This is a genomic window from uncultured Microbacterium sp., from assembly GCF_945952435.1.
Taxonomy (GTDB): domain Bacteria; phylum Actinomycetota; class Actinomycetes; order Actinomycetales; family Microbacteriaceae; genus Microbacterium.
The window spans coordinates 1-55759 of record NZ_CAMFHZ010000016.1; the positions used below are offsets into that span (position 1 = coordinate 1).

The window sequence follows — 55759 nt, forward strand, 5'->3', positions numbered from 1 at the left end:
GCCTGCTTTGCAAGCAGGATGTCAGGAGTTCGAATCTCCTAGGCTCCACAGTTTTCGCCGTCGGCGCTCCCGTCATCGGGGTCGGCCCTGGCCTCTTCGCGGATCGCCGTCCTCGCCAGAAGGGCGAGGACCAGAGCGGCCGCGGTCGACGCGGCGGCGACCCAGATCGGAGCGGTCGCGAGGGAGACGGCGGACAGCGCCGCGGCGCCGATCACCGGTCCCGCCGCGGCACCGAGGTTCAGCGCCGCGGTGGCGTAGGCCCCTGCCATCGTGGGCGCACCGGAGGCCGCGTAGAGGACGCGCGTGATCAGCGTGCTACCGACCCCGAACGCCAACACGCCCTGCGTGGAGGCGAGGGCGAGGAGCGCCGCGGGGTGCTGCCAGCGGCCCGGAGTTCGCGAGTCGCCCGTGCGGACGCGGGCGAAGAGGAGCTATGCGCTCAACGGCTTCCGGGGCTGACGGTGTGACCGAAAGCCCCCGACGCGTCTGACTCGGGACTCGACATGCGTCGATCCTACTCGGCGCCCCTTCGCCGCGACGGCCGCGCGAGCCCCGCCTCGGGATCTTGGCATACTGGCCGGATGAGGACTTTCGCGCGGTGGCTGCTCGCAGCCGGGATGACGTTCGCCGGAGTGTCGCACCTGTTCTGGGCGCGCAAGGAGTTCCAGGCCCAGGTGCCCGACGCCCTCACCGAGGCGCTGCCGATCGACAAGGACGCCGTCGTGGTGGCCTCGGGGGCGGTCGAGATCATGTTCGGTGCGGCGCTCGTCGCCCTGCCACGGGATCGCGCGCGGATCGGCGCCCTGCTCGCCGCGTTCTTCGTCGCCGTGTTCCCGGGGAACATCGCGCAGGCGGTGGACCGCCGACCCGCTTTCGGCCTCGACAGCGATCGACGTCGATGGGTGCGGCTCGCCTTCCAACCGCTGCTCGTGGCCTGGGCGATCTGGTGCACGAGAGACGGGCGCCGGAGCTCGTCGAAGGGCTGATCCCGGCGGTGTTCTGCGCCGCCGCCGGAACCCTCAGACGAGCGCCTCGGCCAGGGCGTGCCCTGCGCCGTCCCGCTCCTCCGCTGCCGTCGTCACCCGGTCTCCCGCGGTGACCCGCTCCCAGGATCCGGCGAGCACGTCGACCGCCCGGACGAGCTCTCGCGGCTCGGCCGTGAACGGGATCCGCAGGTGCCGCTCCTGCCCGCCCTCGACCGCGAACCGCGGACCGGGGCTCAGGTGCAGTCCGTGCTGAGCCGCGTCGATGACGAGCGCCGAGCTGAGCGGAGCGCCCAACCCCACCCACAGAGCCACCCCTCCGCGCACGGTCGGCACCGACCACGACGGGAGCCGCGCCGCGAGGGCGTCCCCGAGCGCATCGCGCCCCGCACCCAGCAGCGCGGCACGCTGCGGCAGGATCTCGTCGAGCCGGGTCACGACCCGGGTCGCGACCGCCTGATCCAGGTCCGGGGTGCCGAGGTCGAAGGAGGCACGCGCGGCACGCAGGCGGCGGATCGTCTCCTCCGATGCACGGATCCACCCGATCCGCAGCCCGCCCCACACCGACTTGCCGAGGGATCCGACGCGCAGCGCCGCCGTGTCGAGCCCGGCCGGGATCGGCGGGAGCGGATCGTCGATCGCGAGCTCGGCGGTGGTGTCGTCGACGATGAGCGCGCTCCCCGCATCGTGGGCCGCCCGGGCGAACACGGCGCGTTCGGCCGCGGTCATCGTGCGCCCCGTGGGGTTCTGGAACTCGGGCATGAGATAGGCGAGGACCGGTCGGGTGCGGGCGAAGGCCTGCGTCGCGCGGTCGAGATCCCACCCGTCCTCGACGGTCACGGGCACGCCCACCAGCCGGGCGTCGGCGCGGCGGAACGTCTCGGCGGCGTGCGGATAGGTCGGGGTCTCGATCAGCACGCGATCGCCCCGGCGGAGCAGCGTTCCGGCGATGAGGTTGAGGGCGTGCTGCGCCCCGTTCGAGACCATGATCTGCGCGGGCGACGTCGGCAGGCCGCGCCGCGTGTACCGCTCGGCGATCGCGGTGCGGAGCTCGAGGTGGCCGAGGATGTCGTACCCCGAGCGCGAGACGAGCGCCGTCGCGGATCCGGCGACCTCCGCGATGACGCCGGGAAGACCGGGCCAGGCCGGCGGACTCGCCTGCTGCAGGTCGATGCCCTCCCGATCGAACCAGCGTGCGGCGGCGGTGCGGCCGAGCGGGCGGGTGACGCTGCCGGAGCCCTGTCGGCTCGCGATGTGCCCCGTGGCGCGCAGGCTGCGGTAGGCGGCCGCGACCGTCGTGCGGCTCACCGCGAGAGCGGTCGCGAGCTCGCGCTCGGCGGGCAGGGCGGTCTCCGGCGCGATCCGGTTGTCGAGACAGAGCAGCCGGATCGCGTCGGCGAGGGCGTCGTACGCCGGTTCCGTCGTGCGCCACAGTCCCAGGAGATCGACCAGCGCGCGGGCGGAGAGGCGGGAGTCCATGAGGCCACGCTACCCCGATTGGACTGCTTCAACCAGTCCACATCGGGAGCATCATGGATCCATGACACGACGGGTGCTGCAACTGCTGATCGGACTGCCGCTGTACGGATTCGGCTGCGCGCTCACCATCGAGGCCGGTTTCGGCGTCGATCCGTGGACCGTCTTCGCGCAGGGGCTCTCGCTGCGGACCGGCATCGGCGTCGGCTGGGTGACGAACATCGTCGGTCTCCTCGTGCTGCTGCTCTGGATCCCGCTCCGGCAGAGGCCGGGGATCGGCACGGTTGCGAACGTGCTGCTCGTCGGCACGGCGATCCAGGGCACCCTCGCCGTGATCCCTCCCGTGTCCGATCTTCTTCCGCGGATCCTCGTTTTCGTGGCGGGAGTCGTCTCGGTGGCGGTCGCGAGCGGACTCTACATCGGCGCGAGGTTCGGCTCCGGCCCGCGTGACGGCCTGATGACCGGTCTGAACACCCGCTTCGGATGGCCGATCTGGGCATCGCGGCTCACGGTCGAGGTCACCGTGCTCGTGATCGGATGGCTGCTCGGCGGCACGGTGGGCATCGGCACGGTCGTCTTCGCGGCGTCGATCGGCCCGCTCGTGCACATCGCGCTCCCCCTTCTCGACACCGCCCGTCCCACCCGGCGCGCGCCGCAGGCCGCTGCTCAGGTCGAACCGGCATGATGGAGGCATGGCGGCGATTCGGGGATCACGGCCGTTCGCGATAGCCGCCGCCGTGCTGGCCGCCGCGTTCGTGGCCAGCTACTTCCTCTTCGTGCGCACGTACGCGGGGCAGATCGTCGACGAGCGGGCGTTCGCCGGCGCCGCGGACCAGCACGACCTCGTCTATCGGCTCACCGGAGCCGTTCTCGGCAGCGTTCCCGCGATCGGGATCGGGGGCGGAGTGATCCTCACGCTCCTCATCGGGGGCATCACCCGCCGGTTCCGGCATGTGATCGTGGCGTTCGGGGTCGGTGCCGTCGCGCTCGGTCTCGCAGAGCTCGCGAAGCACGTCTTCCTCACACGGGCGGAGACCGGCGCGACAGACCTGCTCATCAACTCATTCCCTTCAGGGCATGCGACGGTGGCGGCGGCAGCGGCGTTCGCGGTGTTCCTCGTCTGCCCTCCCCGGTGGCGACCTCTCGCCGCGGTTCTCGGGGCCCTGTTCGCCGTCACCACGGGAGTTCTGCTCGTCATCGATCAATGGCATCGGCCGAGCGACGTCGTCGCCGCCTTCATGCTCGTCGCGGCATGCGGCTGTCTCGGGGGGATCGCCCTGATCGCGTGGGGTGTCGGTGCCCCGCGTCGAGCACCGCGACGATTGACGATCTGCTGGTGGATCGCGGGGATCGCGGGCGTCGTCTCGCTCGTCGCCTTCGTCGTGATCTACGTCACGGTCGAGGAGCACGGAAGTCACCTGCAGATCGCGTATGCGGGGGGCGGTGCGGCGATCCTCGCCGCCGGAAGCGGGCTTGCGGCGGCCGGGAACGGACTGTTCCGCAGAATCGACTGAATGGTCTCCGCGTCTCCGATCACGGGACCGGGAATGGCGCAGAACCGGAATATCGGTAAGCGTTCGATGTCGTTCGCCACCTCACGGGTGAATGACAGGAAAACGATTCCTGAACTAGGAAATCCCGCTTTCCCTCTGCGGGCGGCCGAGCCTTTCTCGCCGGATCGCGCACGCCACAGATTCATCCACATGTGGATGAATCTGTTAATAGATTTCGACCCGGAGGGAAATGTCATCCGGTCGCGTCGGTCGTGCGCATGCCGATCACGGCATCCCGATGCGACCGCGACGAGGGATTGCGCAGAACGCTCACGCCGGGTCCATACTCGTCGTCATGCCTTCCTCCCTCTCCCTCGACGGGCTGCGTTTCGCCATGGTGTCCTCGACCGCGAGCGAGGTGGACCCGCAGGCGCCCACGACCTTCCACTACCACCAGGACGGTCGGCTGATCTGGGGCGAGTACACCGGCGACACGGTGACCGAGGGGCGCTTCGTCGGCGAGGTCGTGGAGGCGGAGGTGCGGGTCTCGTTCGCGCACGCGCTCGTGAGCGACGGATCCGTCGTGCGCGGTGATGCCGTGAGCCGCGCGGAGCACGAGGACGATGGAACGCTGCGCCTCGTCGAGGACTTCGCCGTCGACGGCGTCGATCACGTGAGCGTCTGCCGGCAGGTCTGAGCAGGCCGGGGCGGGATCCGGCCGCGGCGGTCAGACGCGGGTGCCTCGGCCGAGGTCCGTCCGCGTGAAGCGCATCAGGCCGCTGTCGACGCCGATCGGATCGCGTCGGGGGATGTCGCCGGGCAGCACGAAAGGCCGCCGGAACACTTCGCCCATGACGATGGCCGTCTCGACCTTGGTTACCTCCGCGCGTGCGGCGATCGTGCCGATCACGAGCGACTGCATCGCCTCCATGTCGACGCTGCGCACGATGAGCATGACGTCGTGCTCGCCCGTCATCACGATGGCCGACTCGATGTCGGGCATCTCCCCGATCGCCTGCAGGAACGACGTCCACTGCTGCGGTTGGATCGTGCAGAACACGAGCGCGCTCACGCCCAGTCCGAGCCGTGCGGTGTCCACCGTCGCCGTGTAGCCGGTGATGATCCCCGCCCGGGTCAGCGATTCGACTCGGGAGTAGGCGCTCGCGCGGGAGATGCCCACCTCCTGCGCGAGCGCGGCGATCGAGATCCGTCCGTTGTGACGCAGGGCGCGGAGGATGTCGTACGCGATTTCGTCGATCACGGGCGCGGTTCGTCCAGGGGAGGAAGGGGGAACGTCACTCATGCTGGACATATTGCCGTAGTGACGGAAGCGTGACAATGGATTGCTCGAATCGAGGGTGATCTCTCGGATATAGTGCCGGAAAACCCGATCCGGTCGTCTGACCTGTCCATCTCAACGAGGAGGAACGCCCGTGGCCCGTTCTCATCGCCACGCCGCCGCTGCGCTCATCGCCGTGGCCGCCATCGCGCTCGCCGGCTGCTCCGGCGGCAACTCGGCGAACAGCTCCAACGGCTCGTCGTCCGCCGGGGGCACCCTCGTCGTCGACACCGCGTTCTCGCTTGAGACCGGCGACCCGGGGCGCAACTACGTGCCCACGGGCAACATGGTGCTGCACGCGGTCTACGACACGTTGCTCACCTTCCAGGGGTCCGACTCGAGCACCCCGAAGCCCGATCTCGCCACGATGAAGCAGAACTCCGATGCGACCGAGTTCACCTTCACGCTGCAGGACGGTCGCACGTTCTCTGACGGCACCCCGGTCACCGCGGACGACGTCGTCTTCTCCCTCGATCGCGTCGCCGGCATCGCCGACTCCAAGGCCAACTTCCTGATGGCCGGGATCACGGTCGCCAAGGTCGACGACAAGACGGTGAAGCTCACGACCAAGACCCCGTCCCTGCAGCTGCCGGCGATCGTGACCAACCCGTCGCTCGCGATCCTCAACTCCAAGGAGGTCGCCAAGCACGGCGGCAAGACCGACACCTCGGACGCCGCGAAGAGCTGGCTCGACGCGAACTCCGCGGGCTCGGGGCCCTACAAGCTGCAGACGCTCGACCTCACCCAGCAGGTGGTGCTCGTCAAGAACGACAAGTACGACGGCGAGGACAAGGCCGGCTACGACAAGATCGTCGTGCGCAACATCTCGCAGTCCTCCACGCAGCTCACCAACCTCAAGGGCGGCGACTCGAACGTGGCGGTCGACCTCTCGGGCGATCAGGTGAAGAACCTCGGATCCGGCTTCACGGTCGACTCGGCGCCGTCCGCCGAGACGCTCTTCCTGCTCGTCAACCAGGACAAGAACGTGGGCGGCGTCACGGCGAACCCGAAGTTCGCCGAGGCCGTGCGGTACGCGCTGGACTACGACAAGCTGCTCGAGCTCGCCGGATCCGGATCCGAGCAGGCCACCGGCGTCATCCCGCCGATGTTCCCCGGTGCCAACAAGGCCGGCGTGACGCAGGATCTGGATAAGGCCAAGGCCGCCCTCGCCGCCTCCGGCTACACCGGCCAGGAGATCAAGCTGCAGTTCCCGAACGACAACCCGGTGGGCGGCGTGGAGTTCACGCCGGTCGCCGAGCGCGTGCAGGAGCAGCTGAAGGCCGTCGGGATCACGGTCACGCTCGCGCCCGCGCCCTTCGCCACGGAGGTGCAGCCCTACGTCAAGGGGCAGGAGGCGTTCTCGCTCTGGTACTGGGGCCCGGACTACGCCGACTCCTCCTCGTTCCTCCCGTTCGGACCGGGCGAGAAGGTCGGCCTGCGCGCCGGCTGGACCGCCGAGGCGGATCCGACCATTGCCGGGCTCGTCGGCACCGCGAAGAACGCGACCAGCGTCGACGCGCGCAACACGGCCTTCAGCGACTACGCGAAGGCGATGCAGGAGTCCGGCCCGTTCGTGCCGCTCATCGTGCCGGGCATCAACCTCGCCAGCTCCGACAAGGTGGCCGGCCTCGAGTACAACGTGACCTGGACCCTCGACCTGCGCACGTTGCACGCGAAGTAAGACCCGGGGCCGGATCCCGTACCCCCCACGGGATCCGGTCCCGATCCATCCGTCCGTCCGCCACCCGATCCGAGAGCGTCGACGTGTCCGAGACCCGAGCCATCGCCACCCGCAGGGCGCGGCAATCGCAGCACACGCTGTTGCGGTTCCTCGCCCGACGGGCGCTGACGAGCGTGATCCTGCTGTTCGGGATCGTGCTGGTCACCTTCTCCCTGACCGTGATCGTGCCCGGCGATCCGGTGCGTGCGGCGCTCGGCGAGGGCGCGTCGTCGAACCCCGCGACCGTGGCCGCGTTCCGCGAGAAGTTCGGACTCGACCAGCCGGTCTGGATCCGGTTCTTCCGCTACGTCGGCAACCTGCTGCACGGCGACCTCGGCACGTCGATGACGACGGGACGCCCGGTGGCGGACGACCTCGCCAAGGCGATCCCCGCGACCGGCGAGATCGCCTTCTACGCCATCATCGTCAGCCTCGCCGTCGCGATCGTCCTGGGCACGCTCGCCGCCTATCGCCGCGGCAAGGCCACCGACCAGGTGGTCCGTGTGGTGACGCTCGTCGGCCTCAGCATCCCCACGTTCTGGATGGCGATCCTCACCTACCAGCTCTTCTTCATGCAGCTGCACTGGGTGAGCGGATCCGGCAGGATCTCCCCCACGATCACCCCGCCGCCGCGCATCACCGGCTTCTACACGATCGACTATCTCCTCAACGGGGACTCGGTCGGGTTCTTCGACGCGACGAGCCACCTCGCGCTCCCGGTGCTCGTGCTGAGCCTGTTCACGATCGCGACACTGACCCGGTTCGTGCGTACCTCGGTGCTCGAAGTCCTCGACATGGACTACGCGCGTGCCGCCAGGGCGAAGGGCCTGAGCGGACGCCGGGTCGTCGTCGGATACGTGCTGCGGGGCGCCGCGCTGCCGATCCTGACCCTCGTCGGCATCGCCTTCGGCAGCCTGCTCTCGGGCACGGTGCTCGTCGAGGCGGTGTTCGCCTGGCCGGGCCTGGGCACCTACGCCTACAACGCGTCGAAGAACCTCGACCTTCTCGCCGTCACCGGCGTGGGTCTCGTCGTCGGCGTGATCTACCTCGTCATCAACCTCGTCGTCGACGTGCTCTACGGCGTCCTGGACCCGCGAGTGAGGCTGTCGTGAACCTCGTCGTCCCCGAGAAGTACGCGCCGAGGCGCCGCAAGCCCTGGCTGCCGCGCGCCTGGCGCACGCCGTTGGCGCTGATCGGCACGATCATCGCCCTCCTCTGGATCCTGGTCGCGATCCTGGCGCCGTGGATCGCACCGCACGACCCCCTCGCCCAGAATCTCCCGCGTCTCGCCGCCCCCAGCGGCGACGCGATCATGGGCACCGACGTCAACGGTCGGGACGTGTTCTCCCGCCTGCTGGTCGGCGCGCAGACGACGATCCCGCTCGCCCTCATGCTCGTCGTCTGCGCGATGGTCGTCGGCACGATCGTCGGGTCCGTCGCGGGCTACCTCGGCGGATGGGTGGACGAGGTGCTCATGCGCATCACCGACATGGTGATGGCGTTCCCCACGGTCATCCTCGCGATGGTCATCGCCGCCTCGCTCGGCCCCTCGATCATGAACGCGGTCATCGCGGGCATCATCGTCGCGTGGCCGCCCTACGCGCGCATCACCCGCTCCCTCGTGCTCGGTCTGCGCACCCAGAACTACGTGGTCGCCGGGCGGCTTCTCGGATCCTCCCCGCTGCGCTCCCTCGTGCGCGACGTGCTGCCGAACATCGCGGGACCCGTGCTCGTGCTCGCCTCGCTCGACATCGGCACCGCCATCCTGCTGCTGTCCGGGCTCTCCTTCCTCGGGCTCGGCGCGCAGCCCCCGACACCCGAGTGGGGCACGATGATCGCCGCGGCCATGCATGACACGTCGGCGTGGTGGCTGGGCCTGTTCCCCGGCCTCGCGATCCTCAGCATCGTGATGGCCTTCAACTTCATCGGAGACTCGCTGCGCGACGCGCTCGACCCGCTCGCCGCCCGGGAGCGCGAGGCCGAGTCGCCCACCGCGGTCTCTGCGGCGGCCGCGGAGGTGGCACCGTGAGCGCGCTCGTCATCCGCGACCTGCACGTCGAGCTCGGACAGGGCAAAAGGAACCGCACCGAGGTCGTGAAGGGCATCGACCTCGACCTCGTGCCCGGTCGAATCCAGGGGCTCGCCGGCGAGTCCGGATCGGGCAAGAGCATGACGGCGATGGCCGTCCTCGGCCTGCTGCCCGCCGGCGGGACGACCTCCGGATCGATCGTGCTCGGCGGCGACACCGAGCTCGTCGGCCTGACCGGAGCGGCGTACCGCGCGGTCCGGGGGAGGCGGATCGGCATGGTGTTCCAGGATCCCTCCGCCAGCCTGCATCCGCAGATCACGATCGGCTCCCAGCTCGCGGACGGCATGCGCGCGCACCTCCGACTCAGCCGAACCGAGGCGCGCCGCCGCGCGGCCGAACTGCTCGCGCTCGTCCGCGTGCCGAACCCCGAGGAAGCGCTGCAGAAGTACCCGCACCAGTTCTCGGGAGGTCAGCGACAGCGGATCGCGATCGCGATCGCCCTGGCCTGCGACCCCGAGGTCCTGCTCGCGGACGAGCCCACCACCGCCCTCGACGTGACCGTGCAAGCCGGGATCCTGCATCTGCTCCGTGACCTCGCCGTCCAACGCGATCTGGCGGTCCTGCTCGTCACGCACGACCTCGGCGTGATGAGCGCCGTCGCCGACGACGTCGCGGTGATGCGCGGCGGACGCATCGTCGAATCCGGTCCCCGCCGGCAGATCTTCCAGGATCCGCAGCACCCGTACACCCGGGAGCTGCTCGACGCGATGCCCGATGCGCAGGACTCCCTCGTCGACGGTGCGCCGGAGCGCGGATCCGAGGCTGTCGCGCCCGCCGACGAATCCGAGGAGACGCGATGACCGATCAGAAGCCGGTGCTGCACGTCGACGGCCTCGTCGTCGAATACGGAGGCCGAGCGTCCTTCCGGGCGGTGGACGGCGTCTCCTTCGACATCGGCGCCGGCGAGGTGCTGGCCCTCGTCGGCGAGAGCGGTTGCGGCAAGTCCTCCACCGCGCGGGCGGTGATCGGCATGGAGAAGCCGGCCTCCGGCACGGTGCTGTATCGCGATCGGCCCGTGCAGCCGCTCGGGCTGCGCACCAGGCCGAAGGAGCTCACCGCGATCCAGATGGTGTTCCAGGATCCGAACTCCTCGCTGAACCCCCGGCTCCGTGTGGCCGCGCAGATCGCGGAGGGATCCCGGGCCGCCCGTGCCCGCGGCCTCGGCACCGAGGCGCCCTCGCACTGGCTCGAGGCGGTCGGGCTCTCCGCGGCGCTGCAGAACCGCTACCCGTACCAGCTGTCGGGCGGTCAGCGTCAACGCGTGGCGATCGCTCGCGCGCTCGCCGCCAAGCCCGATCTGATCGTGGCCGATGAGCCGATCTCCGCCCTCGACGCGTCGGCGCAGGCGTCGGTCGCGGCCATGATGCGCGAGCTCTGCGTCGCGTCGGGGGCGGCCATGCTCTTCATCTCGCACGACCTCTCGGTCGTGCGGCTCATGGCCGATCGCGTGGCGGTGATGTACCGGGGACGGATCGTGGAGTCCGGACCCACACCGGCGGTGTGGTCGGATCCCGTGCACCCGTACACCGAGGCGTTGCTCGCCGCCATCCCCCATCCGGACGGCGAGGGCGTGCTGCCCGCGGCCCCCGCGTCGGAGGCGCCGTCCTCCTGGAGCGCAGACATCCCGGAGGCTCTCGACCGGGCACGGTGAGCCCGGTCGAGAGCCTCCCGTCCGGCGCGCGGATCAGTCCCCGGCGCGGGCGAGCACGTGCGGGGCGAGGTTGAGCCGGTCGGATCCGTCGGCGGTCACGACGACGATGTCCTCGATGCGCGCGCCCCATTCGCCGGGGAAGTAGATGCCGGGCTCGATGCTGAAAGCCATGCCCTCCCGCAGCAACAGGGCATTGCCCGGCGCGATGTAGGGCTCCTCGTGGGTGGACACCCCGATGCCGTGTCCGGTGCGGTGCAGGAACGCTGCGCCGAGCCCCGCGGCGTCGAGGACCTCGCGCGCGGCGGCGTCGACCTCCTCGGCGGTGATGCCGGGGCGGACGGCGTCGACGGCCGCCTGCTGGGCCGCCACGAGCACGGCGATGCGGCGCGCGGTCTCGGGATCCGGCTCGCCCACCGCGTAGGTCCTTGTGCTGTCGGAGTTGTACCCGCTCGGCACGGCACCGCCGATGTCGACGACGACGATGTCGCCGTCCGCGATCACCCGATCCGAGACCTCATGGTGCGGATCGGCTCCGTTCGGGCCGGATGCGACGATCACGAACTCGACCGTGCGATGACCTTCCTCGACGATGGCCGCGGAGATGTCGGCGGCGACCTCGCGCTCCGTGCGTCCCGCGCGAAGGAGGCCCGGCACGCGGCGGTGGACGGCGTCGATCGCCTCACCCGCGCGGCGCAGCTCGGCGATCTCGGCGGCGTCCTTGACCATCCGCCCCTCCCGGAGCACTTCCGTCGCGAGGACGGGCACGCCCAGTCGATCGGAGAGTGGGATGACGTGCAGGGCGGGCAGGGCGTCCGACACACCGAAGCGGGCGGGGGCGAACCCGAGTGCGCTCTCGACCAGCGCGTACGGATCCTCGCCGTCGATCCAGTCCGCGAGCGGAAGCCCGAGGGATCCGACCGCAGTGTCGCGCACCTTCGCGAGCTCCATGCGTGGCACGACCACGGTCGGCTCGCCCGCGGCGGGGATCACGAGGGCGGTCAGACGTTCGATCGTGTCGCCCTCGACCCCGGCGAGGTAGACGAGGTCCGGGCCGGGCCCGACCACGATCCCGTCGAGACCCGCCTCGGCGACCAGCGCACGGGCGCGGGCGAGGCGGGCGGCGTACACGGAGGCGTCGAAGAAGGGAGTGCTCACCCCTCCACGCTACGTTTCACGCATCCGCAGGGCCAGGTTTCGCCGGGCGGCCGTCGCGAACTCAGGATGGATGGGGCGCAACGGCGGATTTCCCCGCGGATCTGTCTGCCGCACGCGATCCATCCTGAGAACGGACCAGACGCTTCGCGCGCTCGCGCGCCTTCACGACACGCCGGGTCACCCCAGCGCGATGCCCGACTCCTCGAGGCGCGCGCGGACGCGCTCCACGTCGTGCTCGCCGGGCAGTTCGCCGAGCACCCTCATCATCAGCACCTGCGCGTCGACGAGGGAGACGTCGGGATCCGCTCCGGTCTGGGCGGCCAGGGCATCGCAGACCTCCTGCACCTCGTCGTCGGTGAGACGACGGCGCAGCAGAGCCAGGATCGGCACGCGATCCTGAGCGGGGATGCCGTCGGGGTATCCGGCCCCCAACCAGCGCAGCGCCTGCGCGATCGGGTTGTGGCCGGTCGCGTCCACGAAGCCGGCCGACGCAGCGGCCTCCCCCGCGGAAGGGTCACCGGTGACAGGCGTCTCGGCCGCGTCCGCGACGGCCTCGCGAGCGGCGACGATCCGCTGTGCTTTGGTGCTCAGCGGCACGCCGCGGTCCGCGAGGTGCGCGGCGACGCGACGGACCTCGTCCTCCCCCGGGTTCGCGGCGGTGATCTGGGTGATGGCGGCGCGGATCTGCGACACCCGCACAGGATCCGTCTCCTGCCGGGCGAGAGCGGCGACGACGTCGGCGAGCTCCTCGGCGGTGAGGGTGCGTCGCAGCAGGGCCAGCAGAGGCGTGTAGTCCTTGGGCGGAACGCCCTCCGGATAGCCGGCGCGCAACCACTCGAGCACGCGGCTGAGCACCCCGCCGTTCACCGGCCGGCTCCGAAGAGGGAGATGCCGAAGTAGTGGGAGATGCTCAGCCGGGTGATGAACAGGACGCCGGCGAGCACCGCGGCGATGACCACCGCGAACAGGATCCAGCCCGCGACCGCGAGCAGGGGGCGGCGTGTTCCCGGAGCCTCCCCGCCTACCTCGCCCGTGCCGGCGGACTGCAGCCGCAGACCGATCGCGAACAGCGCCGGAAGGCCCGCGCCGAACAGCAGGCCCACCAGGAGCACCCGGCCGGCGGCTGCGGCCATCTGTGCGAAATCGAAGCTCATGTCTCGTCCTCCCGATCAGGCGGCGGCGTTCTGGGGGACGACGGATCCGTCCCACTCGGCGTTGACGTTGCGATGGTCGACCCGCTGTCGGCGGCTGCGGAGGTAGAGCAGGGTCGCGGCGGCGAGGAGGAGGACGAACACCGTGATCGCCCCGGCGAGACCGCCGATCCCGTGGGCGAGGAAGAAGCAGAGCGCACCCACGACCCCCGCGGCCGGCATCGTGATGAGCCACGCGATGACCATCCGGCCCGCGATCCCCCACCGCACCTGCGCGCCGGGGCGGCCCACGCCCGATCCGAGGATCGAGCCCGTCGCGACGTGCGTCGTCGACAGCGCCATGCCCATCGACGACGACGTGAGGATGATGGCCGCGGAGGACGCCTCCGCGGCCAGGCCCTGCGGCGACTCGATCTCGACGAGCCCCTTGCCGAGCGTGCGGATGATCCGCCAGCCGCCGAGATAGGTGCCGAGGGCGATCGCGGCGCCGCACACGACGATGATCCAGATCGGCAGCCCGTCCTTCAGGATCTCGTCGCCGGTGAGGGAGCCGTGCGCGATGAGGGCGAGGGCGATCACGCCCATGGTCTTCTGCGCGTCGCCCGTGCCGTGCGCGAGGGACACGAGCGACGCGGTGCCGATCTGCCCCCACCGGAAGCCGGCCTCGCGGTGCCGGGGATGCACGCCTCTCGTGAGCCGGTACACGAACCAGGTGCCGACGGCCGCGACGAGTCCCGCGATGACCGGGGAGAGGACCGCGGGGACGATGATCTTGCCGAGCACGCCCGCCCAGTTCACGGTCGCGGCGCCGGCGATGCCCGCACCGATGAGTCCGCCGAACAGGGCGTGGGAGGAGCTGGAGGGAAGGCCGAGCAGCCACGTGGTCAGGTTCCACAGGATGCCGCCGACGAGGCCGGAGAAGATGATGATCATCGCCGCCTCCGGCGACAGACCGGGCACGAGATCGCCGTGGGGTCCTTGGATCGTGAGCACGTCCTTGGTGATGGTGGCCGCGACCTCGACGGAGAGGAACGCCCCGACGAGGTTCAGGACGGCGGACAGGGCCACGGCGACCTTCGGCTTCAGCGCGCCCGTCGCGATCGAGGTCGCCATCGCGTTGCCGGTGTCATGGAACCCGTTCGTGAAGTCGAACCCGATCGCGGTCACCACCACGAGGACGAGGATCAGCACTTCGGCGCTCATGATCGCCAGCATCCCGCTCGCGGGGCCGCGCGGCATCCGTCTTCCCGCACTCGACCGCGAGAGTTCACCCGGCGTTAAGACGGCGATCGGGCCGGATCCCACCGTGCGCATAGGCGTCGGGCGTAGCGTCGTCGCGGCCCGCCGCGGGCGGTGCCGTATCCGTGCCGGACGACGAGGGGAGATCGCGTGCCTCCCATCCCCGTCTTCCTCGGCACCTGGAGCGTGGATCCGGCCGCGCTCGTCGTGCTCGTCGTCGCCGCAGGGCTCTACCTCGGCGGTGTCGCCGTGCTGCGTCGGCGCGGGCATCGCTGGCCGCTGCGGCTGACGCTGATGTACCTGCTCCTGGGTCTCGGCTCCTATGCCGTGGTGTCCTTCGGCTTCCTCGGCACGTGGAGTGCCGCGCTGCGCTGGGCGTTCTCGACGCGGATCGCGCTGCTGCTGTTCGTCGTGCCGGTGCTGGTCACCCTCGGACGGCCGGTGTCGCTGGCCCGCGCCGTGCTCTCGGCGGCCCCGCGCGCCCGGGTGAACGGCTTCCTGCGCTCCTGGATCGCGAAGTTCTTCGGCAACGCGATCATGGCGCCGGTGTTCACCTGCCTCGTCTTCTCGGTCTTCTTCACGCCGCTGTCTGCGGTGCTGCGGTCCTCGCCCGTCGCCGAGGGGGCGATCTCGGCGCTCGTCCCGGTGCTCGGCCTGCTCATGGTGCTGCCGATGGCCGCGCACACGGTGGCGCGGACGAGCCTGTTCATCGTGGCCGAGTTCCTGTTCGCCTTCGTGGAGCTCGTGCTCGATGCGATCCCGGGCGTGCTGCTGCGGCTGGGGACGGTGGTGTTCGACCACGCCGGCGCCTGGCCGGGGGTGCTGCCGCTGTGGTTCCCGAATCCGCTGCGTGATCAGCAGCTCTCCGGCGACTTCCTCTGGTTCATCGCCGAGATCGTCGACGTGCCGATCCTCGTGATCCTGATGATGCGATGGATCCGCTCCGACCGACGCGAATCCCGCAGCATGGACGAGCTCAGCGACGAGGAGATGGCCGAGCTCACCGCCGCGCATCTGCGCGGGGAGTGACGGGCCGGGCCGCGCGCGGCTCAGGCGGCGGGCGCGGCGGTGCGGATCCTGTCCGCCAGGAAGGCGAGGTCGTCGTCCTCGAGTGCGGTCACCGCGTACGAGACCGGCCAGACGCGCCCATCGTCGAGCCGTGCCGGCCCTTCGAACTCGAACGTGGCGTAGCGGACCTTGAACTTGGCCTTCGGCTTGAAGAAGCAGACGACCTTGCCCGCCGCGTTCGCCCACGCCGGCATGCCGTAGTAGGTGCGCGGGACGAGCTGGGGCGCGTTCTCGGCGACGAGGCGCATCAGCGCCTCCGCCAGCGGGCCGTCCTCCGCGTCCATCTCCGCGATCTTCGCCCGCACGTCCGCCTCCCCGGCCGCTCGCGCCTCCTCCGGGGAGATCTTCTTCCGGGCCGCACGGGTCCGGCTCTCGGTCGCAGCCTCCTTGACGGCGGCGCGTTCGGCCGCGGTCAGCACGGGTGCGGTGCTCTCGGACATCGTTTCCTCCTGTCGTCGTCCGGTGATCCCGGTTCGGATCCAGCGTAGGAACGACGCCGCAGGAGCGCTTCTTCAGAACTGATCGATCGCGGGCGGGCCCGTGCCGCCTGCGCGGGAGGGGGGTGCGACATCGCCGCCGGCGCTGATTAGTGTGGTGCGCATGGATCTGCGTGTCGCCGCCTACGCCGTCATCCACGATGACGAGGGGCGCATCCTCCTCGCGCGATGGACCGAGGGCCGACGCGTCTCCTGGACCCTCCCCGGCGGCGGCCTCGAAGACGGAGAGGATCCCGAGGCCGCAGCGCGCCGGGAAGTGCACGAGGAGACCGGCTACAAGGTCGCGGTCGGGCAGCTGCTCGGGATCCACTCCCGCGTCATCCCCGCCCGCCGCCGCGTGACGCCGGACGCCGCGGAGCCTCTGCACACCCTCCGCATCGTCTACCGCGCAAGGGTGACGGGTGGGCGGCTCCGGTTCGAGAAGCACGGATCGACCGACATGGCGGGCTGGTTCCGCCTGGACGAGATCGGGGCCCTGCAACGGGTCCGACTCGTGGACATCGCGCTCGAGATGGCCGGGATCGCCGGCTGAGACGGCGCGACGGGATCCGCCTCGGCTCCCCCGGTCCGGCTACTCGGGTTCGGAGATGTCGGCGACGGTCGCGTCGTAGGCGTCGATGAGCGCATCGGCGTCCACGAACAGGCTGTAACCGTGGGCGCCGGCACCCATCGCGATGCGCTCGCCGCGGATCGTCTCGTCGGCGAAGACGGGCCAGGCCGTCGTGCTGCCCACCGGGACGATCGTGCCGCGCTCGTAGCCGGTGGCCTCGAGGGCGACGGCGGGATCGGGAAGCTTCAACCGGTTCACGCCGACGACCGCGCGCAGCTTCGGCCAGGAGATCTTTCGCCCGCCCGGCACGAGGGCGAAGAGGAAGGTGTCATCGGAGCGCTTGACGACGAGCGTCTTGACGATCCCGCTCGGTGGCAGGCCGAGGAGTTCCGCGGCCTCGTGCAGGCTCCCCGCCGCGGGTCGTCGCACGATCTCGATGTCGAGACCGCGCTCCTGCGCCGCCGAACGGACGCGCGCATGAGGATCCGCTGCCGCCTCGTCTGCGGAGGCCGGCAGCGGATCCGAGGACGCGCGGTGGTCGTTCACGCCTCGGGGGCGCTGAGCGGGTCGTCCGCGACCCAGAGCTCGTCGTCGGCGCGCAGCGTCTGCCACGCGGCGACGAGGACGCCGATCGCGGCGCCGACGCCGAGGATCACGGCGATGACGGTCCCGATTCCGGGGCCCTTCTTCTTCTCCGGCACGAGGGACGCGACCGCGCGGGGCACGCCTCCGCGCTTGGCGTTCGCGATGTCCCACGCGCTGAGGGCGGAACCGATCACGCCCCCGACAGCCGGCACGACCCGGTGGTCGACGACGTCGCGGGAGATCTTCACGCCGCGATCCACGGCGGGGCGCACCCGATGCTCGTAGACGTCCTGCACCGCGGGGAGGACCTGCTCCCGGCGGAAGTTGTCGAGCTGACGACCGGCCTCGCGGGCGACATGGGCGGCATCGCCGACCAGGACCTGCTGGGCGCTCCACAGCTTGTTGGCTTCGTCCTGCAGACGACGGAGTTCCTTCTTGCGCTTACGGCTCAGGCCCACAATGCCCTCCCAATCGAAACGGGGTTCGGATCCCCCATCTTGCCAGAGACCCGCCTGAATGGCCTGTGTACAGGGAGGATCTTGCGCAACCTCTGCGACAATGGGTATATGCCTCACGCCACTCACGTCGCCACGCTGCACACCAACCACGGAGACATCGTCGTCAACCTGTTCGGCGACCACGCCCCGCGGACCGTGAAGAACTTCGTCGGACTCTCCGACGGCACCGGCTCTTGGACCGACCCTGCCACCGGCCAGCCGGGCGAGGGTCCGCTCTACAAGGACGTCATCTTCCACCGGATCATCCCCAACTTCATGATCCAGGGCGGCGACCCGCTCGGTCAGGGCGTCGGCGGCCCCGGCTACACGTTCAACGACGAGATCCACGGCGAGCTGAACTTCAACGAGCCCTACGTGCTCGCGATGGCCAACGCCGGTCTGCGTCGCAACGCGATCACCGGTCAGGCCGAGGGCACCAACGGCTCGCAGTTCTTCATCACGACCGACCCGACCCCGTGGCTGCAGGGCAAGCACACGATCTTCGGCGTGGTCGCGGACGACGCGTCCAAGGCCGTCGTGGACGAGATCGCCGCCGTGCGCACGGGTGCCGGCGACCGTCCGGTCGACGACGTCGTTCTCCAGTCCGTCGACATCGTCGCGAACTGATCGCGCCTTCCGCGGTGGGCTCCGGAGCGGGACGATGACGACTTCGGAGTTCCACGCGAATCCCGACAACTTCTGCTACCGCCATCCCGGGCGGCAGAGCTTCGTGCTGTGCCAGCGATGCATGCGCACGATCTGTCCCGAGTGCCAGACGCAGGCCCCCGTGGGCGTGATCTGCCCGGAGTGCATGCAGGAGCAGCGTCGCAATCAGACGCCCGCCCAGCGCAGGGCGAACCGTCGGTGGGGAGCACGATCGATGACGGCCGTCGGGGGCCGTCCGATCGTGACCTTCTGGCTCATCGGGATCACCTCGGTCGTGAGCCTGCTGGCCATGCTGCCGGGAATCGGGCCGGTGATCGAGAGCAGTCTGCTGTTCGCCGGCGGATATCTCTACCCTGCTCTCTCCAACGTGCCGTTCGAGCCGTGGCGGATGCTCACCGCGCTGCTCGTGCACGGAGGATTCATCCACCTCGGCCTCAACATGCTCGCGCTGTGGATGGCGGGTCAGAGCCTGGAACCGCTGATCGGGCGCGCGAAGTTCCTCACGCTCTACCTCGTGAGCGGCCTCGGTGGTTCCGTCGCGATGGCTCTCATCGCCCCGGGCTCTTCGACGGTCGGCGCCTCGGGAGCGATCTTCGGACTGTTCGTCGCCCTGCTGGTGATCGGGCGCCATCTCGGCGCGAACATCGTGGGCATCCTCGTCGTGCTGGTGATCAACTTCGTCTACGGGCTCCTCGTGCCGGGAGTCGCCTGGCAGGCCCACCTCGGCGGAGCGGTGGCGGGAGCGCTCGTCTCGCTCGCCTTCGTTACCGCGAGCCGTCGCGCCAACGCCCGCTTCTGGTGGATCGGGCTGGTCGCGGCGATCGTCCTGGTGCTGCTCGTCGTCGTGGCGGTCGTCCCGCCGCTGCTCGTCACCGCCGGCCGGTGACCGGCCGGGGCGCCGCGCGCGTCCCCCGGAATGCGATGAATGACACCCGTGTAATTCTCCCCAGCTGGGGACAGATCTGTGGATAACTCGGCATCCCGGTGTGCATATCCGAGTGTGACTGGGGATAACTGGGGATAACTGCACCGCTTCGTTCCCCTCCCCACAGCGCTGTTCCCTCCCCTGAATCACGCCAATGCGGGGAGGGAAAGACGACACGGGGAGGGAAAGTCGTGACCTCGTCGGGGATCAGCGACCGTCGATCAGGGCGAGCAGGCTCTGGGCTGCGGCGGCGATGGAGGCGTGGTCGTGCTGCGCGGCTCGCTCCTCCACGGCGACGACGCCCGCGCGGTCGACGCGTGCGAAGTCGCCGTAGGGGAACGAGTACGCCCTCTTGGTCCGGGGATCCGCCGCCGGGTCGACCCCGAGATGCCATTCCGCATAGGCCGGCCAGCCGTGCGCCTCGATGAACGCGTTCTCCTGGGCCGTATCCGGCTGCTCGGCCGACCATTCGCCGTGATCGTTGCGGGTGACGTGGCCGTCTCGGATGAGGGCGGTCGCGTGGTCGAGGGCCTTCTGATTGAGTACGGTCGCCATGACGTCACGCTAAGCCCTTCCCGGGCCGGCGGCAACGCCCCGAGAACGAGGATTCGCGCCGGCAGGACGAGGAACGCCCCCGTCGGGAGCGACGAGGGCGTTCGACCCGCGGAGTGCGGGACGTCAGCGCCAGCGAGTGGTCATCAGGAAGCCGATCAGGGCGATGCCCAGTCCGATCAGCAGGTTCCACGACTGCAGACCAGGGATCGGGTACTGCATGCCGGTGATGTAGAACACGAGGATCCAGACGAGGCCCAGCAGCATGAAGCCGATCATGACCGGCTTGAACCAGACGGCGTTCGGGGCGGCGCCGGCGTCGGGCTTCTCGACGACGTCTTCTTCGGGCTTGCGGGATCGTGCCATGCGCATAGTCTACCGATCAGGTTCCTGCGCATCGAGATCGATAAGATCGCGGGATGACCGACGCCGTGGCCGCCCCCGCGCGTCGTCGTGGGCGGCGCCGCGCCCCGCGACGACGGGCGACGTTCGGCAGCGTCCTGGGAGAACTGCTGCTCACCGCCGGCGTCGTCGTGCTGCTGTACGTGGCCTGGCAGATGTGGATCGGCGACGTCATCCTGAGCGCCGCCGCGAACGACCGTGGCCAGGCGATCAGCCGGGAGTGGGCGAAGGAGCCGGCGCCGTCGTTGCCCGCGATCGCGCCGGGAACGGGAACCGCGACGGTGCCCGCGTGGTACGAACCCCCGGTGATGACGCCCCCGCAGAACGGCGTCCCGTGGGGCGCGCAGATGCACGTGCCGCGGTGGGGATCCGACTACAACGTCCAGATCGCCGGAGGCGTGACCCGCCCCGATACGCTCGACCACGGCTGGATCGGCGTGTACCCCAACTCCGGGATGCCCGGCCAGGTGGGCAACTTCACCATGGCCGCGCACCGCACCACCTGGGGCAAGCCGTTCAACCAGCTCGACAAGCTCCACGTCGGCGACGCGATCGTGATCGAGACGCCGCAAGGGTGGTACACCTATCGCTTCCGCACCCTGGAGTACGTCACCCCGCAGAGCGTGGACGTGCTCTTCTCGGTGCCGCAGGAGCCCGGCGTCGCCGACGGCGGGCGGTACATCACGCTCACGGCCTGCTCGCCGCTGTACTCCCTCGCCGAGCGCATCGTCGCGTACGGGGTGTTCGACTCGTTCCAGCCGCGCGCGCTCGGCGCCCCGGCTTCGTTGAAGGCGGTGGGCTGATGTACGCGGCGCTATGGCGGATCCTTCCCGGCCCGTGGTGGGTGCGGCTGCTCATCGTGCTCGTCGTGATCTCGGCGATCCTGTACGGGCTGTTCTTCTACGTGTTCCCGTGGGTGAGCCCGCTCATCTCGCCCGGCGACGTGAGCATCGAGCCCTCGCCGACCGCGAGCTGATCCCGGTCGCGCCGCTCTACTTGCCCGTGCAGTAGATGAGGTCGACGGTGGACTGCACCGGGACGTCACCGGGTGCGACGGACATCGCCGCCACGGTCTTGGGGTCCGTCGCCTTGCAGTCGGGCTTCGCCACGGGGTTGGCGGTCAGGCCGAGCTGCTGCAACGCCTGGGTCGCCGAATCCAGCGTCCACCCCGTGAGGTCGTTCACTGTCACGACACCGCTCGCGACGACCAGGTCGACGCTGGTGCCGGACTGCACCTCGGTTCCGGCGGCGATGCTCGTCGACAGGACCACGTCGTGCGCGGTCTGCGGATCGTTCGTCTGGCTCACCGATCCCAGTTGCAGGCCGGCCTTGCTGAGCGCGTCCTTCGCCGCCGCCTGACTGAGCCCGACGAGCGTCGGCACGGTGCTCTTCGCCGCACCGGACGAGACGTAGACCGTCACGGACTGGCCCTTGTCGAGCTGCGATCCCGCGCTCGGATCCGTGCTGATCACGGTCCCTGCGGCGATCTTCGCGTCGGACTGGTCGATGCGGATCGGTCTCAGATCCAGTCCGTTCAGCTTGGCGGCCGCGGCGTCGTAGGTCTCCCCGGTCAGGTGCGGGATCGTGCGCCCGGCGCTCGGCAGGTCGCTGGGGCGCATCGCGAGGACCCAGATGAGCACGGATGCGATCAGCACGGCGAGCAGGGCCACGCCCGCCCAGATCCACGCGACAGGGGGTCCCGACTGCGTGCGGGTCATCGTCGTGTCGCTGGAGAGCTGTCGCAGCGTGCGCGCGGTCTCCTGCGCGTGACGCGGATTGGGTCCGTAGAGCTCGCTCGTGATCGCGCCCAGCTGCTTCTTCGTGGGCACGTCGCCGGTGACCGCGTCGTCCAGATCGGTGCGGAACGAGAGCGCGTCCGGGTAGCGCTGGTAGGGATCTTTCGCCATCGCCCGCAGGACGACGGGGTCGAGGGCGCGGATCCGGCCGAGCTCCTTGGGATCGTGCTCCTCGTCGACCTCGCTCGGCGCCAACGGCGTCTCGCTGACGTGCTGGTAGGCGACCGCGACCGGCGAATCGCCGCGGAACGGCTGACGGCCGGTCAGCATCTCGTACAGCACGACGCCGGTCGAGTACACGTCGGTCCGCGCGTCGACCTGCTCCCCCTTCGCCTGCTCGGGCGAGAAGTAGGCGGCCGTGCCCAGGATCTGCGTGGTCTCGGCCACCGTGGACGAGGAGTCGGAGACCGCGCGGGCGATCCCGAAGTCCATGACCTTGACCGCGCCGGTCGGGGTGATCATGACGTTGCCCGGCTTGATGTCCCGGTGGACGACGCCCGCGCGGTGCGAGTACTCGAGCGCTTCGAGGATGCCGTCCGCGTAGCGCACCGCATCGATGGTGGGCACCGGGCCGCGGGCGATGACGTCCTTCAGCAGCTCGCCGTGGACGAGCTCCATCACGATGAACGGCACCGGCTCCGTCGCGGTGCCTCCGGCCTCGGCGGAGGAGTCCTCACCCGCGTCGAAAACCCGCACGATCGACGGGTGCGACATCCGGGAGGCGGCCTGCGCCTCCATCCGGAAGCGCGTACGGAACCCGGTGTCGCGCGCGAGCTCCCGGTCGAGGATCTTGATCGCGACCTCGCGCCCCAGCGTCAGGTCGTATCCGCGATGCACGTGGGCCATCCCGCCGCGACCGATGAGGTCGTCGACGCGATAGCGTCCGGCCATGATGCGTGTGGTCGTCGTCACGGAAGGCCCCCCTTCTGTCTCGGCGCGGTTGTCGCGGTGTCTCTCGGGCGGTCGGTCAGGGTGTCGGTGTCGGCGTGGGGATGACGCTCCCCTGCTGGATCGTCTGCGACATCTGCGGCGAGGCACCGGTCTGCCGCTTGCTGTCGCCGCAGAGGGCGGTGTAGACCGCGGTGACCTGGGATCCGGGCTGGTTCGCGATCGAGATCTCGGAGCTGAGCGTTCCGGCGTCGAAGGTCTTCGAGGACCCGGCGCCGACGAACGTGGCGTTCGTCAGGGTCACGGTGTATCCCGCGACGTTGCCGGTGCCGCTCGGGCACACGTATCCGGCCCAGCTCAGCTGTGCGTTCTTGCCGGCCACGGCGTTGCCCTGGAGGGTCGGCGGGGAGTCGGGGGCGCCGACGGGGACGAGGTCGCCGTACGTGGTGAGGCTCACCGAGGCGCCCTTCTGCACGTTGCCGCCGCTCGGGTTCGTGCTGTAGACGAGCCCGACCTGGTTCTCATCGGGCGCATGATCGCCCGTCGAGCAGGAGCCGTCGAGCCCGTTCTGCCGGAGGATCGCCACCGCGTCGTCGCAGTTCTTCCCGATGAGCCCGAGCGTCCCGATGGCGACGCCCGACTGCGTCGGGGTGGGCGTCGGCTTCGGCGTGTTCGACGGCGTGGCGCTGGGGCTCGACGTGGTCGGAGCCGGAGCGGGCTTCTGGTTCGACAGCAGCCCCCACACGGTGGCGCCGAGCACGAGCGCGAGCAGCGCGATGAGGGCGATGAGCGGCCAGGTCCAGGCGCTGCGCTTCTTCTTCGTCGCCGGCGTCGGCTCGTCCTCGGTGGGGATCTGCGCGGTCGTCGGCATGATCGTCGTCGCGCCCTGGGTCGCACCGAGCAGCTGGGTGGCGGCGTCGTCGGCGGCCGCGGCTCCCGCGACCCCCGACACGATCGCGGGCACGGCGATCGCAGCCGAGTTGAGGTCCCCGCGACGCAGCGCCTGCGCGGCACGAGCCACCGTGGCGGCCGAGGACGGCCGGTCGGCGGGCTTCTTGGCGATCATCGCCATGACGAGGTTCTGCACCGGGATCGGGACGGTCGCGGGCAGCGGGGGCGGAGTGTCGTTGATCTGCGCCATCGCGATCGCGACCTGCGACTCGCCCGTGAACGGACGGCGGCCGGCCAGGCACTCGTAGGCGACGATGCCGAGCGAGTAGATGTCGGTGGCCGGCGAGGCGGCGTGACCCGAGGCCTGCTCCGGCGACAGGTACTGCACGGTGCCCATGACCTGACCGGTCGCGGTGAGCGGCACCTGGTCGGCGATGCGGGCGATGCCGAAGTCGGTGATCTTGACCCTGCCGTCGGGCGTGATCAGGAGGTTCCCCGGCTTGATGTCACGGTGCACGAGACCCGCCGCATGGGCGGCCTGCAGCGCGGACGCGGTCTGCGCCACGATGTCGAGGGTCTTGTCCGCGCTCAGCGAGCCTTCGCGTTCCAGGATCGTGGACAGCGCCTCGCCGGGGACGAGTTCCATGACGAGGTAGGCGGATCCGTTCTCCTCGCCGTAGTCGAAGACGCTCGCGATGCCCTCGTGGTTGACGAGGGCGGCGTGCCGGGCCTCGGCGCGGAAGCGCTCGAGGAAGCCCGGATCCCCCATGTACTCGTCCTTGAGGATCTTGATCGCGACGGTCCGTCCGATGACGTGGTCCGTCGCCTCCCACACCTCGCCCATGCCACCGATCGCGATCCGAGACTGCAGCTCGTAGCGACCGCCGAAATGCACACCTTGCGTCGGCCTCATCTGTTCAGCACCGCCTCCATGACCTTCTTGGCAATCGGCGACGCGATCGCGTCGCCCGAACCTGATTGACCCTGTCCCCCGCCGTTCTCGACGACCACCGCCACGGCGATCTCCGGGTTGCTGGCAGGGGCGAAACCGGTGAACCAGAGCGTGTACGGGTTGGTGTCCCCGTTCTCCGCTGTGCCCGTCTTACCGGCCACGTCGACACCGTCTATTCTTGCACCCTGCGCAGCGCCGCTCGAGACGGACGCCTGCATGGCGGCGGTCAGAGCCTTGGCCTGATCCTGGGTCATCGCCTGCCCGAACGAGGTGTCGTCGAACTTCTTCTGCACCGACAGGTCGTCGCCGAGGATCTGGTCCACCATGCGCGGGTTCATCACGTCCCCGCCGTTCGCGATGCCGGCCGAGACCATCGCCATCTGCAGGGGCGTCGCGATGACCTGGCCCTGTCCGAAGCCGGTGAGCGCGGTCTGCGCGGCGTCGAGCCCGGTCGGGTACCGGGACGCGGTGGAGTCCAGCGGTGTCGAGAAGCTCTTGTTGAAGCCGAACTTCTCCGCCGCGGCATGGATCGCGTCGTCGCCGAGCTGCGCGGCGAGCTCGGCCATCGGGATGTTGCAGCTGAGTCGGATCGCGTCGGCGAGGGTCACGGTGGGGCCGTCCCCGCAGGTGCCGCCCCAGGCGTTGTGCACCGCGGTCGAGGTGCCGGGCAGCGTGTAGGCGGCGGGGTTGGGGAACGTCGATTGCATGGTGAACGTGCCGGAGTCGAGGGCCGCGGCCGCGACCACGAGCTTGAACGTCGATCCGGGCGGGTTCAGGTTGCCGCCGATGCCGCGGTTGTAGAGCGGGTTGGACGCATCGCTCCGCAGGGCGTCGTACGCGGCGTTGGCCTTGTCGGCGTCGTGCACCGCGAGACTGTTCGTGTCGTACCCGGGTGTCGAGACGAGCGCGAGGATGCGTCCCGTCTTCGGCTCGATGGCCACGACGGCGCCCTGGTACCCCTTCAGGGCGTCGTAGGCGGCCTTCTGCGCGGCGGGGTCGAGGCTCAGCACCACGTTCGCGCCGCGTTGCGGCTGCCCAGAGATGATCCGCTCGATCGAGGAGAGGAACTGGGAGCCGCCCGTGCCGCTGAGCTCGCTGTTCATGGCCTTCTCGATCCCGGTGGCGCTGCCCAGGGCCGGGTTGTAGAAGCCGGTGACCGCGGACCAGAGCTGCGGGTCCGCGTAGGCGCGCTGGAAGGAGTACATGTCCTTCGACGGCACGGAGGAGGCGATCGGCACGCCGCCCGCGATGATCGAGCCGCGCTGGATCTCGTAGCTGTCCAGGCGCGTGCGGGTGTTCGCGTCGTTCTGCGCAAGCGCGTCGGCCTGGACGACCTGGATCCAGCTCACCGAGCCGAACAGGGCGAGGAACATCGCGAGCACGAGGATGCTGATCCGCCGGAGCTCTTTCGTCATCCGATCACCACCCTGGGCTGACGGCGCACGCCGTCCGAGATCCGCAGGAGCAGTCCGACGATGAGCCAGTTGGCGACCAACGAGGAACCTCCGGCCGCGAGGAACGGCGTGGTCAGGCCGGTGAGCGGGATGACCCTGGTCACGCCGCCGACCATGATGAAGACCTGAAGTCCGAGCGTGAACGACACGCCCACCGCGAGCAGCTTGCCGAAGTCGTCCTGCCCGGCGACGCCGATCCGCAGTCCGCGGCTGACGAACACCATGTAGAGGCAGAGGATCGCGAACAGGCCGATGAGGCCGATCTCCTCGCCGAGGCTCGAGATGATGAAGTCGCTCTCGGCGACGGGGGTCACCTGCGGGCGGCCCTGTCCGAGCCCCGTGCCGAGCAGGCCGCCGTGGGCGAGGCCGAAGATGCCCTGCACGAGCTGGTAGCTGCCGCCCTTGGACGCGATCAGATCCGGATCGAAGGCGTTCAGCCACGCGTCGAAGCGTCCCTGCACGTACGTGAGGAACTGCGACACGATCGCGACGCCGGCGGCGACGCCGAGGACGCCGATGAGCACCCAGCTCGTCTTGCCCGTCGCGACGTAGAGCATCACGATGAACATCCCGAAGATGAGCATTCCGGTGCCGAGGTCGTGCTGCGCGACGATGATGCCGAGCGAGATGAGCCAGACGACGATGACCGGTCCGAGCTCGCGCATCCGGGGCCAGGTGATCCCGAGGAACCTCTTGCCTACGGACGACAGGCTCTCCCTCGTGCGCACGAGGTAGCCGGCGAAGAAGATCGCCAGGAAGATCTTCGCGAGCTCGCCCGGCTGGAAGCCCAGTCCGCCGATCGAGATCCACACATCGGCGTTCGCGTCGGCCTTGAGTCCCGGCACGAAGGGCAGCACGAGAAGGATCAGTCCGGTCAGCCCGGACAGGTACGTGTAGCGGTAGAGCACGCGGTAGTTGCGCAGGAAGACGACGAGCGCGATCGCGCCGATGACCGAGATCGCCATCCACATGAGCTGCTTGCTCGAGAAGGCGTCCCAGCCCACGTTGTGCTCGGCGATGTCGATCCGGTAGATCTCGGCGATCCCGACGCCGGTGAGCAGCGTCGCGATCGGCAGGACGAACGGATCCGCATCGCTCGCGACGAAGCGCAGCACGATGTGCAGGGCGAAGACGAGCACGGCCAGGCCGCCCCCGATGAGCAGGATCATCGGGTCGATCGTGCGCAGCGCGCCGAGCTGGACGAGGGTCAGCGCGGCGCCGGAGACGAGCACGGCGAACAGCAGGAGCCAGAACTCGCGGTTGCGCTGCGTCTGCGGGCCGCGGATCTTCCGCAGGGCCCGCAGCACGCTGGTGTCGGCGCTCACGTCGGCGGTGGCGGTCATGGCGTCTTCTCCGTCGGCAGGGAGGCGCGAAGGCGCTCGACGATGCCCTGCGCGTCCTTCAGGGAATCGGCGGTCGTGCGGTTCTGGACGACCGACTGGTAGAAGGCGGGCAGCTCGGTGACGGGGATGTCGGTGTCCTGATAGACGTGCGACATCGAGATCGGACCGACGTCCTGCGGGATGCCCTGGAAGATCGCGACCGTGTCGTTGGCGCGGTCGATGCCCACGAAATATCGGGTCTGCGTCCACGCGTACGCGCCGAACAGGGCGGCGGCCATGAGCGCGATCACGACGATGAAGCCCGTGATCCAGCCGATGCGGCGGCGCACCGCACGGCGGTGGTCTTCCTCGATGAGCTCTTCGAGGTAGTCGGCCGCCGGCTCGAAGTGCGTGGGCTCGTTCGCGGCCTGACGCACCGGGTGCAGCCAGCTGGGTCGCGCGGGGCGGGCGGCGGGGACGACCACGCCCTGCGGGTTGGCGGCGGCGCCGACGATCGTCGCCGTGCCGCTCATCAGCGGGTGCTGTCCCCCGACGTCGACGATGACGATCGTGACGTTGTCGGGGGCGCCGCCGTCGAGGGCGAACTTGAGCAGCCCGTCGGCCGTGCGTCCTGGGGCCATGCCCAGGCGCAGCGCCTTGAGCATGTGCGTCTCGTCGACCACGCCGCTCAGGCCGTCCGAGCAGAGCAGCCAGCGATCGCCCGGCTGGGTGGGCATCACGAACATGTCGAGTTCGGGATCCGCGTCCATGTCGCTGAGCACGCGCATGAGCACCGAGCGACGCGGATGGTACCGGGCCTCCTCGGGGGTGATCCTGCCCGAGTCGACGAGGCGCTGCACGAACGTGTGGTCGTTCGTGATCTGGGTGAGCGTCTCGTCCCGGTAGAGGTAGATCCGCGAATCGCCGATGTGGCCGATCACCGCGTAGTCGTCGACCATGATGATCGCGTCGAGCGTGGTGCCCAGTCCCGCGAGCTCCGGACGGTCCTTGACTGCGCGGATCATGTCGCCCGCCGCCGTGGTCGCCGCCGCCTGCAGGGAGGCCTGCGCGTCCATCGTGGAGGCGTAGCCGTGGTCGAGGTTCTCCAGGCGGTGGACCGCGATGCTGGAGGCGACGTCGCCGCCCGCGTGACCGCCCATGCCGTCCGCGACCACGAACAGGTTCGCCCCGGCGTAGCCGGAGTCCTGGTTGTTGGAGCGGACCTTCCCGGTGTGGGAGATCGCGGCGCTCGAGCCCTCGAAGACCATGTCGCCGGTTACGCCCGCAGCTCGAACGTCGTGGCGCCGACCTTGATCGGCACTCCGATCGAGACCGCGACGGGCGCGCCCACGCGCTCGCCGCCCAGGAACGTGCCGTTCGTCGAGTCGAGGTCCTGGATCATCCACGCATCGCCCCACAGCAGCAGGCGGGCGTGGTGGCTGGACGTGTAGTCGTCGCGGATCACGAGACCGGACTCGCTGGAGCGGCCGATCGACAGCGGCTCGGTTCCCAGCGGCACTTCGAGCCCCGCCTTGGGGCCGGAGGTGATGACGAGCGTGGAGACGGTCGAGGTGGTCGCGGGTCCTCCCGGCTTGGCCTTGGGGGCGGGCTTCGCCTTCGCGGCGGCCGGCGTCGCTGCCGCGGGAGCGGGGACCGCGGCGCCCTGGGCCTCGGGAAGCTTGCGCACCCGCACGCCGAAGAGGTCGGCGCGCAGCGAGTAGACCACGGCGAACACGAAGAACCACATCAGCACGAGGAAGCCGATGCGGAGCAGGAGAAGAGTGAGGGAGCTGGGATCGGTCACGGGGAGACTCCGAACGCCCGCGTGACGTCGTCGCCCCGCCCGCCCGGACGTCCCGGCGCGGAGACCGGGACGATCTGGAAGCTGAGGTCGGTGCGCCCGATCGTGATGACCATGCCGCTGTCGAGCTGCGCCTCGCGGACGCGGGTGCCGTTCAGCTTGGTGCCGTTGGTCGATCCCAGATCCCGCAGCATCGCGTGGTCGCCGTCCCAGAGGATCTCGGCGTGCTTGCGGCTGGATCCGGCGTCGCCGATCGTGATGTCGGCGTCGCTGCCGCGGCCGATCACGGTGCGTGCCTTCGTCAACGGGTGGCGGGTGCCGCCGGTCGTGACGACGGCCTGCCAGGTCATCCGCGATCCGGAGCCGGAGGAGGCGGAGTCGACCCGCAGGGTGCCGGTCGCGAGACGGTCGTCGGCCTCGAGGGCGATGGTGACGGGGCCCGCGAAGCTGTAGCCCTGGGCGCGGGCGTGGTCCTTGACCAGGCCGTGCAGCTCGTCGACGAGCGTGGAGCCGAGGCCGTGCATGGCGGTCGCGTCCTCGCCGCTCAGGTGCACCACGAACGTGCTGGGCACGATGATGCGATCGCGGCTCACCACGGCCGCCTTCGTGTCGATCTCCCGACGCAGGGCGGACGCGATCTCCACGGGCTGGATCCCGCTGCGGAAGGTCTTCGCGAACGCGCTGTTCACAGCGCGCTCGAGACCCTTCTCAAAGCTGTCTAGTAGTCCCACTGGGCTCCCATGGCTCACCGATCGGTAGGCCCATCGTAGCCACCCGCCCTGAATGAACCCCCGGATGACGCGGTATTCCCCGCTGTGACGGGCGGGGACTGGTTCGAACGCCCCGTCGCTCCGTGTTATTCTCGGGAGGTTGGTTCGCGAGAACCGACATGCGCGAGTGGCGGAATAGGTAGACGCGCTGGCTTCAGGTGCCAGTGCCGGCAACGGCGTGGGGGTTCAAGTCCCCCCTCGCGCACCACAGGACGAAGGCCTCCGACTCGGGATGACACATCCCCGGGCGGAGGCCTTCGTCGTCGGGTCGTGCGGTCGTCGGCAGTCATCGGAGTGCGCTGAGCGGTCACGGAGTCCGGAACTGCCGTGCGTAGTCTTCCTTGAGCACGGAGAGGTGCAGCCACGCCTCGGTGCGGGCGACGCCCGGAAGCGCGCGCAATCGCTCCCTGCCCTCGTAGAGCGCGCCCGGAGAGGGTTCGACGAAGGTCATGACGGCGTCGAAGCGCCCCACGGTCCGCGCCGCGAAGTCCACCCCGGGCCAGGTGCGCACGACGGAGAGGACCCGGTCGTCGTCGCCCGTCAGGTTCACGCCCACGCCCATCGACTGGCGGCGCTGCGCCGGCCCCCGCGCCTCGACCGCGCCGATCTGGATGACGTGCGCCTCCCGCAGCCGTTGCACGCGGGTCGCGACGGCGCTCGGCGACAGGCGCACCGTCTCCCCCAGCGCACGGAAGCTGATCCGGCCGTCCTCCTGCAGGTTCTCGATGAGCGCGACGTCGATGGTGTCGAGCGCCACCTCCCCGCGATAGCTCGACACGAACGGGCCCTTGACGACCGAGGTGTAGACGAGGGTGCTCGCGTCGAGCACGCCGGGCAGTCCGCGGATGCGCTCGATGACCGCGTGCAGTTCGTCCATGCTGCCCAGTCGCACCTCTGTCACGAGGTCGAACAGCCCTCCGACCGCCGACAGGAAGACCGTCTCCGGCAGGGCGCGCAGCGCCATCGCCGTCGGGGCCGCGGGGCCCGTCGTGCGGATCGAGACGTGTGCGATGACGTGCTGTCCGAGGAAGAACGGATCCACCGCCCCGATGATCCGGATCGTGCGATCCTCGAGCAGCACGCGGAGCCTGGCCGCCACCGCGGCGCGGGGCTGCGCGAGGCGGGTGGCCAGCGATCGGATGCTCGCCCGGCCGTCCTCGCGGAGAGCGCGGATCAGCTCCGCATCGAAATCCGTCGCCGTCACGGTGATTCCCCACTTTCCGCGTTTGGATTCCGTCGTCAACAAAAAGAGTGTCAGTTTCACCCTAGACCGGTGAAACGTCGCCAATCTGCCGCTGAGCCCGGACAATACTCCAGTTCTGACCGCGATCCCCCGAGCTAACGGCCTTGCGACGGCTCGGACGCCGACCTAGCATCCTTCGCATCCCTGACACCGCAAAGGAGCGGCCATGACCTCCCCGCACAGCAAGGCCCGGCGCGCCGGAATCGCCGCCTTCGTCGGCACGACGATCGAGTGGTACGACTTCTACGTCTACGCGACCGCCGCCGCCCTCGTCTTCGGTCCGCTCTTCTTCCCGAGCAAGGACCCGCTGGCCGAGACCTCGGCGGCGTTCGCGACGTTCGCGGTCGCCTTCCTCGTGCGACCGATCGGAGGCATCCTCTTCGGGCACATCGGCGACAAGCTCGGCCGTCGCGTCTCCCTCGTCATCACGCTGCTGCTCATGGGTGCCTCGACCGTGCTGGTCGGCTGCCTCCCGACCTACGAGAGCGTCGGGATCCTCGCACCGATCCTCCTGATCCTCCTGCGCGCCGTGCAGGGCCTCGCCGTCGGCGGCGAGTGGGGCGGGGCGGTTCTCATGAGCGTCGAGCACGCCCCGGAGAAGTCCAAGACGTTCTACGGCGGGTTCACGCAGTTGGGGAACCCCGCCGGCGCGCTGCTGGCATCCGGGATCTTCGCGATCATGTCGCGCGGAGGCGAGGGCTTCATCCGCGACGGCGGCTGGCGCATCCCGTTCCTGCTCTCGATCGTCCTCATCGCGGTCGGGCTCTGGGTGCGCTACCGGGTCGAGGAGTCCCCGGTGTTCGAGAAGAAGATCGAGGGTCGCACGCAGTCGATGCCGCTCGCCTTCGCCCTGCGCGCCAACTGGCGTCCGATCCTGCTCGGCATCGGAATCCTCCCGGTCTCGACGGGCGGCTACTACCTCGCGACCACGTTCGCCACCGCCTACGCCACCGGCGCGCCCATCTCGATCAGCGAGCAGGTGATCCTCGACGCGATGACGATCGCCTCCTTCGTGGAGTTCGTCGTGACCCTCCCCGTCGCGTGGCTCGGCGACAAGTGGGGCCGGAAGAACGTCATGTACATCGGCCTGATCACGTCGGTGCTCACGTTCGCGCCCTTCCTGCTGATCATGCCGGGCCGCGTCGAGCCGCTCATCTTCCTCCTCGCCTCCCTCGTGCGCATCGCGATGAGCGCGACCTATGCGCCGATCGCCGCGATCCTCGCGCAGATGTTCCGCCCGCAGGCGCGATACACCTCCATCGCGCTCTCCTACGGCGTCGGGGCGGCCGTCTGGGCCGGGTTCTCTCCCTGGTTCGCGACCCAGCTCATCGCCTGGACTGGCAGCGTGTGGTCGGTGATCGCGATGTTCGTCGGGATGGCGGTGCTCGCGGGGATCTGCACCAGGCTCGCGCCGCAGCACTCCGATGAGGCGCCCGTCACCGCCTCCTTCACCGCCCGCACCGACACGACCGCGAACAGGATGCCATGAGAAAGCTCGTCCCCTTCGACCAGTCCCCGCAGAGCGTGCCGCGCCTCGTGACGGCGCAGGCCATCCACCTGATCGATCCCGCCGCGACCACGGCGACCGCGCTGCTCAGCCACCGTGGTCGGATCCTCGCGACGGGGACCCCGGCCGAGTGCGAGGCCGCGGCGGCCGCCGCCGGTCTGGTGCCCGAGCGCGTGGACCTCGGCGACGCGACGATCGTGCCCGGATTCGTCGACGCGCATGCGCATCCGCTCATGTACGGCCAGATGATGACGTGGGTCGACTGCGGCCCGGAGAAGGCGGCGAGCATCCCGGAGATCGTCGCCCTCCTGACCGCGGCGGCGAAGGCCCTTCCGCCCGGACGGCCCGTGCGCGGCTACGGGTACGAGCACCGCAATCTCGCCGAGCGGCGCCACCCGACGCGGTTCGAGCTCGACGAGGTCGCGACCGATCGCGAGGTGTATCTCATGAACGCCTCCGGTCACGGCGGCGTGGTGAACAGCTACACGCTCGCGCGCAGCGGGATCGATCGCGACAGCCCCAACCCGCCCGGCGGGGAGTTCTTCCGCGACGCGGACGGCGAGCTCACCGGCGAGCTGTCGGATGCGGCCTGCAACATCCTCACCGGGATCCACGGGGTGAAGGTCGGCCATCACGGCCCGAACTTCCATCTCGCGGACGAGCCGGAGGAGCACCTGCGCCAGCTCGATGTCGCGACCGGGCGCTTCCTCGCGGGCGGGGTGACCACGATCGGAGACGCGCAGGTCAGCCGACGCGAGTTCGACATGTACCTGCGTCTGGCGGAGGCGGGCGGGCTGTCCCTGCGGGTGTCGATGTACCTGCTGTCGCATCTGCTCGACGAGGCGCTGGAGATGGGGCTGGTCGGCCAGTTCGGCAACGCCCACCTCAGCTTCGCCGGGATCAAGTTCTACGCCGACGGCACGCTCGGCGGGTGGACCGCGTACTTCCCCGACGGGTACGTAGGCGACCCCTGCCGCACCGGGCAGCTCTACCACGAGCCGGCGGAGTACGCCGGGCTGATCCGCCGGGCGCACCTCGCCGGGCTGCAGACCGCGACGCACGCGCAGTCGCCCACGGCGATCGAGATGGTCGTCTCCGCGATCGAGGACGCGCTCGCCGAGGCGCCCGACGCGGACGCGCGGCACCGGATCGAGCACTGCGGACTGCCGACCCCCGAGCAGATCGGACGCATGGCGGCCGCCGGCATCCGGCCGGTGAACCAGCCGCAGCACTACTACAACTGGGGCGAGGGGGTCGAGGAGGCGATCGGCACCCCGGGCGAGCGGTTCAACCCGCTCGGCGAGTTCGAGCGCGCCGGCGTCCCCATCACCATCTCCTCCGACGCGCCCGTCGCAGATCCGATCCCGCTCGAGGCCATCCAGGCGGCGGTGACCAGGGTCACGCGACGCGGGCACCGGCTGGGTCCGGACGACCTGCGGATCTCCGCGCTCGCAGCCCTGCGCGCGCACACCCTCGAGGGCGCGATCTCGCTCGGACGCGAGGACGATCTGGGCAGCCTGGAGGTCGGCAAGTTCGCGGACTTCGTCGTGCTCGACGAGGATCCCCTCGTGGCGGATCCCGAACGGATCGGCTCGATCCGCGTCCGGGAGACCTGGATCGACGGCGAACCGCGCCACCGCGCGGCCTGAGAGGAGCGAGGGATGAGGAGCCACGGATGAGCAGCGACACCGACCCCTGGGCCGACACGGCCGGAAGGGCGATCCTGGAGACGATCCGCGGGTACGGCGTGGACGCCGTGTTCGGGATTCCCGGCACGCACAACCTGGAGTTCTATCGTCCCCTCGCCGACCTCGGCTTCCGGGTCGTGACCAATCGCCACGAGCAGGGATCCGGATACGGCGCGGACGGATGGGCCCAGCAGACCGGCCTCCCCGGCGTCGTGATCACCACGTCTGGCCCCGGCCTGCAGAACGCGATGAGCGCGGTCGGCACCGCGTTCTGCGAGTCCCGGCCGATGATCGTCCTCTCGCCCGGCGTCGCCCGCGGGGCGGAGTTCGCCGACGTCGGCACCCTGCACGAGACGAAGGACGCCTCGGCGATGGTCGGCGCGATCGCGGAGTGGTCGCGTCGCGTCTCCTCCGCGGGCGAGGCGGTCGCCGCCGTGCACGACGCCTTCGCCCTCTTCCGCACGGGTCGCCCTCGTCCCGTGCACATCGAGGTCCCCCTCGACGTGCTGGAGTCGCCGGCCGACGTGCCCGCGTCCGAGCGCCTGCCGCGCCCCGCACCCCCGGCCGAAGGAGGATCGGACGCGGCGATCGCGGAGGCGGTGGCACTGCTCGCCGCCGCCCGCCGCCCTCTGGTGATCGCCGGAGGGGGCGCCACGCGGGCAGGCGCGACGCTCACCGCGCTCGCCGAACGTCTCGGCGCGCCCGTCCTGACGACGCTCAACGGCAAGGGCGCGGTCGACGAGGCCCACCCGCTCTCGCTCGGCGCGAACCTCCGCCTCGGTGCGGCGCGCGCGGCGGCGGAGGAGGCCGACGTGCTGCTCGTCGTGGGCTCGAAGCTCGGGGAGGCCGAGCTGTGGGCGCCGCGAATGGAGCCTGCGGGAGCGGTCGTGCGCATCGACATCGCTCCCTCGCAGGTGGACAAGAACCTGACGCCGACGGTCGGGATCCTCGGCGACGCGCGCGCGGTGCTCGAGCGGATCCTCGACGCGCTCCCCGCGGTCGCCCCCCGCAGCCCCGAGCTGGGCGACGTGCGCACCGCGATCCTGCGAGAGATCCGCGAGACCGCGCCGGCGACGGTCGCGCTCGCCGAGGAGATCGCCGCCGCGCTCCCGGACGACGCGATCGTGGCGGGCGACTCCTCCCAGATCGTCTACCTGGCCCTTGCGAACGTGCTGCGCCGGAGCGGTCCGCACGCACTGCTCTACACGCCCACCTACGCGACGCTCGGGTACGGCCTCCCCGCCGCCATCGGTGCCCGCGTCGCCCGGCCGGATCGACCCGTGGTCGCCGTGGTCGGCGATGGCGCGCTGATGTTCGCGGTCAACGAGATCGTCACCGCCGTCGAGCAGCGGCTGGATCTCACGATCGTGTGCGTCGACAACGGCGGGTACGCGGAGATCCGCCAGAACGAGGTGGATCGCGGCATGGTGCCGATCGGCGTCGACCTGGTCCAGCCGGATTGGCCGCTGCTCGCCCGCGCGTTCGGGGCCGAAGGGGTCCAGGTCGCTCCCGGGGCGGATCCCGGTCCGGCGATCCGCGCCGCGATCGCGTCCGGCGGCGTCCGCCTCGTCCACATCCACCAGACCACTCCGCCCTCCCCGGCGGGCGGCATCTCCGCGCAGGAGACGCCGCAGGAACGACAGAAGGACCACCCATGAGCACTCCCCTCGGACCCGTCGACGCCTCGGTGAACCCGCGCTACGCCGGCTTCGCGACGTTCGCCCGTCTCCCCCGGCTGGAGGAGGTCGAGCACGCGGACATCGCGGTGGTGGGCGCGCCGTTCGATTCGGGGGTGAGCTACCGCCCCGGCACGCGCTTCGGGCCGTCGCACGTGCGCGAGTCGTCGCGCCTGCTGCGTCCGTACAACCCGGCGCAGGATTTCGCGCCCTTCGCCCGCGCGCAGGTCGTGGACGCGGGCGACATCGCGCTGAACCCCTTCGACATCGCGGAGGCGGTGGAGGAGACCGATCGCGCGGTGAGCGCCCTCGCCGAGCGGGCGCCGCGGATCGTCACGATCGGCGGCGACCACACTCTCGCGCTCCCGCTGCTGCGCTCGGTCGCACGCCGGCACGGACCCGTGGCGGTCCTGCACTTCGACGCGCACCTCGACACCTGGGACACCTACTTCGGTGCGCCGATCACGCACGGCACGCCGTTCCGCCGAGCGAGCGAGGAGGGGCTGATCGATCTGACCGCGAGCTGCCACGTCGGCACGCGCGGTCCGCTGTACGACAAGAAGGATCTGGAGGACGACGCGCGCCTGGGCTTCTCCATCGTGTCGAGCGAGTCGATCGAGGAGCACGGCGTCGAGGCGGCGATCGCCCGGATCCTCGACCGGATCGGCGATGCGCCGCTCTACGTGTCGATCGACATCGACGTGCTGGATCCCGCGCACGCCCCCGGGACGGGAACGCCCGAGGCAGGGGGGCTCACGAGCCGCGAACTGCTGCGGATCCTGCGCAGTCTGCGCGACACGAACATCGTCGGGGCCGACGTCGTGGAGGTGTCTCCGGCTTACGACCACGCGCAGATGACCGGGATCGCGGCGAGCCACGTGGTCTACGAACTCATCACGCTCCTGGCGATCCAGCACGACCGCACGCGCTGATCCGCGTCGACCAAGCCCACCGGCCCCCGGGATGCCGGTGGGCTTCGTCGTGCTGCGGCGCCGGGACGGCGGGATCGACATCCGTGCGTGCATGAAAGCTTGCAAGGGTGTAACATTGCAGGGTTGCAAAGTTTTGTGCCGGCGCCGGCATCCGCGTTGATCGACGACGTCCGCGGGGAGGCCCCCGACGCGTTCCGCCTCCTCTGGGAAGGACCTCTATGGCCACCGCCACCGGCGCCGTCCGCACGGTCGAGAGACCGGCCGACGCCTCGTCGCAGCCGATCATGACCCACAAGCAGATCATGCTGGTCATCTACGGCCTCATGTCCGGCATGTTCCTGTCCTCGCTCGCGCAGACGGTGTTCGGCACCGCCATCCGCACGATCGGCGACGACCTGCACGGCCTCGACCAGCAGGCCTGGGTCACCACGGCGTTCCTCATCACGTCGACGATCGCCGTGCCGATCTACGGCAAGCTCAGCGACATCTTCGGGCGCCGCCCGCTGTTCATCCTCGGCATCGTCGTCTTCATCCTGGGCTCCACGCTCTCCGCGTTCTCCACGTCGATGCTCATGCTCGCCGCCTTCCGCGCGGTCCAGGGCATCGGGGCCGGTGCGCTCATGGCGCTGCCGCTCGCGATCATGGGCGACATCCTCGCGCCGCGGGAGCGGGCCAAGTACCAGGGCTACTTCTTCGCGGTCTTCGGCATCGCGACCGTGATCGGACCGCTCGTTGGCGGCCTCTTCGCCGGCGCGAAGGAGATCCTCTGGATCGACGGCTGGCGCTGGTGCTTCCTCATCAACATCCCGCTGGGACTGTTCGCCCTCTTCATGGTCATCACGTTCCTGCACCTGCCGAAGGTGCACAAGCACCACGGCCCGCGCATCGACTGGTGGGGCGCCGCGGCGGTCATCGTCGGCCTCGTCCCGCTCCTCCTCGTCGCCGAGCAGGGGCGCACCTGGGGCTGGACCTCGGCGGCCTCGATCGTCTGCTACGTCGTGGGCGTCGTCGGCATCGTCGGCTTCATCGTGATCGAAGCGCTCATGAAGGACGACGCGATCATCCCGCTCAAGCTCTTCCGCTCGAACACCTTCTCGATGGCGACGCTGATCGGCGTGCTGGTCGGGTTCGCGATGTTCGGCGCGATGATGACGATCCCGCTCTACATGCAGATCGTGAAGGGGCTGAACCCCACCGAGTCGGGGCTGTCGATGCTCCCGCTCATCATCGGGCTCATGATCGCCTCGCTCGCGTCGGGCCAGATCACCGCGCGCACCGGCAAGTACCGCATCTTCCCCGTGCTCGGCACGCTGTTCACGGCCGTCGGCTTCTTCGCGCTCACCTTCATCCGGTACGAGACCCCGCTCTGGGAGATCTTCATCGGCATGTTCGTGCTGGGGCTGGGCCTGGGTCAGCTCATGCAGCCGCTCACGCTGGCGAGCCAGAACTCGGTCGCGGCCCACGAGATGGGCGTCGCCTCGAGCGCGGCGACCTTCTTCCGTCAGATCGGCGGAACGCTGGGCACCGCGATCATGCTCTCGCTGCTGTTCTCCCTGCTGCCGACGAACATCGTCCACGCCACCGAGGACAAGGCGACGCTGACGGCGGCGCTCGACACGGCGCTGGATCCCGCTGAGGCCGGCAAGTCCGAGAACGCGGCGATCATGAAGCAGCTCTGGAACCCGATCGTTTCGCCGATCGAGAAGACCGTCCAGGACAATCTCGACAAGGGCCTCGCCGAGGGCGACGCGCAGGCCAAGGCCGCGGCGGCCCAGGCCGTGCAGGAGAAGGTCTCCGCCGGAGTGCAGCGGGCCGTGGCCGCGGGGCAGATCCCCGCGCAGGCCGCCGACGCCGTGATCGCGCAGAAGGTCGCGGAGGCCCTGCCGGCCGCCGAGGCCGGTGCGCATGCGGCCGTGCTGAAGGCGGTCGCCGAGAAGGCGCACGCGACCGTGCAGGGCGACGGCGTCTCGGTGAACTGGTCCGACAAGGCCGAACGCGAGTACTGGGTCGACACGCTCGTCCCGACGCTGCAGGACCAGCTGAAGAAGAAGGACTCGGCGGCGTCCGGTTCCTCGTCGAGCTCGATCAGCGACACATCCTTCCTCACCGGAGCGGACCCGCGTCTGTCGAAGCCGTTCATGGTCGGCTTCATCGACTCGATCGTGCTGCTCTACTGGGTCGGCTTCGGCGTGATCCTGCTGGCGTTCGTGCTGACCTGGTTCTTCAAGGTGCCGCCGCTGCGGCGCGTTTCGGCGCTGCAGGAGCAGGCCGATGCGGCAGGACGCACCGAGACAGGGACCATCCGCACGCACACGGCGTGAGCGGAGCCGGGGCGGTCCACGCGCCGCCCCGGCTCTCCGGCGAGGAGAGTGAGATGACCAGCATCGAGAACGTGCACCCCGAGACGTGCGGACGCCGGGAGCGCAAGAAGCAGCAGACTCGGCAGGCGCTGCACGAGGCCGCGCTCGAGCTGGTCGAGGCACAGGGCCTCGACCACACGACCGTCGAGCAGATCTGCCAGGCCGTCGACGTGTCGCCGCGCACGTTCTTCAACTACTTCCCGTCGAAGGCCGCGGCCGCGCTCGATCTTCCCGACACCGCTATGCCGCCCGAGGGTGCGGAGGCGTTCCGCCGTGCGGAGGGCGATCTCGTGCCGGCCCTGTGCGAGCTCATCGGCTCCTCGATGGACGACGCCCGTCAGCGCAAGCGCATGAAGGAGCTGGTCCTGCGCCGGCCCGAGCTCATGCCCGCCTTCGCCCAGTGGATGGGCGGCATCCGCGAGCAGTACGTCTCGCTCGTGCGCGAGCGCGCGAGCGAGGAGGATGCGGTCGCCGCGGTGGCGCTCACCATGGCCGCGCTGAGCCTCATCGTGCACGACGGATCCGCCGCCGGGGAGCGCCCCGGGGCTGCGCGGCTGCTCGAAGGGGTGGAGATGCTCGTGCGTTCGCGCGCGAGCCAGCTGACACCCGCCGCCGAGTCCGCGGCCTGAGGGCGACGCGCCGCAGGGACCGATTGCGGGACGACGTCCGCTCCCCAGCAACCTCATAGCGAAGCTGCACTGGCGCAAGGTTGCGCATCGTGTAAAGTTGCAGGGCTGCAACATTCTTGCCGCCAACGTCGGCGCCGGGGAGCCGACGGGGTGTCGACGACCGGCGTGACGTCCGGATCCACCCGAAGGGCCTTCATGTCCACCGCAACCACCGCTCCAGGGGTGACGCGCGCCGAGCGCAAGAGCGCCGCCCCGATCATGACGCACCGGCAGATCCTGTTCGTCATCTACGGCCTCATGGCCGGCATGTTCCTGTCGTCGCTCGACCAGACCATCGTCGGCACTGCGATCCGCACGATCGGCGACGACCTGCACGGCCTCGACCAGCAGGCCTGGGTCACCACGGCGTACCTCATCACGTCGACGATCTCCGTCCCGATCTACGGCAAGCTCTCCGACATCTTTGGCCGGCGCCCGCTGTTCATCTTCGGCATCACCGTGTTCATCCTGGGTTCCGTGCTGTCGACGTTCTCGACGTCGATGCTGATGCTCGCGGGCTTCCGCGCCTTCCAGGGCATCGGAGCCGGCGCGCTCATGTCGTTGCCGCTCGCGATCATGGCCGACATCCTCGCGCCGCGCGAACGCGCCAAGTACCAGGGCTACTTCTTCGCCGTCTTCGGCGTCTCCTCGCTCATCGGACCGCTCGTCGGCGGGATCTTCGCCGGCGCCCACCAGATCCTCTGGATCGACGGGTGGCGCTGGGTGTTCCTCATCAACCTGCCGATCGGCCTCATCGCCCTCGCCATGGTGATCGCGTTCCTGCACCTGCCGAAGGTGGGCAAGCACGAGAACCCGCGGATCGACTGGTGGGGTGCGACCGCTGTGATCGTGGCCCTCGTCCCGCTGCTGCTCGTCGCGGAGCAGGGCCGTGAGTGGGGCTGGGCGTCGCCCGGCGCGATCGCCTGCTACGTGGTCGGAGGCCTCGGCGCCGTCGCGTTCGTGCTCATCGAGATCGCGATGAAGAACGACGCGATCATCCCGATCCGCCTGTTCCGCTCGAACGCGTTCTCCTGGGCGACGATCATCGGCGTGCTCGTCGGCTTCGGCATGTTCGGCGCGATGATGACGATCCCGCTCTACATGCAGATCGTCGCAGGCCTCACCCCGACCGAGTCGGGCTTCGCGATGCTGCCGATGGTGGTCGGACTCATGGCCTCCTCGATGGCCGCGGGGCAGATCACGGCCCGGACGGGCAAGTACGGCTTCTTCCCGCGCACGGGCACGCTGACCACGGCGCTCGGCTTCCTGCTGCTCACCTTCGTCTCCTCGACCACCGGCGTCTGGTACATGATGATCGGCATGTTCGTGGTCGGCCTGGGGCTCGGCCAACTCATGCAGTCGCTCACGATGGCCAGCCAGAACGCGGTCAACGCGCCGGACATGGGCGTCGCCACGAGCGCAGCGACCTTCTTCCGCCAGATCGGCGGAACCCTGGGCACGGCGATCATGCTGTCGATCCTGTTCACGCTGCTGCCGCTCAACGTCACGCACAGCATGGCCGACAAGCCGACGCTGACCGCCGCCCTGGATGCCGCGCTCGACCCCGCCGTCGCGGGGAAGGCGAACAACCAGGCCGTCATGAAGCAGCTCTGGAACCCGATCGTCGGACCGATCCAGGACAACATCCAGGCGGGTCTCGACAAGGGCACCGCGCAGGCGAAGGCCGCGGCCGACAAGGCCGTGACCGATGCCGTCACCGCGGGCGTGGACCAGGCCGTCGCGGCCGGGCAGCTTCCCGCCGCCGCCGCACCGACCGTGATCCAGCAGAAGGTCGCGGAGGCCACCCCGGCCGCCGAAGCCAAGGCGCTGCAGGCCGTGGCAGACAAGGCGAACGCGTCCGTATCGGACGGCAGGGTCGTCGTCGACTGGTCGAACGACGCGCAGCGCAGCCACTGGGTCGGCGAGGTCGTGCCGGAGATCACGAAGAAGCTGAACTCGGGCACGTCCCAGGCGTCGAGCGGCACGAAGAGCTCGACCAACGACACCTCTTTCCTGAACGGGGCGGACGCCGCGCTGACGAAGCCGTTCATGGTCGGCTTCACCCAGGCGATCGACGTGATCTACTGGGTCGGCTTCGGCGTGCTGCTGCTCGCCTTCCTGCTGAGCTGGTTCTTCAAGGCGCCACCGCTGCGTCGCGTCTCGGCTCTGCAGGAGCAGGCCGACGCGGCCGGTGTCACCGAGACCGGCACGATCAGGACGCAGAAGGCCTGAGCGACGGGCCGGGGCGGATCGGATCCGTCCCGGCCCTCCGCGAGGAGGAACCATGAGCAAGGACGACAACGGCGAGGGCCGCAGAGAGCGCAAGAAGCTGCAGACCCGGCAGGCGCTGCACGCGGCCGCGCTGCGCCTGGTCGAGGAGCAGGGACTCGACAGGACCACGATCGAGCAGATCTGCCAGACGGTCGACGTCTCGCCGCGCACCTTCTTCAACTACTTCCCGTCCAAGGCCGCCGCCGCCCTGAACCTGCCCGAATCGGGCGTCGCCGACGAGGTCATCGAACGTTTCCTCGCGGCAGAGGGCGAGCTGGTCCCGGCGCTGTGCGATCTCGTCGGTGCATCGATGGACGGGCGGATGGACCGGGCGCGGATCAAAGAGCTGCTGCTGCGGCGACCGGAGCTGCTCCCGGCGTTCTCGCAGTGGATGGGATCCGTGCGCGAGCAGTTCATCGAACTCGCCGGGCGGCGCACGGACGATCGGGACGCCGCGGTGAGCGCGGTCTCGCTCGTGCTGGCGGCGCTGAACGTGCTCGTGCACACGCAGGAGACCCCCGAACAGCCGGCGCCCGAGCGTCTGCTCGGAGCGGTGGACGGGCTCGTCGCGGTGCGGACGGCACCGATGACCGCGTCCCCCACAGCCTCGGTGGCCGCCGCGTCGCGATGACCGTTCTGTCGTGCCGGGCGGAACTCGCCCGGCACGACAGCGAAACCCTGGACAAGCGCAGGCTCGCTCGCCTAAGGTTGTACTGCGCACCTGAAGACAGCCGCGTCGCGATCGTCCCCAGCGAACGCGTGAAGGTTTCCCCAGACCGGCGGCTCGTGCGTTTTCGGCCCCCTCGGCGCATCCAATCCCCAAAATGGATCCTCCGGGGGGGCCCTTCTTCATCCCCCGCCTTGCGGCTTGGTTCGATGATAGCCCGGATATCGGAATTTGTCCCCCATTTGGGGGACAAATTTCTTCGAGATGGGGTATGCTGATCCCAGACGCACCCTCCGGTCGTCCTTGGGCCCCCATCGCTCCCCCCGCGGTGGGGGCCCGCTCATGTCCGGGCTCCTGCCTGTCTTCTGCCTGTCTTCCGCGGGTGCGCCGACTGATCCGACGCCTCAGATCGTCGTGCAACGTTTGTGTCACTGTGTCTCATGGGGTGTTGCGCGCGCCGTGCTCTCGGCTAGCGTTGGCAGCGTCGACGCATCTGCGCCGACGTAAGCCCAAGCAAGAAGGCAGTACATGACTCAGGGCACGGTTAAGTGGTTCAACTCGGAGAAGGGCTTCGGCTTCATCTCCCCCGACGACGGTGGAGCTGACGTGTTCGCGCACTACTCCGCCATTGCATCCTCCGGCTACCGCTCTCTCGACGAGAACCAGCGCGTCGAGTTCGATGTGGCGCAGGGCCCGAAGGGCCTGCAGGCCGAGAACATCCGTCCGCTCTGAGCGACACGGACTTCGACTCCCCGGGGCTTCGGCCTCGGGGAGTTTCTTCGTCTCCGGGGCGGATCGCGCGCCGGGGTCGGGATCCGGGGGTCAGGATCCGGGGGTCAGGACCCGGGGAGCAGGATCCGTTGCAGTTCCGCGGCGGTGCCGACCTCGGCGACCGCGCCGCGCGCCTCGCTGGGCTCGCTGAAGCCCCAGTCCACGAAGATCACAGGGATCCCGTACTGGGCGGCTCCGTCGACGTCGTGGTGGCGATCGCCGACGAGCACCGGGCGGGAGACGTCGACCCCGGCCTCCGTGAGCCGCACGAGAGCCCGTCCGATCACCGCCGCCTTACTGTCGTGCTGTCCCGGGACGTCCGGGCGGGCGCCGGCGACCACGACGAAGTCGTCCCTGAGCCCGTAGTGCTCCAGGATCGCGAGCACCTGGTTCTCCGGCTTCGAACTCGCGGTGGCCTGCGGCACCCCCGCGTCCGAGACCGCGCGCAGCACCTCCGGGATGCCGTCGTAGATCCGCACGCTCGCGGCATAGCCGTCGCGAGCGGCGAGATCCCGGTACATCGTCACCGCCCGTTCCGCGTCCTCGGGGCTCATGCCGCCGCGTTCGCGGAAGGATTCGTACATCGGCGGTCCGATCCAGAACGACAGCTCGTCCGCGGTCGGGGCGGGCCGGCCGAACGCGTCGAAGACCTCGACGAGCCGGGGCAGGATCCCTGCGGACGCGTCGGCGATCGTGCCGTCGACGTCCCAGAGGACGCAGGAGTACGGAGAGGGCATGTGTTCCAGCCTATGGGCGGAGCGGGTCGAGCCCTGCGGTCGGCCGGCACCCGACCCCGGGTTCAGAACAGGCGCGGTGCGCCCGACTCGATGCCCTTCATGTCCTCGTAGTCGAGAACGAGGCAGCGGATCCCCCGGTCCTCGGCGAGCACGCGCGCCTGCGGTTTGATCTCCTGCGCCGCGAACACGCCCTGCACGGGCGCGAGGTGCGGGTCGCGCCCGAGCAGCTCGAGGTAGCGGGTGAGCTGTTCGACGCCGTCGATGTCGCCGCGGCGCTTGACCTCCACCGCGATCGCGGCGCCCGCGCCGTCGCGCACCATGAGGTCGACCGGGCCGATCGCGGTCGGATACTCGCGGCGCACGAGGGTCGCACCCTCGGCGATCCGATCGACCTGCTCGGCCAGCAGCCGCTGCAGATCCGCTTCGACGCCGTCCTTCTGCAGCCCGGGATCGACGCCGAGCTCGTGCGCGGAGTCGTGCAGGATCTCGTAGATCTGCACGCGGAGCGCATCGCCCGTCTTCTGATGCGTGACGCGCCAGACGGCGGTGACGCCGGCCGACGCCTCCTCCTCCCCCGGCTCCTCGGACTCGAGGCGGCACGGCGGGCTCATCCAGTTCAGCGGCTTGTAGCTGCCGCCGTCCGAGTGCACGAGCAGGCTGCCGTCGCCCTTGTGCACGAGCAGGCGCGTGGCCAGGGGCAGGTGGGCGTTGAGGCGGCCGGTGTAGTCCACGGCGCAACGGGCGATGACGAGACGCACCAGAAGAGCCTAGCCCGCGCCGACGCGTCGGTTCCGACGCCCGGTGCGGGCGTGCCTCAGGCCGCAGACACCTTCTCGTCGGCCCGGAGCGGACGAGCGGCGCCGGAGAAGAGGCCCGAGAACGCGGCGAGCACCACGAGGATGAACAGCGTGTTCAGCAGGCCGATGTGGTTGCTGATGAATCCCAGGATCGGCGGGCCGCCGAGGAAGGCGATGTAGCCGATCGTCGCCGCGGCGCTGACCCGTGCGGCGGCTTTGGCGGGGTCGTCGGCCGCGGCGGACATGCCCAGCGGGAATCCGAGCGAGGCGCCGATCCCCCACAGGGCCGCGCCCACGAAGACGAGGGGCACGCTCGGCGCGAGGATGAACAGCAGGATCCCGCCCGCCGCCGCGACCGCGAGCACGCGCAGCACGATGACCCGTCCGAAGCGGTCCACGAGAGGGCCGCCGAAGAGCCGCACGACCGTCATCGCGACGGAGAACACGGCGAGTCCTGCCGCACCCAGCGCGGGTTCCGCGCCGTGGCCCTCGACCACGCCGAGCGCGAGCCAGTCGTTCGCCCCTCCCTCGGCGAACGACATGCCGAGCATGACCACGCCGAGCGCGTAGGTGCGGGGCTCCCGCCAGGCCTCCAGGGCCGCGTGCAGGCGGGCGCGGAAGGGCGGCTTCTCCCCCGCGTCCTCTGGATCCAGCGCCTCGGCTCGGTTCGGCACGTTCGCGACGCCGACGACCGCGATCACCGCGATGAGCAGGGCGATGACACCGGCGTGCAGCGCCACGCTCACGCCGAGCGCCGCGGCTCCGGCGCCCAGGCCCGCACCGATGACGGTGCCGAAGCTGAAGAAGGCGTGGAACACGGGAAGGATCGTGGTGCCCTGATGCTGCTCGACCGCGGTCGCCTCGACGTTCATCATGACGTCGACGCTGCCGTTCCCGAATCCGAACAGCACGAGGCCGACGAGGACGAGGGGCAGCGAGTGCAGGACGTCGGCGCCGAGGCCGATCAGCAGCACACCGAGGGCCACGAGCAGCAGCGTCCTCAGCATCCCCTTGCGGGCGCCCGTGCGGGCGAGGACCGCGGGGCTCGTCGAGATGCCGACGATCGAGGCGATGCCCATCCCGAGCAGGATCACGCCGATCTGCGCCTTGTCGATCCCCAGGGACTCCTTGATCGCGGGGACGCGGGAGGCCCAGGTCGCGATCGACAGGCCGCTGGCGAGGAAGATCGCGAAGATCGCCGCGCGCCAGCGCACGACCGTCGGTCGGTCGAGCTCGGTGTCCATACGTCAACGCTAGCGGAGCGATCCGTCACAGTCGAATCGATTCGATCCGCGAGATCCCGGCGATGTTATTGTCAAGACATGACCTCGGACACCGACGCCACCCGCCCGCGGCGGCGTGCCACCATCGCGGATGTGGCACGCGCGGCGGGGGTGTCGCCGTCGACGGCCTCCGTGGTCTTCAGCGGCAAGGCGCCGGTCGCGGAGGCGACGAAGGAGCGCGTGCTCGGCGCCGCGGCCGAACTCGGGTACACCGGCCCGGATCCGCGCGCCGCATCGCTGCGACGGGGGAGGAGCGGGATCGTCGCCGTCGCCTTCGAGGAGCATCTCCGCGCCGCGTTCCTCGATCCCGTGAAGACCGCGATGATGGACGGCCTCACCGATGCGCTCGCCGCGCTCGGTGCGGGAGTCCTGCTGCTGCGGGACGATCCGCATGCGGCGCCCGACGCTCCGACCCTGGCGAGCGCGCCCATCGACGCCGCCGTGCTGATCGGGTGCAGTCCGCGGATGCGCGGGAGCCTCGAGGACGTGCGCGCGCGCCGTCTCCCGGTCGTCGTGATCGAGGGCGATGCGGGTCAGGACGCGCTGCGGATCGAGCTCGACAACCGCGAAGCCGCGGGGCAGCTCGCCCGGCACGTCCACGGACTCGGGCACGAGCACGTCGCTGTGGTGACGCTGCCGTTCGACTCCCTGCGCGAGCGCGGCGATGCGGACGAGGCGCGCATCGCGACCATCACCACGCCGGTCACGCAGATCCGTCTGGAGGCGGTGAGAGCGGTCTTCCCCGACGCCCGGGTGGTGTCGGCGGGGGGAAGCTCGATCGACGAGGGGCTGATCGCCGGACGGCTGCTTCTCGCCGAGGGCGAGAGCCGGCCCACGGCGGTCCTCGCCCAGAGCGACCTCCTCGCGGCGGGCGTGATCCGCGCCGCGGAGGAGGCCGGTCTGCGCGTGCCGGAGGACGTCAGTGTCGCGGGATTCGACGGGATCTCGGTGGACGGTCTCGGGGCCCATGTGCTGACGACCGCCGTGCAGCCCGCGGTCGAGAAGGGACGCGCTGCGGGGGAGGCCGTAGCACGCCTGTTGGCGGGGGAGCCTGCGGCCTCGATCCGCCTCACCTGCACGTTCCGGGAGGGCACGACCACCGGACCGGGTCCCGCGCACCGGTAAACTGGTCGCGAACCCGCCCGCCTGAGTCGCTGAGACCGACGAGCCAGAGGAGACCAGAATGCTGATGCTCCTCGCTGTGTTTGCCCTCGGTGCGCTGCTGCTTCCCGCGCTCGTGCACTGGATCGGTGCGCGGGCCTTCGCGGTCGCGGCCCTCGTGCCCACCGCCGCCTTCGTGCACGCCGCGCTGCTGACCCCCCAGGTGCTCGAATCCGCCGAGGATCCACGGGTCACCCCGCAGGAGTCCATCGACTGGATCCCGCAGCTCGGTCTCTCGCTCTCGTTCCGGATGGACGAGCTCAGCTGGCTGCTCGCGCTGATCGTGAGCGGCGTGGGCGCGCTCGTCCTGTTCTACTGCCGCTGGTACTTCCGCGATTCCGAGTCGGGGCTCGGGCAGTTCGCGGCCGTGCTGCTCGCTTTCGCGGGCGCGATGTACGGGCTGGTGACCACGGACGACCTCGTGCTGCTCGTGATGTTCTGGGAGGTCACGAGCATCCTGTCCTACCTGCTCATCGGGCACTATCACCGTCGCGGCGCGAGCCGACGGTCGGCGCTGCAGGCGCTGCTCGTCACCACGCTCGGCGGGCTTGCGATGTTCGTCGGGGTGGTGTTCCTCGCCGTGGATGCCGGCACGTCCCGCATCTCGCGGATCCTGGAGCTCGCGCCCACGGGCCCCCTCGTCGACGTCGCGGTGGTTCTGCTGCTCGTCGGGGCGCTGAGCAAGTCCGCGATCTTCCCCTTCCACTTCTGGCTGCCGGGGGCGATGGCCGCGCCGACGCCGGTCAGCGCCTACCTGCACGCGGCGGCGATGGTGAAGGCCGGGATCTACCTCGTGGCGCGCTTCTCGCCGATCTTCGCGCTGAGCGGTCCGTGGCGCCCGATCACCATCGCGCTCGGCGTGTTCACGATGCTGCTCGGCGGCGTGCAGGCGTTGCGCGAGACCGACCTCAAGCGCATCCTCGCCTTCGGCACGGTGAGTCAGCTCGGATTCTTCACGCTCGTGCTCGGCTACGGCACGAGCGACGCCATCCTCGCGGGTCTCGCGCTCGTGATCAGCCACGCGATGTTCAAGTCGGCGCTGTTCCTCATCGTGGGTGTCATCGACCGTCAGCTCGCCACCCGCGATCTCCGGGAGATCTCGGGGCTCGGACGACAGGCGCCGCTGCTCGCGACCGCCGCTTTCCTCTCGATCGGCTCGATGATGGGCATCCCGCCGACGATCGGTTTCGTCGCGAAGGAGGCCACCCTCGCGGCGTTCTACGACGAGACGCTCCGCGGATCCCCGTGGGCGCTCGTCGCTCTCGTCGGCGTGATCCTCGGATCCATTCTCACTGCGGCATATGGTGCGCGCTTCCTCTGGGGGGCGTTCTGGCGGAAGCGCGACGCCTCGGGCTCCTTCATGCCGGAGACGGAATGGCCTCGACCGCCCTTCGGCTTCCTCCTGTCCCCGGTCGTGCTCTCAGCGGGAACGATCGTGGTCGGCGCGATCGCGCCCCTCGTCGACGCGATGCTCTACGGCTATGCGGACGACGCCAAGACGCCCGGATACGACGGCGACCAGCTCAGTCCGGGGCATCTCCTGCTCTGGCACGGGTTCGCGCCCGCCCTCTTCCTCTCGCTGGGCGCCGTGGCGCTCGGGCTGCTGCTGTTCTGGCTGCTGCAGCGAACGCGATGGGATCGCCGCCCGCGCCTGCTGCGGTTCACCGCGCAGGACGCGTACTACCTGGTGATGCGCAGCGTCGACCGGCTCTCGGTGGTCACGACGGGGCTCACCCAGCGAGGGTCGCTGCCCGTGTACGTCGGCACGATCTTCGTCGTCGTGATCGCCGGCGAGGCCACCGCCCTCCTCGCCGGCGGCTTCTCCGGCGCCCATCTCAGCGGCTGGCACACCCCGATACAGCTCGTCGTCGCCCCGATCATGATCGCGGCGGGCATCCTGGCGATCCGCGCACAGAAGCGCTACACCGGCGTCGTGCTCGTCTCCGTCACGGGGCTGGGCATGGTGATCCTGTTCGGCACCAGCGGCGCACCGGACCTGGCCCTCACGCAGATCCTCGTCGAGACGGTCACCCTCGTGACGTTCGCCCTGGTCCTGCGTCGCCTGCCCTCCCGGATGGGCGAGCACAACGCCTCGGTGGGGCGCGTACCGCGGGCGATCCTGGGCGTCGCCGCGGGGGCGATGATGGCCCTCGTCGCGATCGTCGCCACGGGCTCCCGCGTCGACGCGCCCATCTCGGAGGCCTTCCCGACCCTCGCCTACGAGCTCGGGCACGGGAAGAACGTCGTCAACGTCGCCCTCGTCGACCTCCGCGGCTGGGACACGATGGGGGAACTGTCGGTTCTCGTCCTCGCCGCGACCGGCGTCGCCTCCCTGGTGTTCGTCACGCACCGCGCCGACCGGCTCTCGGCGACGCGCGCCCTGCCCGAGGGGCCGCGGCGGAGCCGACGCGGCCCGCTCGTCGAGACGACCGAGGGCGTGCGCGTGCAGACCGCGGGGGACACGGCTCCCCGCGCCTGGCTCGTCGGCGGCGGCAACGTCAAGCCGGAGAACCGATCGCTCCTGCTCGAGGTGATCGTCCGGATCCTCTTCCACACCATCATCGTGGTCTCGATCTACCTGCTCTTCGCCGGGCACAACTCGCCCGGAGGAGGCTTCGCGGGCGGCCTCGTCGCCGGCATGGCGCTCGTCATGCGCTACATCGCCGGGGGACGGTGGGAGCTCGGTGCCGCCGCGCCGGCCGACGCGGGACGATTGCTCGGCGCCGGCCTGATCCTGGCCGTCGGATCGGCTGTGGTCCCGCTGCTGTTCGGCCTCGCCCCGCTGGAGAGCACCGTCTGGGAGGCCGAGATCCCCGTGATCGGCCACATCGAGTTCGTCAGCTCGACCATCTTCGACATCGGGGTCTACCTCGTCGTCATCGGGCTCGTGCTCGACGTGCTGCGCAGCCTCGGCGCGGAGGTCGACCGCCAGACGCAGGAGCTGCGCGCGCGGGGGGTGGACATCTGATGGACGTGTCCCTCGTGCTCATCGTCGTGATGGCGGTGCTCTTCGGCTGCGGCGTGTACGCGATGCTCGAACGCAGCCTCACCCGGGTGCTGATCGGATTCCTCCTCCTCGGCAACGCCGTCAACCTGCTCCTGCTCATCGTGATGGGCCGGCCCGGCAAGGCGCCGTTCTACGGCACCGACGAAGGCATGAGCGATCCGCTGCCGCAGGCGCTCACCCTCACGGCGATCGTCATCACCTTCGCCGTCTCCGCCTTCCTCCTGGCCCTCATCTACCGCTCCTGGCAGCTGGGCCGCGCCGACACGGTCGAGGACGACGAGGCCGACATCGCGCTGCGCGGGCGCACCGAGGTCGAAGAGGACCTCATGGACGACGAGTCCGATACCGAGGACGACGACGCGACGACCGACTTCGTCGGTCTCGACACCGCGCCGATCCGGGTGCTGCACGCGAAGGACGCCGAAGGAATGCTCGACGACGCCCCCATGGACCGACCCGATCGACGCCCGGCCGGGAACGAGGGGGAGGAGGCCCGATGAACGCGCTCGTGCCCCTGCTCGTCGCGCTCCCGCTGCTCGGCGCGGCCGTGACCCTCGTGTTCGGACGCAACACCCGGGTCCAGGTGATCGTCACGGTCGTGACTCTCGCGCTCGTCTCGATCATCGCGGCGACGCTGCTCGTCGTCGTCGACCGCACCCATCCGATCGCCGTCATGGTCGGCGGCTGGCCCGCGCCGTTCGGGATCGTCCTCTACGTCGACCGGCTCGCGGCGCTCCTCGTGCTCGTCTCGAGCGTCGTCCTCGTCGCGGTCCTGCTGTTCTCCATCGGCCAGGGTGCCGCCGACGGTGGAGACGACACCCCCATCTCGATCTTCAACCCGTCCTACCTGATCCTCGCGGCGGGGATCTTCAACGCGTTCATCGCGGGGGACCTCTTCAACCTCTACGTCGGTTTCGAGATCCTGCTCGTCGCCTCCTACGTGCTCATCACGCTGGGCAGCACCGAGTCGCGGATCCGCACCGGGGCGGTCTACATCGTCGTCTCGCTCGTCTCCTCGGTGCTGTTCCTCGTCGCGATCGCGCTCATCTACGCGGCGCTCGGCACCGTGAACATGGCGCAGATCGCCGAGCGGATGAACGAGATCCCGCAGAGCACCCAGCTCGTGCTGCATCTCATGCTCGTCGTCGCGTTCGGCATCAAGGCGGCGGTGTTCCCGATGTCGTTCTGGCTCCCCGACTCGTATCCGACCGCGCCGGCGCCCGTCACGGCGGTCTTCGCGGGTTTGCTGACCAAGGTCGGCGTCTATGCGCTGATCCGCACCGAGACGCAGATCTTCGCCTCGAACGACATCAACACGCTGCTCATGATCGTCGCGCTCGCGACGATGGTGATCGGGATCCTCGGCGCCGTCGCCCAGGCCGAGCTGAAGAGGATCCTGTCGTTCACGCTCGTCAGCCACGTCGGCTACATGGTGTTCGGACTGGCGATCGCGACGCCGGCCGCGATCGGCGCGACCGTCTACTACATCGTCCACCACATCATCGTGCAGACCACTCTGTTCCTCGCCGTCGGTCTCGTCGAGCGCAGGGCCGGCAGCACGTCGATCCTCCGGGTGCGCGGGCTCATGCGCGCGGCGCCGCTCATCGCGATCCTGTACTTCGTCCCGGCGATCAACCTGGGCGGACTGCCCCCGTTCTCCGGGTTCATCGGCAAGTTCGCGCTCTTCCAGGCCGGGGCCGAGGTCGCCACCCCGCTCATCTGGGTGCTCATCGTCGGCGGCGTGCTCACCTCGCTGCTCACGCTCTACGCGCTCATGCGCGCCTGGAACCTCGCCTTCTGGCGGGAGAAGGAGGACGCCCCGGAGGAGCTCGAGAACGAGCGCATCGCGCACCTCGGCAGCGCTCCGGCTGCGGACGAGCAGCAGGAACGTCGTCGGATCCCCTCGATCATGACCTTCGCGACCGGGGGCATGGTCGCCGTGACCCTCGCCCTCACGGTGTTCGCCGGGCCGATCTTCGGGCTCTGCGAGCGGATCGGATCCCACCTCCTGCAGCCGGTGCACCTGGCCATGCTGGACGTCGACGAGGTCTCCTCATGAGCCCGCACGCCAAGCGCAGCCTCTGGCACGAGATCCGCGTGCAGCTGCCCTTCCTGCTGTGGCTCGTCGTGCTGTGGATGCTGCTCTGGGGACAGTTCACCTGGCTGGCGGCCCTGACGGGGATCGCCGTGGCCGTGTTCGTGACCCGGGTCTTCCGGCTGCCCACGATCGAGCTCTCCGGCCGGATCAACCTGTGGTGGACCGCGGTGCTCGTGGTGCAGTTCTTCGCCGCCGTCGTGCACGGATCGCTCAGCGTCGCAGCGCAGGTGCTCGATCCCCGCCGCCAGCCGGGCGCGGCGATCATCGCCGTGCATCTGCGGTACGCCGACGACCTGGTCATGACGCACGTGGCCGTCACGGCGTCGCTCATCCCCGGATCGCTCATCGTCGAGGCGGATCGCGACACGCGCACGCTCTACCTGCACGTGATCGGCGTGCGCTCGCTCGCCGACGTCGACCGGCAGCGCGAGGGCGTGCTGCGGTGGGAGCGGAGGATCGTCCGGGCGCTCGGCTCGCCGGAGCAGGTGCGGGAGCTGCGTGCGGACGATCGCAGGGCGGCGGAGCGACGCGCACAGGGTCGCGCGGCCGGATCCGTGGTCGCGGACGCGGGAACGGGGTCGATCCGGCTTCCGGAGGCGGGTCGCCCGGGGGCGGCCCGCCCGGGGTCTGGCCGTCCCGGGTCTGACCGTCCGGGGTCTGGCCATTCGGGGTCGGGGGAGGAGCGCCGATGAATCCGCTGCTGCTGATCGTCCTGATCGTGTTCGGGATCGCGGCGATCCTCACCGTGATCCGGATCGCGATCGGCCCGTCGATCCTCGACCGTGCCGTCGCGAGCGACGTCCTGCTCACCGAGGTGATGTGCGTGCTCGGCGCGGACATGGCGATCAACCACCACCTCCGCACGCTGCCCGTGCTGATCGTGGTGGCCGCGGTCGGCGTCTTCGGGTCGATCGCGGTGGCGCGGTACGTCGCACGAAGGGACAACACGCCCTCATGAACGTCTTCGATCTGCGCATCCCGGATCCCGTCGTCGACGTGGCCGTCTGGGTGCTCGTCCTGCTCGGTGCGCTGCTCTGCCTCACCGCCGCGATCGGCCTGCTGCGCTTCCGCGACGTGCCGACCCGGCTGCACGCGGCGACCAAGCCGCAGGTGCTCGGTCTACTGCTCATCTGCCTCGCGATCGCGCTCTCGCAGCGGTCGGTGGTCGGTGTCGTCGTGGGTCTGCTCCTGGTCGCTCCTGTCGTGCTCATGCAGTTCGCGACCGCGCCGCTGTCCGCCCATATGGTCGGCCGTCAGGCGTACCGCAACGGCACCATCGACGAACGCTCCCTCGTCGTGGACGAGTACGCCGACTCGAAGCGCACCCACCCCGGCGCAGGGTGAGTCCTGGCACCAGGGGCTGAAGCTCGGGGCTCGCACTCATCGGTGGGGCGCGGGCATCGGTTGCGAGGGTGCCCGTGCCGGGCCCTGTTCTCCACCGCCTCCCGCTAGGCTCGACGCGGCGGAGGGGAAGTCATGGATGCACAACCGGGCTGGTACGACGCCGGCGTCTCCGGCCGGCAACGCTGGTGGGACGGACAGCGCTGGACCGAGCACGAACGCTCCGCCGTCGGATCGTCCCCCGGCTGGTACGCCGTTCCCGGCGGCAGCGACCTGCGCTGGTGGGAGGGACGGTACTGGACCGAGTTCCGGATCCGCGGCGGTCGGTTCGGCGTCGAGGGTGCGAGCGTCGAACAGCCGGCCGTGCCGTGGGTGCTCGGGCCGTTGTTCCTCGCCGTCGGCGGTCTGCAGCTCGCGATGTCGAGCTCGCTCGGATCCGTCTCGACGGGGACCGGGGTCCTCTTCCTCGCGCTCGGCGTGATCTGGCTGGCCATCGGGGCGCGCACCGCGGCGCTGCGCCGCGCCGCTCCTCCCGCCGGAGTGGCGTTCGCCGGCCCTCTCGTCCGACCGCTTCCCGGCGAGCAGGAGGGGGCGGGCGCGGGCTGGTATCCGGTGTCGTCGCGGGGTGCGCGCTGGTGGACCGGTCTGCGCTGGACCGAGTACGTGCACACCCGATCCGGGATCCGCCCGACGTTCCTGGCCCGGCGGGCGCTGCGGATCCTGTGGATCGGGGCGGCGGTGTTCTTCACTCTCGGCGTCGTCGGCACGCTGACCGGGATCCTGCTGCTCGCGTTCGGCAGGAGTGAGGGGATCGCCTTCTTCGGCATCAGCGTGCTGGCCATCGGGCTCGTCTTCGTGCTCGTCGGCGTGTTCCTGCTCGTCTCGGCACGGCTTCAGTCGCGCCTTCTGCTCTTCCCGAAGAAGCCGCCCACACCCCCGGCCTCCTGAGCGGGGTCAGCCGCCGGAACGGATGCGCCGAAGAAGTCGCCGGTCCGATCAGCCGCCTTGGCACCGCACCCGCGATCCGCATCCGTCCACGCCTCCGGGGGATCCGCGAAGCGCTGACCGGCGGCTCAGCCGATGAGGCTCGGCTGCAGGTCGCGCAGCGTACGCGTGTGCGTCATGCGCGTGACCCCGATCATCGCGACGAGGAGGGCACCGACGAGCCACGCGGCGAGGATGCCGATGTCGGCGAGCGCCCTCGACCACTGCCCGCCGTACATGAGCTGTCGCATCGCATCGACGACATAGCCCATGGGCAGCACGTGGTGCAGCGCGGCGAGGGGTCCCGGCAGCGTCTGCCAGGGGAACGTGCCCCCGGCCGTGACGAGCTGCAGCACCATGAGCACGAGACCCATGAACTGCCCGACCGAGCCGAGCCAGACGTTGAGCGCGAGGATGATGGCCGCGTAGGTCGCGGAGGCCATCACCATGATCCCGAGCGCGCCCCATCCGTTCTGGAACGTGAAGCCCAGCGCCCAGGCGAGCACGCCGAGCAGACCGACCATCTGCAGGGCGCCGAAGCCCGCAGGCGTGAGCCACCCGGCCAACGTGATCCGGATCGGGGAGTGCAGCGCGGTCACCGCGCGGCGCGAGATCGGCTTGATGATGAGGAACAGCGCGTAGATGCCGATCCAGGC

At 70.0% G+C, this 55759-nt stretch carries 55 protein-coding genes, 1 tRNA gene and 1 pseudogene (1 of these 57 cut by a window edge); 33 read left to right on the plus strand and 24 right to left on the minus strand.

What is annotated here, in order from left to right:
* Window positions 1-38: 38 nt before the first annotated feature.
* A pseudogene (locus Q0P88_RS09650) lies at window positions 39-377 on the minus strand (hypothetical protein); the annotation flags it as partial.
* A 204-nt stretch (window positions 378-581) separates the two neighbouring features.
* Between Q0P88_RS09650 and Q0P88_RS09655 the strand changes: the two are divergent.
* Window positions 582-986 (plus strand): hypothetical protein, encoded by a 405-nt coding sequence (locus Q0P88_RS09655; protein ID WP_295013540.1) that lies wholly within the window; start codon window positions 582-584, stop codon window positions 984-986.
* Window positions 987-1019: 33 nt separating this feature from the next.
* Here Q0P88_RS09655 and Q0P88_RS09660 read toward each other — a convergent pair whose 3' ends face one another.
* Complete coding sequence (locus tag Q0P88_RS09660; protein ID WP_295013542.1) at window positions 1020-2462, minus strand: PLP-dependent aminotransferase family protein; 1443 nt, start codon at window positions 2460-2462, stop codon at window positions 1020-1022.
* Window positions 2463-2523: 61 nt separating this feature from the next.
* Between Q0P88_RS09660 and Q0P88_RS09665 the strand changes: the two genes are divergently transcribed.
* The 3 genes from Q0P88_RS09665 to Q0P88_RS09675 all read left to right on the plus strand — a co-directional run bounded on the left by Q0P88_RS09665 (window position 2524) and on the right by Q0P88_RS09675 (window position 4649).
* The gene (locus Q0P88_RS09665; RefSeq protein WP_295013543.1) at window positions 2524-3144 is read left to right on the plus strand and encodes a YitT family protein; all 621 of its coding nucleotides are present in this window, start codon (window positions 2524-2526) and stop codon (window positions 3142-3144) included.
* Between the two features lie 7 nt (window positions 3145-3151).
* Window positions 3152-3973: a phosphatase PAP2 family protein gene (locus Q0P88_RS09670; protein WP_295013545.1), complete on the plus strand. Its 822-nt coding sequence runs from the start codon at window positions 3152-3154 to the stop codon at window positions 3971-3973.
* A 334-nt stretch (window positions 3974-4307) separates the two neighbouring features.
* Window positions 4308-4649, plus strand: a complete 342-nt coding sequence (locus Q0P88_RS09675) for a hypothetical protein (protein ID WP_295013547.1) — start codon at window positions 4308-4310, stop codon at window positions 4647-4649.
* 30 nt (window positions 4650-4679) lie between these two features.
* Here the strand turns inward: Q0P88_RS09675 and Q0P88_RS09680 are convergent, their stop codons facing one another.
* The gene (locus Q0P88_RS09680; RefSeq protein WP_295013549.1) at window positions 4680-5213 is read right to left on the minus strand and encodes an Lrp/AsnC family transcriptional regulator; all 534 of its coding nucleotides are present in this window, start codon (window positions 5211-5213) and stop codon (window positions 4680-4682) included.
* Between the two features lie 172 nt (window positions 5214-5385).
* Between Q0P88_RS09680 and Q0P88_RS09685 the strand changes: the two genes are divergently transcribed.
* The 5 genes from Q0P88_RS09685 (at window position 5386) to Q0P88_RS09705 (ending at window position 10751) form a co-directional block, all read left to right on the plus strand.
* Complete coding sequence (locus tag Q0P88_RS09685) at window positions 5386-6972, plus strand: ABC transporter substrate-binding protein (RefSeq protein WP_295013552.1); 1587 nt, start codon at window positions 5386-5388, stop codon at window positions 6970-6972.
* Window positions 6973-7055: 83 nt separating this feature from the next.
* Window positions 7056-8123, plus strand: coding sequence for an ABC transporter permease (locus Q0P88_RS09690; RefSeq protein ID WP_295013554.1), 1068 nt, complete (start codon window positions 7056-7058; stop codon window positions 8121-8123).
* The gene (locus tag Q0P88_RS09695) at window positions 8120-9040 is read left to right on the plus strand and encodes an ABC transporter permease (RefSeq protein ID WP_295013556.1); all 921 of its coding nucleotides are present in this window, start codon (window positions 8120-8122) and stop codon (window positions 9038-9040) included. The genes Q0P88_RS09690 and Q0P88_RS09695 overlap by 4 nt, the downstream gene beginning before the upstream one ends.
* Window positions 9037-9900, plus strand: coding sequence for an ABC transporter ATP-binding protein (locus Q0P88_RS09700; protein WP_295013558.1), 864 nt, complete (start codon window positions 9037-9039; stop codon window positions 9898-9900). The genes Q0P88_RS09695 and Q0P88_RS09700 overlap by 4 nt, the downstream gene beginning before the upstream one ends.
* Window positions 9897-10751, plus strand: coding sequence for an ABC transporter ATP-binding protein (locus Q0P88_RS09705; RefSeq protein WP_295013560.1), 855 nt, complete (start codon window positions 9897-9899; stop codon window positions 10749-10751). The genes Q0P88_RS09700 and Q0P88_RS09705 overlap by 4 nt, the downstream gene beginning before the upstream one ends.
* A 33-nt stretch (window positions 10752-10784) precedes the next feature.
* Here Q0P88_RS09705 and Q0P88_RS09710 read toward each other — a convergent pair whose 3' ends face one another.
* From Q0P88_RS09710 to Q0P88_RS09725, 4 genes are all read right to left on the minus strand, one after another.
* Window positions 10785-11906 carry a Xaa-Pro peptidase family protein gene (locus Q0P88_RS09710; protein WP_295013562.1) on the minus strand — a complete coding sequence of 374 codons (1122 nt, stop codon included), beginning with the start codon at window positions 11904-11906 and terminating at the stop codon, window positions 10785-10787.
* 177 nt (window positions 11907-12083) lie between these two features.
* Window positions 12084-12773 (minus strand): DUF3349 domain-containing protein, encoded by a 690-nt coding sequence (locus Q0P88_RS09715; protein WP_295013564.1) that lies wholly within the window; start codon window positions 12771-12773, stop codon window positions 12084-12086.
* On the minus strand, window positions 12770-13060 hold the full coding sequence (locus Q0P88_RS09720) for a hypothetical protein (protein ID WP_295013566.1): 291 nt from the start codon (window positions 13058-13060) through the stop codon (window positions 12770-12772). The genes Q0P88_RS09715 and Q0P88_RS09720 overlap by 4 nt, the downstream gene beginning before the upstream one ends.
* 15 nt (window positions 13061-13075) lie before the next feature.
* Window positions 13076-14260, minus strand: coding sequence for an inorganic phosphate transporter (locus tag Q0P88_RS09725; protein ID WP_295013568.1), 1185 nt, complete (start codon window positions 14258-14260; stop codon window positions 13076-13078).
* A gap of 186 nt (window positions 14261-14446) precedes the next feature.
* On the opposite strand from Q0P88_RS09725, the gene Q0P88_RS09730 reads away from it, so the two are divergent.
* Window positions 14447-15325: a cytochrome c oxidase assembly protein gene (locus Q0P88_RS09730; RefSeq protein WP_295013570.1), complete on the plus strand. Its 879-nt coding sequence runs from the start codon at window positions 14447-14449 to the stop codon at window positions 15323-15325.
* Between the two features lie 20 nt (window positions 15326-15345).
* On the opposite strand, the gene Q0P88_RS09735 is transcribed toward Q0P88_RS09730, so the two are convergent.
* Window positions 15346-15804 (minus strand): hypothetical protein, encoded by a 459-nt coding sequence (locus Q0P88_RS09735; RefSeq protein ID WP_295013572.1) that lies wholly within the window; start codon window positions 15802-15804, stop codon window positions 15346-15348.
* Between the two features lie 160 nt (window positions 15805-15964).
* Here Q0P88_RS09735 and Q0P88_RS09740 point away from each other — a divergent pair, with 160 nt between their 5' ends.
* Window positions 15965-16393 (plus strand): NUDIX hydrolase, encoded by a 429-nt coding sequence (locus Q0P88_RS09740; RefSeq protein ID WP_295013574.1) that lies wholly within the window; start codon window positions 15965-15967, stop codon window positions 16391-16393.
* Window positions 16394-16432: 39 nt separating this feature from the next.
* Here the strand turns inward: Q0P88_RS09740 and Q0P88_RS09745 are convergent, their stop codons facing one another.
* A complete protein-coding gene (locus Q0P88_RS09745; RefSeq protein WP_295013700.1) occupies window positions 16433-16849 on the minus strand; it encodes an aminoacyl-tRNA deacylase in 417 nt (138 codons plus the stop codon).
* Window positions 16850-16953: 104 nt separating this feature from the next.
* A complete protein-coding gene (locus Q0P88_RS09750) occupies window positions 16954-17454 on the minus strand; it encodes a DNA helicase (protein WP_295013576.1) in 501 nt (166 codons plus the stop codon).
* 108 nt (window positions 17455-17562) lie between these two features.
* Between Q0P88_RS09750 and Q0P88_RS09755 the strand changes: the two genes are divergently transcribed.
* Together Q0P88_RS09755 and Q0P88_RS09760 are read left to right on the plus strand one after the other, a co-directional pair.
* Entirely contained in the window at window positions 17563-18120 is a 558-nt protein-coding gene (locus Q0P88_RS09755) for a peptidylprolyl isomerase (protein ID WP_295013578.1), read from the plus strand.
* A gap of 34 nt (window positions 18121-18154) precedes the next feature.
* Window positions 18155-19045, plus strand: a complete 891-nt coding sequence (locus Q0P88_RS09760; RefSeq protein WP_295013580.1) for a rhomboid family intramembrane serine protease — start codon at window positions 18155-18157, stop codon at window positions 19043-19045.
* Window positions 19046-19291: 246 nt separating this feature from the next.
* Here the strand turns inward: Q0P88_RS09760 and Q0P88_RS09765 are convergent, their stop codons facing one another.
* Both Q0P88_RS09765 and Q0P88_RS09770 read right to left on the minus strand, forming a co-directional pair.
* The gene (locus Q0P88_RS09765; protein ID WP_295013582.1) at window positions 19292-19639 is read right to left on the minus strand and encodes a hypothetical protein; all 348 of its coding nucleotides are present in this window, start codon (window positions 19637-19639) and stop codon (window positions 19292-19294) included.
* A gap of 123 nt (window positions 19640-19762) precedes the next feature.
* Complete coding sequence (locus tag Q0P88_RS09770) at window positions 19763-20002, minus strand: cell division protein CrgA (RefSeq protein WP_295013584.1); 240 nt, start codon at window positions 20000-20002, stop codon at window positions 19763-19765.
* Window positions 20003-20055: 53 nt separating this feature from the next.
* On the opposite strand from Q0P88_RS09770, the gene Q0P88_RS09775 reads away from it, so the two are divergent.
* Both Q0P88_RS09775 and Q0P88_RS09780 read left to right on the plus strand, forming a co-directional pair.
* Complete coding sequence (locus Q0P88_RS09775) at window positions 20056-20841, plus strand: class E sortase (protein WP_295013586.1); 786 nt, start codon at window positions 20056-20058, stop codon at window positions 20839-20841.
* Entirely contained in the window at window positions 20841-21014 is a 174-nt protein-coding gene (locus Q0P88_RS09780) for a hypothetical protein (RefSeq protein WP_295013588.1), read from the plus strand. Before Q0P88_RS09775 ends, Q0P88_RS09780 begins: the two co-directional genes overlap by 1 nt.
* Window positions 21015-21030: 16 nt before the next feature.
* On the opposite strand, the gene pknB is transcribed toward Q0P88_RS09780, so the two are convergent.
* From pknB to Q0P88_RS09815, 7 genes are all read right to left on the minus strand, one after another.
* Entirely contained in the window at window positions 21031-22725 is a 1695-nt protein-coding gene (pknB, locus tag Q0P88_RS09785) for a Stk1 family PASTA domain-containing Ser/Thr kinase (RefSeq protein WP_295013702.1), read from the minus strand.
* A gap of 76 nt (window positions 22726-22801) precedes the next feature.
* The gene (locus Q0P88_RS09790; protein ID WP_295013590.1) at window positions 22802-24526 is read right to left on the minus strand and encodes a serine/threonine protein kinase; all 1725 of its coding nucleotides are present in this window, start codon (window positions 24524-24526) and stop codon (window positions 22802-22804) included.
* Window positions 24523-25980, minus strand: coding sequence for a penicillin-binding protein 2 (locus Q0P88_RS09795; protein WP_295013592.1), 1458 nt, complete (start codon window positions 25978-25980; stop codon window positions 24523-24525). The genes Q0P88_RS09790 and Q0P88_RS09795 overlap by 4 nt, the downstream gene beginning before the upstream one ends.
* Complete coding sequence (locus tag Q0P88_RS09800) at window positions 25977-27362, minus strand: FtsW/RodA/SpoVE family cell cycle protein (RefSeq protein ID WP_295013594.1); 1386 nt, start codon at window positions 27360-27362, stop codon at window positions 25977-25979. The genes Q0P88_RS09795 and Q0P88_RS09800 overlap by 4 nt, the downstream gene beginning before the upstream one ends.
* Entirely contained in the window at window positions 27359-28609 is a 1251-nt protein-coding gene (locus tag Q0P88_RS09805; RefSeq protein WP_295013596.1) for a PP2C family serine/threonine-protein phosphatase, read from the minus strand. Before Q0P88_RS09805 ends, Q0P88_RS09800 begins: the two co-directional genes overlap by 4 nt.
* An 8-nt stretch (window positions 28610-28617) precedes the next feature.
* Window positions 28618-29088, minus strand: a complete 471-nt coding sequence (locus tag Q0P88_RS09810) for an FHA domain-containing protein (protein ID WP_295013704.1) — start codon at window positions 29086-29088, stop codon at window positions 28618-28620.
* 53 nt (window positions 29089-29141) lie between these two features.
* The gene (locus Q0P88_RS09815) at window positions 29142-29873 is read right to left on the minus strand and encodes a DUF3662 and FHA domain-containing protein (RefSeq protein WP_295013598.1); all 732 of its coding nucleotides are present in this window, start codon (window positions 29871-29873) and stop codon (window positions 29142-29144) included.
* A gap of 160 nt (window positions 29874-30033) precedes the next feature.
* Here Q0P88_RS09815 and Q0P88_RS09820 point away from each other — a divergent pair.
* A tRNA-Leu gene (locus Q0P88_RS09820) sits at window positions 30034-30120 on the plus strand.
* Window positions 30121-30219: 99 nt separating this feature from the next.
* Here the strand turns inward: Q0P88_RS09820 and Q0P88_RS09825 are convergent.
* The gene (locus Q0P88_RS09825) at window positions 30220-31116 is read right to left on the minus strand and encodes an Lrp/AsnC family transcriptional regulator (RefSeq protein ID WP_295013600.1); all 897 of its coding nucleotides are present in this window, start codon (window positions 31114-31116) and stop codon (window positions 30220-30222) included.
* Between the two features lie 205 nt (window positions 31117-31321).
* Between Q0P88_RS09825 and Q0P88_RS09830 the strand changes: the two genes are divergently transcribed.
* The 9 genes from Q0P88_RS09830 (at window position 31322) to Q0P88_RS09870 (ending at window position 43656) form a co-directional block, all read left to right on the plus strand.
* Window positions 31322-32644 carry an MFS transporter gene (locus Q0P88_RS09830; protein WP_295013602.1) on the plus strand — a complete coding sequence of 441 codons (1323 nt, stop codon included), beginning with the start codon at window positions 31322-31324 and terminating at the stop codon, window positions 32642-32644.
* A complete protein-coding gene (locus tag Q0P88_RS09835; RefSeq protein WP_295013604.1) occupies window positions 32641-34311 on the plus strand; it encodes an amidohydrolase in 1671 nt (556 codons plus the stop codon). The genes Q0P88_RS09830 and Q0P88_RS09835 overlap by 4 nt, the downstream gene beginning before the upstream one ends.
* Before the next feature lie 26 nt (window positions 34312-34337).
* Entirely contained in the window at window positions 34338-36008 is a 1671-nt protein-coding gene (locus tag Q0P88_RS09840) for a thiamine pyrophosphate-binding protein (protein ID WP_295013606.1), read from the plus strand.
* Window positions 36005-36958 (plus strand): agmatinase, encoded by a 954-nt coding sequence (speB, locus tag Q0P88_RS09845; RefSeq protein ID WP_295013608.1) that lies wholly within the window; start codon window positions 36005-36007, stop codon window positions 36956-36958. Before Q0P88_RS09840 ends, speB begins: the two co-directional genes overlap by 4 nt.
* Before the next feature lie 284 nt (window positions 36959-37242).
* On the plus strand, window positions 37243-39279 hold the full coding sequence (locus Q0P88_RS09850) for an MDR family MFS transporter (RefSeq protein WP_295013706.1): 2037 nt from the start codon (window positions 37243-37245) through the stop codon (window positions 39277-39279).
* Between the two features lie 53 nt (window positions 39280-39332).
* Window positions 39333-39947, plus strand: coding sequence for a TetR/AcrR family transcriptional regulator (locus tag Q0P88_RS09855; protein WP_295013610.1), 615 nt, complete (start codon window positions 39333-39335; stop codon window positions 39945-39947).
* A 195-nt stretch (window positions 39948-40142) separates the two neighbouring features.
* Window positions 40143-42218, plus strand: coding sequence for an MDR family MFS transporter (locus Q0P88_RS09860; protein ID WP_295013612.1), 2076 nt, complete (start codon window positions 40143-40145; stop codon window positions 42216-42218).
* Window positions 42219-42270: 52 nt separating this feature from the next.
* On the plus strand, window positions 42271-42888 hold the full coding sequence (locus Q0P88_RS09865; RefSeq protein ID WP_295013614.1) for a TetR/AcrR family transcriptional regulator: 618 nt from the start codon (window positions 42271-42273) through the stop codon (window positions 42886-42888).
* A 564-nt stretch (window positions 42889-43452) separates the two neighbouring features.
* Entirely contained in the window at window positions 43453-43656 is a 204-nt protein-coding gene (locus Q0P88_RS09870) for a cold-shock protein (protein WP_045250254.1), read from the plus strand.
* A 104-nt stretch (window positions 43657-43760) separates the two neighbouring features.
* Here Q0P88_RS09870 and Q0P88_RS09875 read toward each other — a convergent pair whose 3' ends face one another.
* The 3 genes from Q0P88_RS09875 to Q0P88_RS09885 form a co-directional block, all read right to left on the minus strand.
* The gene (locus tag Q0P88_RS09875) at window positions 43761-44432 is read right to left on the minus strand and encodes an HAD hydrolase-like protein (protein ID WP_295013617.1); all 672 of its coding nucleotides are present in this window, start codon (window positions 44430-44432) and stop codon (window positions 43761-43763) included.
* A 62-nt stretch (window positions 44433-44494) separates the two neighbouring features.
* Window positions 44495-45190 (minus strand): endonuclease NucS, encoded by a 696-nt coding sequence (gene nucS, locus Q0P88_RS09880; protein ID WP_295013619.1) that lies wholly within the window; start codon window positions 45188-45190, stop codon window positions 44495-44497.
* Between the two features lie 56 nt (window positions 45191-45246).
* A complete protein-coding gene (locus Q0P88_RS09885; RefSeq protein WP_295013621.1) occupies window positions 45247-46473 on the minus strand; it encodes an MFS transporter in 1227 nt (408 codons plus the stop codon).
* A gap of 78 nt (window positions 46474-46551) precedes the next feature.
* Between Q0P88_RS09885 and Q0P88_RS09890 the strand changes: the two genes are divergently transcribed.
* The 8 genes from Q0P88_RS09890 (at window position 46552) to Q0P88_RS09925 (ending at window position 55067) form a co-directional block, all read left to right on the plus strand.
* Entirely contained in the window at window positions 46552-47637 is a 1086-nt protein-coding gene (locus Q0P88_RS09890) for a LacI family DNA-binding transcriptional regulator (protein ID WP_295013622.1), read from the plus strand.
* A gap of 58 nt (window positions 47638-47695) precedes the next feature.
* Window positions 47696-50641: a Na+/H+ antiporter subunit A gene (locus Q0P88_RS09895; RefSeq protein WP_295013624.1), complete on the plus strand. Its 2946-nt coding sequence runs from the start codon at window positions 47696-47698 to the stop codon at window positions 50639-50641.
* Window positions 50641-51180, plus strand: a complete 540-nt coding sequence (locus Q0P88_RS09900) for a Na(+)/H(+) antiporter subunit C (protein WP_295013626.1) — start codon at window positions 50641-50643, stop codon at window positions 51178-51180. The genes Q0P88_RS09895 and Q0P88_RS09900 overlap by 1 nt, the downstream gene beginning before the upstream one ends.
* Window positions 51177-52739 carry a Na+/H+ antiporter subunit D gene (locus Q0P88_RS09905; protein ID WP_295013628.1) on the plus strand — a complete coding sequence of 521 codons (1563 nt, stop codon included), beginning with the start codon at window positions 51177-51179 and terminating at the stop codon, window positions 52737-52739. Before Q0P88_RS09900 ends, Q0P88_RS09905 begins: the two co-directional genes overlap by 4 nt.
* Complete coding sequence (locus tag Q0P88_RS09910; RefSeq protein ID WP_295013630.1) at window positions 52736-53470, plus strand: Na+/H+ antiporter subunit E; 735 nt, start codon at window positions 52736-52738, stop codon at window positions 53468-53470. The genes Q0P88_RS09905 and Q0P88_RS09910 overlap by 4 nt, the downstream gene beginning before the upstream one ends.
* Entirely contained in the window at window positions 53467-53736 is a 270-nt protein-coding gene (locus Q0P88_RS09915) for a monovalent cation/H+ antiporter complex subunit F (protein WP_295013632.1), read from the plus strand. The genes Q0P88_RS09910 and Q0P88_RS09915 overlap by 4 nt, the downstream gene beginning before the upstream one ends.
* A complete protein-coding gene (gene mnhG, locus Q0P88_RS09920; RefSeq protein ID WP_295013636.1) occupies window positions 53733-54122 on the plus strand; it encodes a monovalent cation/H(+) antiporter subunit G in 390 nt (129 codons plus the stop codon). Before Q0P88_RS09915 ends, mnhG begins: the two co-directional genes overlap by 4 nt.
* Window positions 54123-54254: 132 nt before the next feature.
* On the plus strand, window positions 54255-55067 hold the full coding sequence (locus Q0P88_RS09925) for a DUF2510 domain-containing protein (RefSeq protein WP_295013638.1): 813 nt from the start codon (window positions 54255-54257) through the stop codon (window positions 55065-55067).
* A gap of 125 nt (window positions 55068-55192) precedes the next feature.
* On the opposite strand, the gene Q0P88_RS09930 is transcribed toward Q0P88_RS09925, so the two are convergent.
* On the minus strand, window positions 55193-55759 hold the 3' portion of the coding sequence (locus Q0P88_RS09930; RefSeq protein ID WP_295013640.1) for a YhgE/Pip family protein. The gene runs 1329 nt beyond the window's last position; only the last 567 of its 1896 coding nucleotides appear in the window; its start codon lies beyond the right edge, outside the window; its stop codon occupies window positions 55193-55195.

What these genes read in the sequence shown, in the direction of transcription:
- Q0P88_RS09835 (WP_295013604.1), top strand. Translation starts at nt 32,641, where the DNA reads ATGAGAAAGCTCGTCCCCTTCGACCAGTCCCCGCAGAGCGTGCCGCGC.
- Q0P88_RS09725 (WP_295013568.1), bottom strand. Translation starts at nt 14,260, where the DNA reads ATGAGCGCCGAAGTGCTGATCCTCGTCCTCGTGGTGGTGACCGCGATC.
- Q0P88_RS09915 (WP_295013632.1), top strand. Translation starts at nt 53,467, where the DNA reads ATGAATCCGCTGCTGCTGATCGTCCTGATCGTGTTCGGGATCGCGGCG.
- Q0P88_RS09795 (WP_295013592.1), bottom strand. Translation starts at nt 25,980, where the DNA reads ATGACGAAAGAGCTCCGGCGGATCAGCATCCTCGTGCTCGCGATGTTC.
- Q0P88_RS09905 (WP_295013628.1), top strand. Translation starts at nt 51,177, where the DNA reads ATGAACGCGCTCGTGCCCCTGCTCGTCGCGCTCCCGCTGCTCGGCGCG.
- speB (WP_295013608.1), top strand. Translation starts at nt 36,005, where the DNA reads ATGAGCACTCCCCTCGGACCCGTCGACGCCTCGGTGAACCCGCGCTAC.
- Q0P88_RS09900 (WP_295013626.1), top strand. Translation starts at nt 50,641, where the DNA reads ATGGACGTGTCCCTCGTGCTCATCGTCGTGATGGCGGTGCTCTTCGGC.
- Q0P88_RS09870 (WP_045250254.1), top strand. Translation starts at nt 43,453, where the DNA reads ATGACTCAGGGCACGGTTAAGTGGTTCAACTCGGAGAAGGGCTTCGGC.
- Q0P88_RS09805 (WP_295013596.1), bottom strand. Translation starts at nt 28,609, where the DNA reads ATGGTCTTCGAGGGCTCGAGCGCCGCGATCTCCCACACCGGGAAGGTC.
- Q0P88_RS09895 (WP_295013624.1), top strand. Translation starts at nt 47,696, where the DNA reads ATGCTGATGCTCCTCGCTGTGTTTGCCCTCGGTGCGCTGCTGCTTCCC.
- Q0P88_RS09850 (WP_295013706.1), top strand. Translation starts at nt 37,243, where the DNA reads ATGACCCACAAGCAGATCATGCTGGTCATCTACGGCCTCATGTCCGGC.
- Q0P88_RS09765 (WP_295013582.1), bottom strand. Translation starts at nt 19,639, where the DNA reads ATGGCGACCGTACTCAATCAGAAGGCCCTCGACCACGCGACCGCCCTC.
- Q0P88_RS09755 (WP_295013578.1), top strand. Translation starts at nt 17,563, where the DNA reads ATGCCTCACGCCACTCACGTCGCCACGCTGCACACCAACCACGGAGAC.
- Q0P88_RS09860 (WP_295013612.1), top strand. Translation starts at nt 40,143, where the DNA reads ATGTCCACCGCAACCACCGCTCCAGGGGTGACGCGCGCCGAGCGCAAG.
- Q0P88_RS09910 (WP_295013630.1), top strand. Translation starts at nt 52,736, where the DNA reads ATGAGCCCGCACGCCAAGCGCAGCCTCTGGCACGAGATCCGCGTGCAG.
- Q0P88_RS09655 (WP_295013540.1), top strand. Translation starts at nt 582, where the DNA reads ATGAGGACTTTCGCGCGGTGGCTGCTCGCAGCCGGGATGACGTTCGCC.
- Q0P88_RS09720 (WP_295013566.1), bottom strand. Translation starts at nt 13,060, where the DNA reads ATGAGCTTCGATTTCGCACAGATGGCCGCAGCCGCCGGCCGGGTGCTC.
- Q0P88_RS09800 (WP_295013594.1), bottom strand. Translation starts at nt 27,362, where the DNA reads ATGACCGCCACCGCCGACGTGAGCGCCGACACCAGCGTGCTGCGGGCC.
- Q0P88_RS09790 (WP_295013590.1), bottom strand. Translation starts at nt 24,526, where the DNA reads ATGAGGCCGACGCAAGGTGTGCATTTCGGCGGTCGCTACGAGCTGCAG.
- Q0P88_RS09780 (WP_295013588.1), top strand. Translation starts at nt 20,841, where the DNA reads ATGTACGCGGCGCTATGGCGGATCCTTCCCGGCCCGTGGTGGGTGCGG.
- Q0P88_RS09740 (WP_295013574.1), top strand. Translation starts at nt 15,965, where the DNA reads ATGGATCTGCGTGTCGCCGCCTACGCCGTCATCCACGATGACGAGGGG.
- Q0P88_RS09865 (WP_295013614.1), top strand. Translation starts at nt 42,271, where the DNA reads ATGAGCAAGGACGACAACGGCGAGGGCCGCAGAGAGCGCAAGAAGCTG.
- Q0P88_RS09925 (WP_295013638.1), top strand. Translation starts at nt 54,255, where the DNA reads ATGGATGCACAACCGGGCTGGTACGACGCCGGCGTCTCCGGCCGGCAA.
- Q0P88_RS09890 (WP_295013622.1), top strand. Translation starts at nt 46,552, where the DNA reads ATGACCTCGGACACCGACGCCACCCGCCCGCGGCGGCGTGCCACCATC.
- pknB (WP_295013702.1), bottom strand. Translation starts at nt 22,725, where the DNA reads ATGGCCGGACGCTATCGCGTCGACGACCTCATCGGTCGCGGCGGGATG.
- Q0P88_RS09735 (WP_295013572.1), bottom strand. Translation starts at nt 15,804, where the DNA reads ATGTCCGAGAGCACCGCACCCGTGCTGACCGCGGCCGAACGCGCCGCC.
- Q0P88_RS09775 (WP_295013586.1), top strand. Translation starts at nt 20,056, where the DNA reads ATGACCGACGCCGTGGCCGCCCCCGCGCGTCGTCGTGGGCGGCGCCGC.
- Q0P88_RS09760 (WP_295013580.1), top strand. Translation starts at nt 18,155, where the DNA reads ATGACGACTTCGGAGTTCCACGCGAATCCCGACAACTTCTGCTACCGC.
- Q0P88_RS09830 (WP_295013602.1), top strand. Translation starts at nt 31,322, where the DNA reads ATGACCTCCCCGCACAGCAAGGCCCGGCGCGCCGGAATCGCCGCCTTC.
- Q0P88_RS09660 (WP_295013542.1), bottom strand. Translation starts at nt 2,462, where the DNA reads ATGGACTCCCGCCTCTCCGCCCGCGCGCTGGTCGATCTCCTGGGACTG.
- Q0P88_RS09670 (WP_295013545.1), top strand. Translation starts at nt 3,152, where the DNA reads ATGGCGGCGATTCGGGGATCACGGCCGTTCGCGATAGCCGCCGCCGTG.
- Q0P88_RS09840 (WP_295013606.1), top strand. Translation starts at nt 34,338, where the DNA reads ATGAGCAGCGACACCGACCCCTGGGCCGACACGGCCGGAAGGGCGATC.
- Q0P88_RS09885 (WP_295013621.1), bottom strand. Translation starts at nt 46,473, where the DNA reads ATGGACACCGAGCTCGACCGACCGACGGTCGTGCGCTGGCGCGCGGCG.
- Q0P88_RS09665 (WP_295013543.1), top strand. Translation starts at nt 2,524, where the DNA reads ATGACACGACGGGTGCTGCAACTGCTGATCGGACTGCCGCTGTACGGA.
- Q0P88_RS09875 (WP_295013617.1), bottom strand. Translation starts at nt 44,432, where the DNA reads ATGCCCTCTCCGTACTCCTGCGTCCTCTGGGACGTCGACGGCACGATC.
- Q0P88_RS09770 (WP_295013584.1), bottom strand. Translation starts at nt 20,002, where the DNA reads ATGGCACGATCCCGCAAGCCCGAAGAAGACGTCGTCGAGAAGCCCGAC.
- mnhG (WP_295013636.1), top strand. Translation starts at nt 53,733, where the DNA reads ATGAACGTCTTCGATCTGCGCATCCCGGATCCCGTCGTCGACGTGGCC.
- Q0P88_RS09675 (WP_295013547.1), top strand. Translation starts at nt 4,308, where the DNA reads ATGCCTTCCTCCCTCTCCCTCGACGGGCTGCGTTTCGCCATGGTGTCC.
- Q0P88_RS09855 (WP_295013610.1), top strand. Translation starts at nt 39,333, where the DNA reads ATGACCAGCATCGAGAACGTGCACCCCGAGACGTGCGGACGCCGGGAG.
- Q0P88_RS09705 (WP_295013560.1), top strand. Translation starts at nt 9,897, where the DNA reads ATGACCGATCAGAAGCCGGTGCTGCACGTCGACGGCCTCGTCGTCGAA.
- Q0P88_RS09810 (WP_295013704.1), bottom strand. Translation starts at nt 29,088, where the DNA reads ATGTGGTTCTTCGTGTTCGCCGTGGTCTACTCGCTGCGCGCCGACCTC.